Source organism: Marinobacter sp. F4206 (assembly GCF_019392195.1).
Taxonomy (GTDB): Bacteria; Pseudomonadota; Gammaproteobacteria; order Pseudomonadales; family Oleiphilaceae; genus Marinobacter.
Window position 1 is genome coordinate 2,176,134 of sequence record NZ_JAHXKI010000002.1, and the last position, 56,964, is coordinate 2,233,097.

Annotated in this window: 51 protein-coding genes (2 of these 51 running past the window's edge); 27 read left to right on the forward strand and 24 right to left on the reverse strand. The window is 60.6% G+C overall.

Translation table 11 applies throughout. The features are described 5' to 3' along the window. Positions 1-191, forward strand: the 3' end of a protein-coding gene (gene bfr / locus KZO34_RS12290; protein ID WP_219476823.1) for a bacterioferritin. Its footprint begins 286 nt before the window's first position; only the last 191 of its 477 coding nucleotides appear in the window; its start codon lies beyond the left edge, outside the window; the stop codon is at positions 189-191. Positions 192-200: 9 nt separating this feature from the next. After that, complete coding sequence (locus KZO34_RS12295) at positions 201-1,553, forward strand: phosphohexomutase domain-containing protein (protein WP_219476825.1); 1,353 nt, start codon at positions 201-203, stop codon at positions 1,551-1,553. Between the two features lie 160 nt (positions 1,554-1,713). Here the strand turns inward: KZO34_RS12295 and KZO34_RS12300 are convergent, their stop codons facing one another. Together KZO34_RS12300 and KZO34_RS12305 are read right to left on the reverse strand one after the other, a co-directional pair. Beyond that, positions 1,714-2,820 (reverse strand): phospholipase A, encoded by a 1,107-nt coding sequence (locus KZO34_RS12300; protein ID WP_374706522.1) that lies wholly within the window; start codon positions 2,818-2,820, stop codon positions 1,714-1,716. A 10-nt stretch (positions 2,821-2,830) separates the two neighbouring features. Continuing rightward, entirely contained in the window at positions 2,831-3,169 is a 339-nt protein-coding gene (locus KZO34_RS12305; RefSeq protein WP_219476827.1) for a hypothetical protein, read from the reverse strand. 201 nt (positions 3,170-3,370) lie between these two features. On the opposite strand from KZO34_RS12305, the gene KZO34_RS12310 reads away from it, so the two are divergent. After that, a complete protein-coding gene (locus KZO34_RS12310) occupies positions 3,371-3,784 on the forward strand; it encodes a c-type cytochrome (protein WP_219476829.1) in 414 nt (137 codons plus the stop codon). Between the two features lie 65 nt (positions 3,785-3,849). Here the strand turns inward: KZO34_RS12310 and rep are convergent, their stop codons facing one another. Beyond that, positions 3,850-5,868, reverse strand: coding sequence for a DNA helicase Rep (gene rep / locus KZO34_RS12315; RefSeq protein ID WP_219476831.1), 2,019 nt, complete (start codon positions 5,866-5,868; stop codon positions 3,850-3,852). Between the two features lie 144 nt (positions 5,869-6,012). On the opposite strand from rep, the gene KZO34_RS12320 reads away from it, so the two are divergent. From KZO34_RS12320 to rmf, 4 genes are all read left to right on the forward strand, one after another. Beyond that, positions 6,013-7,749 (forward strand): putative bifunctional diguanylate cyclase/phosphodiesterase, encoded by a 1,737-nt coding sequence (locus KZO34_RS12320; RefSeq protein WP_219476832.1) that lies wholly within the window; start codon positions 6,013-6,015, stop codon positions 7,747-7,749. A 56-nt stretch (positions 7,750-7,805) separates the two neighbouring features. Further along, positions 7,806-10,154 carry a Tex family protein gene (locus tag KZO34_RS12325; protein WP_219476835.1) on the forward strand — a complete coding sequence of 783 codons (2,349 nt, stop codon included), beginning with the start codon at positions 7,806-7,808 and terminating at the stop codon, positions 10,152-10,154. A gap of 68 nt (positions 10,155-10,222) precedes the next feature. Continuing rightward, a complete protein-coding gene (gshA, locus tag KZO34_RS12330; protein WP_219476837.1) occupies positions 10,223-11,782 on the forward strand; it encodes a glutamate--cysteine ligase in 1,560 nt (519 codons plus the stop codon). 111 nt (positions 11,783-11,893) lie between these two features. Further along, positions 11,894-12,109, forward strand: coding sequence for a ribosome modulation factor (gene rmf / locus KZO34_RS12335; protein ID WP_219476839.1), 216 nt, complete (start codon positions 11,894-11,896; stop codon positions 12,107-12,109). Positions 12,110-12,130: 21 nt separating this feature from the next. Here rmf and KZO34_RS12340 read toward each other — a convergent pair whose 3' ends face one another. Then, positions 12,131-12,571: a flagellar basal body-associated FliL family protein gene (locus tag KZO34_RS12340; RefSeq protein ID WP_219476841.1), complete on the reverse strand. Its 441-nt coding sequence runs from the start codon at positions 12,569-12,571 to the stop codon at positions 12,131-12,133. Positions 12,572-12,695: 124 nt separating this feature from the next. On the opposite strand from KZO34_RS12340, the gene KZO34_RS12345 reads away from it, so the two are divergent. Beyond that, entirely contained in the window at positions 12,696-13,202 is a 507-nt protein-coding gene (locus KZO34_RS12345) for a disulfide bond formation protein B (RefSeq protein ID WP_219476843.1), read from the forward strand. Positions 13,203-13,304: 102 nt separating this feature from the next. Then, positions 13,305-13,784, forward strand: coding sequence for a sigma D regulator (gene rsd, locus KZO34_RS12350; RefSeq protein ID WP_219476845.1), 480 nt, complete (start codon positions 13,305-13,307; stop codon positions 13,782-13,784). A gap of 68 nt (positions 13,785-13,852) precedes the next feature. Here rsd and KZO34_RS12355 read toward each other — a convergent pair whose 3' ends face one another. The 3 genes from KZO34_RS12355 to KZO34_RS12365 form a co-directional block, all read right to left on the reverse strand. Continuing rightward, positions 13,853-14,584 (reverse strand): FKBP-type peptidyl-prolyl cis-trans isomerase, encoded by a 732-nt coding sequence (locus tag KZO34_RS12355; protein WP_219476848.1) that lies wholly within the window; start codon positions 14,582-14,584, stop codon positions 13,853-13,855. A gap of 124 nt (positions 14,585-14,708) precedes the next feature. After that, positions 14,709-15,092, reverse strand: coding sequence for a DUF4124 domain-containing protein (locus KZO34_RS12360; RefSeq protein ID WP_219476850.1), 384 nt, complete (start codon positions 15,090-15,092; stop codon positions 14,709-14,711). Continuing rightward, on the reverse strand, positions 15,089-15,694 hold the full coding sequence (locus tag KZO34_RS12365) for a TIGR02444 family protein (RefSeq protein WP_257900272.1): 606 nt from the start codon (positions 15,692-15,694) through the stop codon (positions 15,089-15,091). Before KZO34_RS12365 ends, KZO34_RS12360 begins: the two co-directional genes overlap by 4 nt. Between KZO34_RS12365 and KZO34_RS12370 the strand changes: the two genes are divergently transcribed. Then, complete coding sequence (locus tag KZO34_RS12370) at positions 15,693-17,642, forward strand: ATP-binding cassette domain-containing protein (protein WP_219476851.1); 1,950 nt, start codon at positions 15,693-15,695, stop codon at positions 17,640-17,642. The two genes, KZO34_RS12365 and KZO34_RS12370, sit on opposite strands and share 2 nt — an antisense overlap. Before the next feature lie 6 nt (positions 17,643-17,648). Here the strand turns inward: KZO34_RS12370 and ppx are convergent, their stop codons facing one another. Then, positions 17,649-19,175 carry an exopolyphosphatase gene (ppx, locus tag KZO34_RS12375; RefSeq protein WP_308318812.1) on the reverse strand — a complete coding sequence of 509 codons (1,527 nt, stop codon included), beginning with the start codon at positions 19,173-19,175 and terminating at the stop codon, positions 17,649-17,651. Between the two features lie 247 nt (positions 19,176-19,422). On the opposite strand from ppx, the gene trxA reads away from it, so the two are divergent. Next, positions 19,423-19,749, forward strand: a complete 327-nt coding sequence (gene trxA, locus KZO34_RS12380) for a thioredoxin TrxA (RefSeq protein ID WP_012139190.1) — start codon at positions 19,423-19,425, stop codon at positions 19,747-19,749. An 81-nt stretch (positions 19,750-19,830) separates the two neighbouring features. On the opposite strand, the gene KZO34_RS12385 is transcribed toward trxA, so the two are convergent. Genes KZO34_RS12385 through moaB form a run of 4 tightly spaced genes read right to left on the reverse strand, consistent with a single transcriptional unit; the run spans position 19,831 to position 22,376 of the window. After that, the gene (locus KZO34_RS12385) at positions 19,831-20,277 is read right to left on the reverse strand and encodes a molybdenum cofactor biosynthesis protein MoaE (RefSeq protein ID WP_219476853.1); all 447 of its coding nucleotides are present in this window, start codon (positions 20,275-20,277) and stop codon (positions 19,831-19,833) included. A 1-nt stretch (position 20,278) separates the two neighbouring features. Further along, positions 20,279-20,548 carry a molybdopterin converting factor subunit 1 gene (gene moaD, locus KZO34_RS12390; RefSeq protein WP_219476855.1) on the reverse strand — a complete coding sequence of 90 codons (270 nt, stop codon included), beginning with the start codon at positions 20,546-20,548 and terminating at the stop codon, positions 20,279-20,281. Between the two features lie 2 nt (positions 20,549-20,550). Next, entirely contained in the window at positions 20,551-21,765 is a 1,215-nt protein-coding gene (locus KZO34_RS12395; protein ID WP_219476857.1) for a molybdopterin molybdotransferase MoeA, read from the reverse strand. Positions 21,766-21,803: 38 nt separating this feature from the next. Beyond that, on the reverse strand, positions 21,804-22,376 hold the full coding sequence (moaB, locus tag KZO34_RS12400; protein WP_219476859.1) for a molybdenum cofactor biosynthesis protein B: 573 nt from the start codon (positions 22,374-22,376) through the stop codon (positions 21,804-21,806). A 378-nt stretch (positions 22,377-22,754) separates the two neighbouring features. Here moaB and rho point away from each other — a divergent pair, with 378 nt between their 5' ends. From rho to KZO34_RS12415, 3 genes are all read left to right on the forward strand, one after another. Next, positions 22,755-24,017, forward strand: a complete 1,263-nt coding sequence (rho, locus tag KZO34_RS12405; RefSeq protein ID WP_219476861.1) for a transcription termination factor Rho — start codon at positions 22,755-22,757, stop codon at positions 24,015-24,017. 157 nt (positions 24,018-24,174) lie between these two features. Then, a complete protein-coding gene (gene ubiD / locus KZO34_RS12410; protein ID WP_219476863.1) occupies positions 24,175-25,662 on the forward strand; it encodes a 4-hydroxy-3-polyprenylbenzoate decarboxylase in 1,488 nt (495 codons plus the stop codon). Then, positions 25,610-26,668 carry a 2Fe-2S iron-sulfur cluster-binding protein gene (locus tag KZO34_RS12415; protein ID WP_219476865.1) on the forward strand — a complete coding sequence of 353 codons (1,059 nt, stop codon included), beginning with the start codon at positions 25,610-25,612 and terminating at the stop codon, positions 26,666-26,668. The genes ubiD and KZO34_RS12415 overlap by 53 nt, the downstream gene beginning before the upstream one ends. Positions 26,669-26,710: 42 nt before the next feature. Here KZO34_RS12415 and KZO34_RS12420 read toward each other — a convergent pair whose 3' ends face one another. The 6 genes from KZO34_RS12420 to KZO34_RS12445 form a co-directional block, all read right to left on the reverse strand. Further along, on the reverse strand, positions 26,711-27,952 hold the full coding sequence (locus tag KZO34_RS12420) for a heme biosynthesis HemY N-terminal domain-containing protein (RefSeq protein ID WP_219476867.1): 1,242 nt from the start codon (positions 27,950-27,952) through the stop codon (positions 26,711-26,713). Beyond that, on the reverse strand, positions 27,949-29,082 hold the full coding sequence (locus tag KZO34_RS12425) for a uroporphyrinogen-III C-methyltransferase (RefSeq protein ID WP_219476869.1): 1,134 nt from the start codon (positions 29,080-29,082) through the stop codon (positions 27,949-27,951). Before KZO34_RS12425 ends, KZO34_RS12420 begins: the two co-directional genes overlap by 4 nt. 8 nt (positions 29,083-29,090) lie before the next feature. Further along, a complete protein-coding gene (locus tag KZO34_RS12430; protein ID WP_219476871.1) occupies positions 29,091-29,903 on the reverse strand; it encodes a uroporphyrinogen-III synthase in 813 nt (270 codons plus the stop codon). Further along, on the reverse strand, positions 29,884-30,825 hold the full coding sequence (gene hemC / locus KZO34_RS12435; RefSeq protein WP_219476874.1) for a hydroxymethylbilane synthase: 942 nt from the start codon (positions 30,823-30,825) through the stop codon (positions 29,884-29,886). Before hemC ends, KZO34_RS12430 begins: the two co-directional genes overlap by 20 nt. A gap of 95 nt (positions 30,826-30,920) precedes the next feature. After that, positions 30,921-31,682 carry a LytR/AlgR family response regulator transcription factor gene (locus tag KZO34_RS12440; RefSeq protein WP_219476876.1) on the reverse strand — a complete coding sequence of 254 codons (762 nt, stop codon included), beginning with the start codon at positions 31,680-31,682 and terminating at the stop codon, positions 30,921-30,923. A 9-nt stretch (positions 31,683-31,691) separates the two neighbouring features. Continuing rightward, positions 31,692-32,684, reverse strand: coding sequence for a sensor histidine kinase (locus tag KZO34_RS12445; RefSeq protein WP_219477304.1), 993 nt, complete (start codon positions 32,682-32,684; stop codon positions 31,692-31,694). Positions 32,685-32,857: 173 nt separating this feature from the next. Here KZO34_RS12445 and argH point away from each other — a divergent pair, with 173 nt between their 5' ends. After that, entirely contained in the window at positions 32,858-34,267 is a 1,410-nt protein-coding gene (gene argH / locus KZO34_RS12450) for an argininosuccinate lyase (RefSeq protein WP_219476878.1), read from the forward strand. Positions 34,268-34,297: 30 nt separating this feature from the next. Here the strand turns inward: argH and KZO34_RS12455 are convergent, their stop codons facing one another. Next, entirely contained in the window at positions 34,298-36,742 is a 2,445-nt protein-coding gene (locus KZO34_RS12455; RefSeq protein ID WP_219476880.1) for an EAL domain-containing protein, read from the reverse strand. 145 nt (positions 36,743-36,887) lie between these two features. Between KZO34_RS12455 and KZO34_RS12460 the strand changes: the two genes are divergently transcribed. From KZO34_RS12460 to KZO34_RS12490, 7 genes are all read left to right on the forward strand, one after another. Further along, positions 36,888-39,746, forward strand: a complete 2,859-nt coding sequence (locus KZO34_RS12460; protein WP_219476883.1) for a class I adenylate cyclase — start codon at positions 36,888-36,890, stop codon at positions 39,744-39,746. 65 nt (positions 39,747-39,811) lie between these two features. Continuing rightward, positions 39,812-39,985 (forward strand): LPS translocon maturation chaperone LptM, encoded by a 174-nt coding sequence (gene lptM, locus KZO34_RS12465; RefSeq protein ID WP_219476885.1) that lies wholly within the window; start codon positions 39,812-39,814, stop codon positions 39,983-39,985. 40 nt (positions 39,986-40,025) lie between these two features. Continuing rightward, on the forward strand, positions 40,026-41,276 hold the full coding sequence (lysA, locus tag KZO34_RS12470) for a diaminopimelate decarboxylase (protein ID WP_219476886.1): 1,251 nt from the start codon (positions 40,026-40,028) through the stop codon (positions 41,274-41,276). 14 nt (positions 41,277-41,290) lie between these two features. Next, on the forward strand, positions 41,291-42,205 hold the full coding sequence (gene dapF / locus KZO34_RS12475) for a diaminopimelate epimerase (RefSeq protein WP_219477305.1): 915 nt from the start codon (positions 41,291-41,293) through the stop codon (positions 42,203-42,205). 16 nt (positions 42,206-42,221) lie between these two features. Then, positions 42,222-42,968, forward strand: a complete 747-nt coding sequence (locus tag KZO34_RS12480) for a DUF484 family protein (protein ID WP_219476888.1) — start codon at positions 42,222-42,224, stop codon at positions 42,966-42,968. 10 nt (positions 42,969-42,978) lie between these two features. Beyond that, complete coding sequence (gene xerC, locus KZO34_RS12485) at positions 42,979-43,938, forward strand: tyrosine recombinase XerC (RefSeq protein ID WP_219476891.1); 960 nt, start codon at positions 42,979-42,981, stop codon at positions 43,936-43,938. Between the two features lie 60 nt (positions 43,939-43,998). After that, positions 43,999-45,441, forward strand: a complete 1,443-nt coding sequence (locus KZO34_RS12490) for a GGDEF domain-containing protein (protein WP_219476893.1) — start codon at positions 43,999-44,001, stop codon at positions 45,439-45,441. On the opposite strand, the gene KZO34_RS12495 is transcribed toward KZO34_RS12490, so the two are convergent. Continuing rightward, positions 45,435-45,668: a DUF2789 domain-containing protein gene (locus KZO34_RS12495; RefSeq protein ID WP_219476895.1), complete on the reverse strand. Its 234-nt coding sequence runs from the start codon at positions 45,666-45,668 to the stop codon at positions 45,435-45,437. The two genes, KZO34_RS12490 and KZO34_RS12495, sit on opposite strands and share 7 nt — an antisense overlap. Positions 45,669-45,764: 96 nt before the next feature. On the opposite strand from KZO34_RS12495, the gene KZO34_RS12500 reads away from it, so the two are divergent. After that, on the forward strand, positions 45,765-48,545 hold the full coding sequence (locus tag KZO34_RS12500) for an ATP-binding protein (RefSeq protein ID WP_219476897.1): 2,781 nt from the start codon (positions 45,765-45,767) through the stop codon (positions 48,543-48,545). Positions 48,546-48,554: 9 nt separating this feature from the next. Here KZO34_RS12500 and KZO34_RS12505 read toward each other — a convergent pair whose 3' ends face one another. Then, positions 48,555-48,920 carry a hypothetical protein gene (locus KZO34_RS12505; protein ID WP_219476899.1) on the reverse strand — a complete coding sequence of 122 codons (366 nt, stop codon included), beginning with the start codon at positions 48,918-48,920 and terminating at the stop codon, positions 48,555-48,557. 215 nt (positions 48,921-49,135) lie between these two features. Here KZO34_RS12505 and KZO34_RS12510 point away from each other — a divergent pair, with 215 nt between their 5' ends. Together KZO34_RS12510 and KZO34_RS12515 are read left to right on the forward strand one after the other, a co-directional pair. Next, the gene (locus KZO34_RS12510; protein WP_219476901.1) at positions 49,136-49,732 is read left to right on the forward strand and encodes a hypothetical protein; all 597 of its coding nucleotides are present in this window, start codon (positions 49,136-49,138) and stop codon (positions 49,730-49,732) included. Positions 49,733-49,793: 61 nt separating this feature from the next. Then, complete coding sequence (locus KZO34_RS12515) at positions 49,794-51,959, forward strand: patatin-like phospholipase family protein (protein ID WP_257900413.1); 2,166 nt, start codon at positions 49,794-49,796, stop codon at positions 51,957-51,959. A gap of 11 nt (positions 51,960-51,970) precedes the next feature. Here the strand turns inward: KZO34_RS12515 and KZO34_RS12520 are convergent, their stop codons facing one another. From KZO34_RS12520 to KZO34_RS12530, 3 genes are all read right to left on the reverse strand, one after another. Then, positions 51,971-52,648 carry a GntR family transcriptional regulator gene (locus tag KZO34_RS12520; protein ID WP_219476904.1) on the reverse strand — a complete coding sequence of 226 codons (678 nt, stop codon included), beginning with the start codon at positions 52,646-52,648 and terminating at the stop codon, positions 51,971-51,973. Between the two features lie 85 nt (positions 52,649-52,733). Beyond that, a complete protein-coding gene (gene cls / locus KZO34_RS12525) occupies positions 52,734-54,164 on the reverse strand; it encodes a cardiolipin synthase (RefSeq protein WP_219477306.1) in 1,431 nt (476 codons plus the stop codon). Positions 54,165-54,166: 2 nt separating this feature from the next. Next, the gene (locus KZO34_RS12530; protein ID WP_219476906.1) at positions 54,167-55,249 is read right to left on the reverse strand and encodes an AraC family transcriptional regulator; all 1,083 of its coding nucleotides are present in this window, start codon (positions 55,247-55,249) and stop codon (positions 54,167-54,169) included. Between the two features lie 399 nt (positions 55,250-55,648). On the opposite strand from KZO34_RS12530, the gene KZO34_RS12535 reads away from it, so the two are divergent. Next, entirely contained in the window at positions 55,649-56,446 is a 798-nt protein-coding gene (locus KZO34_RS12535) for an alpha/beta fold hydrolase (RefSeq protein ID WP_219476909.1), read from the forward strand. A 100-nt stretch (positions 56,447-56,546) separates the two neighbouring features. Beyond that, a protein-coding gene (locus tag KZO34_RS12540; RefSeq protein ID WP_219476911.1) for an SMP-30/gluconolactonase/LRE family protein crosses the window boundary here: on the forward strand, positions 56,547-56,964 show its 5' end (the start). 671 nt of this gene lie beyond the right edge of the window; only the first 418 of its 1,089 coding nucleotides appear in the window; the start codon lies at positions 56,547-56,549; the stop codon falls past the right edge of the window.

A 56,964-nucleotide genomic window follows, 5' to 3' on the forward strand; every position in this document is an offset into this window, starting at 1 on the left:
CCGCCCACGTTGATCTGAAGGAAGCGGTGGCCTACTGCGAGCAGGTTCAGGATTACGGCAGTCGCCAGCTGTTCCGCAGCATTCTCGACAGTGAAGAGGAACACATCGACTGGCTGGAAACCCAGCTCGAACTGATTTCCCAGATGGGCATCCAGAATTACATCCAGCTTCAATCAGCTGCCGCGGAGTAAAACCAGACAATGGACCTGTCCTGTTTTAAAGCCTATGACCTGCGCGGTCGGGTTCCGGATCAGTTGAATCCGACCCTGGCAGAGCGCATTGGCCGTGCCTATGTCGAAATCACCGGTGCCAAGAAGGTCATCGTCGGATACGACATCCGGCTGTCGAGCCCGGACATCGCTGAGGCCCTGAGTTCTGGCCTGATGGCGGCCGGCGCGGATGTCTTCGACATCGGCCTTTGCGGCACCGAGATGGTGTATTTTGCCACCAGCCACTACGGCATGGACGGCGGCATCATGGTCACCGCCAGTCATAACCCGAAAGACCACAACGGCATGAAGATGGTGGGCCCCGAATCCCGTCCCATCAGTTCCGACAACGGGCTGAATGACATTCGGGACCGGGTGTTGGAACCCTTCGCCGACGCCCCCGAACAGGGGCGCTACGAGCCATTGGAGGCGATGAGTGCCTACATCGACCATCTGCTTGGGTATGTGGATGCGGGGTCACTCAAACCCATGACCATCGTTGCCAATGCCGGCAATGGCGGCGCCGGTCTGGTGATCGATGAACTGGAGCAGCATCTGCCATTCGAGTTCGTCAAAATCCACCACCAGCCGGACGGTCATTTCCCCAACGGCGTGCCCAACCCGATCCTGCCGGAAAACCGTACGGTCACCGCCGAGGCTGTGGTGGAGGAAGGCGCAGCCATGGGCATTGCCTGGGACGGCGATTACGACCGCTGTTTCTTCTTCGACGAAAACGGTCGCTTTATCGAGGGTTACTACATTGTTGGCCTGCTGGCGGACCAGTTCCTGCGCAAGACCGGCGGCGGCAAGGTGATTCACGACCCGCGCCTGACCTGGAACACCCTGGATCTGGTCGCCGCCGCTGGTGGCGAAGCCATCGAGAGCAAAACCGGGCACGCCTTCATCAAGCAGCGCATGCGTGACGAAGACGCCGTCTACGGCGGCGAAATGAGTGCCCACCATTACTTCCGGGACTTCGCCTACTGCGACAGCGGCATGATTCCCTGGTTGCTGGTGGCGGAGCGGTTGTCCCAGTCCGGCCAGACCCTGTCATCACTGATCGATGCCCGCATCGAAGCCTACCCGGCCAGCGGTGAAATCAACCGCACGATTGCCGATCCCCCCAAGGTAATCGCCGCGATCGAGGCGAAGTACGGCGTTGGTGCGAAAAGCGTCAGCCACGTGGACGGCGTAAGCATTGAGTTCGACGACTGGCGTTTCAACCTCCGGATGTCCAACACCGAACCGGTTGTCCGCCTGAACGTGGAATCACGGGGTGATATCCCGCTGATGGAAGCAAAGACCAAAGAGTTGCTGGAAGAGATGGAACGCTTGAATCAGTGACGGTTCTCCCCGAAGTCCGGGGAGAGTGGCCGGAATGGTATTGCTGAAACTGTGCGGAGCCATGGATGGCGGAGCTCAAGCGTTACATGGATGTACTTGAGCGGGTTTCAGCAATACCATTCTGGCTGCTCGACCTCCCGCCGATCGTCGATGCGGTGGTTCAAAGCCAGTCGTTCAGCATAATCCCGATACCAAACCGCTCAATCCGGTGATTGTAGTCAATCAGACTCTCGCCATACCCGTTGTAGTACTGGAAAAAGCCCATAACCGTATCCCCCATCGGAAAGCTGTACCCGAACTCCACCGACGTCTTGTTGTCCGAGCGCAGATTGTTCCTGACATTCAGGGAAAAAGTGCGATCCTCGCTCAGTTTGTACACCGTCGTATAGTTTGCATGCCCCAGGTAACGCTCAATGTCGGCATTGTCGTCCTCACTGTTTTCCGGAATGCGGTACCAGGGCTGGACGATGAACAGCCAGCGATCGTAGCTGTAGGCGGCTGAGGCGATGATCCGGTTCCAGCTGCGGGACCGGGGTTCTGACTGGCCGTTGGACTGGTGGTTGAAGCCAATCGTCAGCGGGTTCAGGGTGCCTTTGCCGATCTTGAAGTTGCTCTGGTAGCGCATGAAGATTTCGGGTTCGTAGTTGGTCTCCCGGAATGGCGCGGAATCGTCCCGGTTGTACACCTGCCAGAACGATTTCTGGGTGTAGCCGAACCAGAGCGTAGTGCGGTCATCCAGCATGCCCGTCAACAGTGGCACCTTGAAACTGATCTGGTATTTCGCCTCTTCCCGCTCCAGATCGTAGTCGTAGGTACTGACACCAAGCCTGGGGCTGGTGGGGGTGGAGTTCGGATCCTTCACCCAGGTAATAGGCAGGATGTAGGTCGGGCGATAGCCAACAAAAGTCCCGGAGAAGGAAAACACCGCTTTTTCCGCCGCAAGGTACTGGTCAACGATGGTGTCCATCACGCCTTCGTCACTGTCGGCGGCCATTTCCTGCGCCTTGGCCTCCCGGGTGGGCAGGGTTTTGTTCGCTTCCTCTTCCACTTCCTCGATCCGTTCGGGCTGTGCCTGCTCTCGGGACATGTTCGGATCCAGAATCCGGTCATAACAGGCGAGCCGGCGGACCCCGTTCTCAATCAGGGCGCACTCCTCTGGGGTGAGCTTCCGGGTGCTGTCATCCGGAATCTCAGTTTCCTGTGCGTCGGTCATGCCCGAGGCCAGGGTCAGGCCGAAAACCGTCGAAACGATCAGCTGTGCGCGCATGTGCGGGACCTCAGGTGGCGTTCAGGCTCAACCAGGTGTTGGCGACGCCATATACCCAGACTCCGATCAGGGTAGTGGCCAGCAGCGCGAATATCACCTTGTGGCGGAACCGGTTGGCGGCCTCCGCTGCTGCCACCCAGCGCAGGTACATCAACCCGATAAAGCTGAGAAAGACACCCAGGCTGGCCGCCGCCGGCACCAGCAGCCAGACGGCGTTGAGCGTGTTGCCGTCGGCGGTCTGGCTGGAGAACCAGCCCATGGATGCCAGCAAGATGGCCAGGGCCGAAAATTCCGCAATCAGCAGGGGCTTACGTAATGGATGTGGCGTGGGAGCGTCGGGTGGTGACATTCTTAGGTTCCTGAAGTCCTGGGTGATCAGCGTTTCCATGGTAACCGGAATCGTGCCAAAACGCTGTTTGGCTTACGAAATGGCAATTAACCTGGCTCAGATCAAGCGCTGATTTGGCCGTTTGGTTTTTTTGCCAGGGTTCAGTCGCTATAATGCGGGCACTGAAGATTATAACGCTCTAATGCGAGGTGCATTGTGAAGATGAAGAGAGTCCTGGCTGTCGTGTTGCTTGGCTTCGGTGTTGCTGCCGGTGCCGTGATGGCAAGTGTTGAAGATGAAATCCAGTCACGTATCGCACCAGTAGGCGAAGTGTGTCTTGAAGGTGACGAGTGTGGTGCTGCCGCCGCGCCGACCGAGACTGCCAGCTCTGGCCCGCGTCCTGGCCCCGAAGTGTATGACGCGGTCTGCATGGCCTGCCACACCACCGGCGCAGCCGGGGCGCCCAAGATTGGCGATGCTTCCGCCTGGGCACCGCGCATTGATAAAGGGATGGAGACGCTCGTCAACCACGCGGTTAACGGCTTTAATGCCATGCCGGCCAAAGGTGGATGTGCCAGCTGTCCGGACGAGGAAATTGCTAACGCCGTGGAGCACATGGTTTCGCAAAGCCAGTAAAGCCTGCTGTGTTGAAAGCAAAAGCCCCCGCATTGCGGGGGCTTTTTTGTAGGTGGAGTGATGATTCAGTTGCCCAAATCGCCCAGCAATGCGCTGAGCGTAGCCTTGCCTTTCTTCTGGTTGGCTTCGACGTCCAGGTCGCCCTGGCCTTCCCATTTCAGGTCTTCCTCCGGCAGTTCGTCCAGAAACCGGCTGGGAATGGTTTCGATCTTCTCCCCGTACTGTTTCCGGGCAGCGGCGTAGGTCAGGGTCAGGGTTTCCCGGGCGCGGGTGATGCCCACGTACATCAGCCGTCGCTCTTCTTCGATGTTGCCTTCCTCAATGCTGCTTCGGTGCGGCAGGATTTCTTCCTCCAGCCCCATGATGAAGACGTGGGGGAACTCGAGGCCCTTGGAGGCGTGCAGGGTCAGTAGCTGGACCTTGTCGCTGTCGTCTTCCTCTTCCCGCTGCTCCATCATATCCCGCAGGATGAGCTTGGTGATGGCGTCCTCGATGCCCAGCTCGTCCGCTGTGCCCTTGCCGTCATCGAGCATGCGCTGGATCGACTCCACCAGGTACCAGATATTCTCCATCCGGCGCTCCGCCTGCTTGGGCGTGCCAGAATGCTGGTGCAGCCACTCCTCGTATTCGATATCAGTGAACAGTTGCTTGATGACGGGGATCGGGTTTTCGCTGTGCAGGCGCTCGCAGGTCGCATCGACCCAGTGAGCAAACCGGCGCAGGCGGTCCAGACCCTTCTCGGTGACGTGGGTTTCCGCGCCCATGTCCCCGAGTGCCTTGAACAGGCTGACGTCGCGGGCGCGGGCGTAGTGGCTCAGCTGCTCCAGGGTGCGCGGGCCGATTTCCCGGCGCGGCACATTGACCACCCGCAGAAAGGCGGCGTTGTCGTCCGGATTAATCAGCAGGCGCAGGTAGGACATGGCGTCCTTGATCTCGTTCTTGGAGAAGAATGACTGGCCCCCCGAGATTCGGTAGGGGATCTGATAGGTCTGCAGCTTCATCTCCAACAGGCGAGCCTGGTGGTTGCCCCGGTACAGTACGGCGAAATCGCGGAACTCCAGGCCCTGTTTCAGCTTCTGGTCGAGGATTTCGGTGGCCACCCGGTCGGTTTCGGAATCCTCGTTCCGACAACGAATGATGCGTAACTCCTCGCCAATGGTGTGGTCACTCCACAGCGCCTTCTCGAACACGTGGGGGTTATTGGCGATTACAGTGTTGGCACTGCGCAGGATGCGGCCGGTGGAGCGGTAATTCTGCTCCAGTTTGACGATCCTGAGGCTGGGGAAGTCTTCCTTCAGCTGCGCCAGGTTTTCCGGCCTGGCCCCGCGCCAGGCATAGATGGACTGGTCATCGTCGCCGACCACGGTAAAGGCAGCGCGCTCGGCCACTAGCAGCTTCACCAGTTCGTACTGGCAAACGTTGGTGTCCTGGTATTCATCCACCAGCATGTAGCGAATCTTTCGACGCCACTTGGCCAGAATGTCCGGATGAGTGCGAAAGAGCTGCACCGGCAGCAGGATCAAGTCGTCGAAGTCGACCGCGTTGTAGGCTTTCAGGTATTCATTGTATTTGCCGTAGACCAGGGCAATGCGCTGTTCCCGTTCGTCGGCGGCCTTGCTGAGGGCTTCGGCCGGCCCTCGCATGGCGTTTTTCCAGGACGAAATGGTCATCTGGACATCATTGAGTTCATCACCCGCCTCCGTGCTGCCTTCCCGGAGCATCAGGTCCTGCAGCAGCGCCTTGGCGTCTTCGGCGTCAAAGATGGAAAAACCGGGGTGGTAGCCCAGGTGGGTGTGCTCTTCCCGGATCATGTTCAGGCCGAGGTTGTGAAACGTGGAGACGATCAGACCCCGGGTGAGCTTGCGGTCGACAATTCGGCCTACCCGCTCTTTCATTTCCCGGGCGGCTTTGTTGGTGAAGGTCAGGGCAGCGATATGTCGGCCAGGAATGCCAAGTTGCTCAATCAGATAGGCAATTTTCCGGGTGATGACACTGGTTTTGCCACTGCCCGCACCGGCGAGGACGAGCAGGGGGCCGTCAGCGTAGCGAACCGCTTCACTTTGTCGGGGGTTGAGCTTGTTCACAAATAAAAGGCCAGAATGGGACAAAAAGGGAGTTTCGGACGTTTGGACTATTCTACACCAGCGTACCTTTCTGTACCTTGATGAACTATCGACTATCCTAGGTAGAACGGATTTGGTCGTTCACGCATAAATGGATTCTGCTTAATGACATTGCCACTGGAGACGATCAGGCCAACCCAGCTGCGTCTATTGGTTCTTGTTCCGGATTATTCGGATTTTCTGTGGCTCACCGATTTTCTGTCCCGCGATTCTGAATTCGACCCCGATGCCACCTGGTGCCCGGATCTCATCGATTGCGACGATCTGATCCGCAACGCGAGTTTCGATGTCATTGTCTGGGATTGTGTATTCCACGGTGGGTCAGAATCCGCCTTTCTTCAGTACCTTGCGGTTGCCAGCAACGAGAAGCCGGTACTGGCGCTGAGCGCCGAGCCGGCCGACGAACGGGCGTCGGAGCTGCTCGCTGCCGGCGCCGGGGACTACCTGAGCCGGCAAACACTCGATCACTGGGGCCTTCGCCGGGCGGTCAGGGGCCTCTGGTATCGGGGGCAATTGGCCGAATCGGCTCATGGCCAGCTGGGTCGCGATGTCGCTACCGGCTTCATCAACCGGGATCTGTTTTTTGACCGCCTGCAGCAATCGTTGCTGCGGGCGGAGCGGGGCGGCCAGCGCCTGGCCCTGCTGCATCTCAACATCGATGACTTCCGCAGTATCAATGAATCGTTCGGCTACCAGAAAAGCGACCAGTTGATGATGAAGCTGGCGGAGCGCCTGCGCCAAACGCTTCGCAGGGTCGATTCGCTGATGCGGATTGGCGGCGATGAGTTGGCTATCATCGTCGAAAAGGTGGAAGACTCTCTGGATATTACCCAAATCATCCGCAAAGTGGTCACCATGTTGGATGAGCCGGTAACCATTGACGGTCAGGCCATCGGGGTGAACGCCAGTCTGGGGGTCGCCACCTACCCCGAGGCCGGAGACAGCGCCGAGAACCTCTTGCGGCGGGCCAATCGCGCCATGTTCGAAGCCAAGCGCGATCCCGGTACCAGTTACCGCTTTTACGATCGCCAGTTGCACATTTCGGCCGGTTACCAGCTCAGGCTCGAGGCCGATCTTCGCAGTGCGCTCCGGGGCCGTGAGCTGGAGCTCTACTATCAGCCGCGTATTGACCTGGCCACGGAAGAGGTTCGTGGGGTGGAATGCCTGTTGCGATGGAACCATCCGGAGCGGGGGCTGGTCGGGCCGGATGAATTTATCCCGGTGGCGGAGCGCAGCGGACTGATCGTCCCGATTGGTTACTGGGTGATCGAGCAGGCCTGCAAACGGCTTCAGGAATCGGCGGAACTGGGTTTCCCGGGGCTGGTGTTTGCGGTCAACCTGTCGTTTCGCCAGTTTCACGACCGCAAGATGACGGAAACCATTTTCCGGATCATCTTCAATGCCAACGTCGATACCAGCCTGCTGGAGCTGGAGCTGACAGAGAGCGCCATGATGCACGACCCCGAGTATGCCCAGCGTTGCCTGCGCGAGCTTAATCAGCTCGGCATCAGCTTTGCACTCGATGATTTCGGCACCGGTTTCTCGTCACTCAGCAACCTCCAGCATCTGCCCATTTCCCTGGTCAAGATCGACAAGTCCTTCGTTCAGGACTTGGGACAGTCGGCTGACGCGGAACACATCATCCGGGCCATCATCAGTCTGGCTCACAGCCTCCAGATCAGTGTGGTTGCCGAGGGCGTGGAAACCGAGGGACAACTGGAGTTTCTACGCCAGCAGCATTGCGATGAGATTCAGGGCTACTATTATGCCCGGCCCATGCCCTGGAACGACCTTGTTCAATTCCTGCGCAGCCGCGGACAGTCTGCTTGCCTGCAGCGATAAGCCGCTGTACCTTTCCCTCTTTAATTCGATACCAATCTTATTTTCACAGAGGTTGCATGAACAGTATCTCCCGGCGCATAGCCGAAGAACTCGGCGTACGTGAGCAACAGGTCAACGCCACCGTCGAACTGCTTGACGAGGGCGCAACCGTTCCGTTTATCGCCCGCTACCGGAAAGAGGTCACCGGTTCGCTGGACGACAGTCAACTGCGCAACCTGGAAGAGCGGCTGCGCTATCTGCGCGAGTTGGAAGACCGCCGGTCCACCATCCTCAACAGCATCGAGGAACAGGGCAAGCTGACCGATGAGTTGCGTGACAGCATCAATAGCGCCGGCACCAAGAATCGCCTGGAAGATCTCTACCTGCCGTACAAGCCAAAGCGTCGCACCAAGGCTCAGATCGCCCGGGAGGCTGGCCTGGAACCGCTGGCGGATGCCCTTTACGACGATCCTACACTGGAGCCGGAGGCGACAGCGCAGGGTTACCTCAACACGGAGGCCGGGGTGGAAGATACCAAGGCGGCTCTGGATGGTGCCCGCTACATTCTGATGGAGCGGTTCGCCGAGGATGCGGAACTGCTGGGCAGCCTGCGCGATTTCATCTGGCAGCAGGGGCAGCTCAAAGTAACGGTGATTGAAGGCAAGGAGAACGAAGGCGCCAAATTCCGGGATTACTTTGATCACGTCGAGCCGCTGAAGAAAGTGCCTTCGCACCGGGCCCTGGCCATTCTCCGAGGCCGGAACGAAGGCATTCTGGCCTATACCCTGGTGGTGGGCGACACCGAGGATGACCGGCGTCAACCGCACCCGGCCGAGCAGCGCATTGCCGCCCACTGGAACATCCGGGATAACGGCCGCGCGGCCGACAAATGGCTCTCGGAAGTGGTGCGCTGGACCTGGCGGGTGAAACTCTCCACCCAGATTGAAACCGACCTGATGGCTCAGGTGCGCGAAGCCGCCGAAACCGAGGCGATTAATGTGTTCGCTGCCAATCTGAAAGATCTGCTGCTGTTGGCGCCGGCCGGGCCCCGGCCCACCCTTGGTCTCGATCCCGGTTTGCGGACCGGGGTAAAAGTGGCAGTGATCGATGGTACCAGCCAGGTGGTGGGTCATGGTGCGATTTACCCCCACGCCCCCAAGAACCAGTGGGACCAGTCCATCGAGCAACTGGCGAAATGGTGTCGTGACTACAAGATCGAGCTGGTCGCCATTGGCAACGGCACCGCGTCCCGGGAAACCGAGAAACTGGTCGCCGACCTTTGCAAGCGTTACCCGGAATTGAAGCTGGCGCGCATCGTGGTCAGCGAGTCCGGGGCTTCGATCTATTCCGCCTCGGAATTCGCCTCCCGGGAATTGCCGGACCTGGACGTCACCATCCGGGGGGCCGTCTCTATTGCCCGCCGTCTGCAGGATCCGCTGGCGGAACTGGTGAAGATCGAGCCCAAATCCATCGGGGTGGGGCAGTACCAGCACGACGTCTCCCAGGTCCAGCTGTCCCGCAGCCTGGATGCAGTGGTGGAGGATTGCGTGAACGGCGTGGGCGTGGACCTGAATACCGCGTCCGTCCCCCTGCTGTCCCGGGTTTCCGGCCTGAACCAGAGCATTGCCCAGAATATTGTCGATTTTCGAAACCTGAACGGCATGTTCAATAACCGCAAGCAGCTGTTGAAGGTCTCCCGCCTGGGTGATCGTACCTTTGAACAGGCCGCCGGCTTCCTGCGTATTGCCGGTGGCGACAACCCGCTCGATCGCTCCTCGGTCCATCCGGAGGCCTACGGGGTGGTCGAGGCCATTGCCGCCAAGAACAACCGCAAGGTTGACGATATTGTTGGCGATTCGGCGTTCCTGCGCGGTCTGAATCCAAAAGACTATGTAACAGAACAGTTTGGTTTGCCGACTATCAAGGACATCATCTCCGAACTGGAAAAGCCGGGGCGGGATCCGCGTCCGGAATTCCGCTTTGCCAGCTTCGAAGAGGGGGTGGAAACCCTGAGCGATCTGGAACCGGGTATGATGCTGGAAGGTTCAGTCACCAACGTCACCAATTTCGGCGCCTTTGTGGACATCGGGGTTCACCAGGATGGGCTGGTGCACATTTCCGCGCTGTCGCATACTTTCGTCAAGGACCCGCGGGAAGTGGTAAAGGCCGGAGACATCGTCAAGGTCAAGGTCATGGAGGTGGACATCCCCCGTAAACGGATCGCCCTGTCCATGCGTATGGATGACCAGCCCGGTGAGAAGAATGACGGCAAGTCTGCCGGCTCAGGCCGTGGCCGTGGCCGTGCCGAGCCAAAGTCCGGCAATCGGAATTCGCGTCAGTCCGGTGGTGGACAAAAACAGCAGCAGGGCGCCATGGCGGGCGCACTGGCCCAGGCTCTGGCCTCGGCCCGCAAGGATAGCCGCTAACCGGTTTTCTAACTATCCACCAGCCGGCATCGCTCACGAGGCAGCGCCGGCTGCAGCAGGAGTTCACCATGGCTGATTTCCGCCATTCCGTTTTTCGCCAGTTCGCCGCCAGAGACTGGCGCGGCTTTCTGAAAGGGGTTGAGAAGGAAGGTCTGCGGGTTGACCGCAACGGCTTCATAGCCCAGACACCGCATCCGGAGGCGCTTGGCTCAGCCCTGACCCATCCGCGTATCACCACGGATTACTCCGAAGCCCTGCTGGAGCTGATTACGCCGGTGTGCCGCAGCACCGAAGAAATGCTGCAATCCCTGCGCAATACCCACCGGTTCGTGCAGCAGAATCTCGGGGACGAAGTGTTCTGGGCGGCCAGCATGCCCTGCGAACTGGATGGCGACGCCAGCATCCCCATTGCCGAGTACGGTACATCCAATATTGGTCGCCTCAAACACGTCTACCGCCAGGGACTGGCGGTTCGCTACGGCCGTATGATGCAGAGCATCGCCGGTGCCCATTACAACCTGTCGCTGCCAGACAGCTTCTGGCAGACCTGGCAGGCCGCCCTGGGTAACGGTCAGAGCCTGAAAGACTTCAAGTCCGACGAGTATTTCTGGCTGATTCGCAATTTCCGCCGCCGGAGCTGGTTGCTGATGTTGCTGTTCGGGGCATCCCCGGCGCTGGATGCCAGTTTCGTCGCCGGCGTCAGTCATGACCTCAGCCGGTTCGATGACCGGACCTGGTTTGGCGAGAATGCGACGTCTCTGCGGATGGGCGATCTGGGTTACCACAACAACGCCCAGGCGTCGCTCAACATCTGTTTCAATGAGCTGAGCACCTATACCCAAACCCTGGATCGGGCGATTCACACCCCCTGGCCCGCCTACGAAAAGATCGGCACCCGCCGGGGCGACGAGTTCATCCAGATCAACACCAGCGTGCTCCAGATCGAGAACGAGTATTACAGCGCCGTTCGTCCGAAACGGACCGCCGAGCGCGAGGAAAAGCCGATCCAGGCTCTGGAGGCCCGTGGTGTGGAATACATCGAGGTACGCTGCCTGGACCTGGACCCGTTCTCACCGGTCGGGGTCAACGAGTCCCAGATCGACTTCCTCGACCTGTTCCTGCTGGACTGTCTGCTGACCGACAGTCCACGCATTGGTGACGCCGAGTGCGAGCGCCTGGACGACAACTACAAGGATGTGGTCGCCAAAGGGCGCAGTCGTGAACTCAACCTGTGCCGGGGCGGAACCCGGGTGCCGGTGGGCGATGCGGCCGCCGAGGTGTTCGATCAGCTTGAGCCCCTGGCGGATCTGCTGGACAGCTGGACTGGCGGCGAAACCTACCGCAAGGCCCTGGCCACACAGCGCCAAAAACTGCCTGACAACGACGCCTGGCCTGTGCCGTCTGCCTCGGTGGTGGATGCCATGCAGGAGTCTGGCCTTGGCCACCGTGAGTGGGTCATGGAACAATCACGTCAGCATCAGCAAGCCCTGCGCGAGGAAGGCCTGGAAGCCGATGTGCTTGCTGCGTTCAGGACCATGACGACGGAGTCTCTGGCCGAGCAAAAGGCGATGGAAGAGGCCGAGAATCAGTCGTTTGGCGATTTCCTTGAGCAGTACCTGAAGTCCTGACCGCCGATTTCACACCCCATTCGGACCTGACTCACAGAATCTGAACAAAAGTTTGTCAGGCTCCGGAGCGACTGTTAGCTTTTGTTACAACAGGGGCAAGGAGGAGTCGTCATGGCAAGGGATATGAAGCTCGGCTGGGACGTGGAAGCGCTGAACAAGGCATACCGCCAGGGGTACATGGCGGCCTCCATGGGCATGGATAAGAGCCGCTGCCCCTATCGGGGTGAGGTGGTCATCGCGGCCTGGGAGGCCGGTTGGGATGATGCCGATCAGGTCGTGCAACAGGACCGGACCGGCGGCGACGACCTGTTTTCCAGGATTGCCTGAGGCCGGACAGTCGGCCCGCCCCTACTTCTGCACGACAAATTCGGTAAACAGCACGCCCGTAATGCTTTCCCCGGTCTGCTGCTCTTCCAGTACCTGGTTGATCCGGGTTTTCGCTTCTTCCCGCAGGGCCTGCTGGCCCGACATGTCCGTTAATTGGTCCGTGTCGGTCTGCTCGCCAAACAGCATCACCAGCTCGTGGCGCAGACGAGGCATGTGGGCCTCGATCGCAGGCCGGGCTCCGTTGCTGGCCACTCTCAGGCTCACCGACGCCTTAAGGTAGGTGACCTTGTTGCCGGGCTTGCCAACGTGTGTCACGAACGGCGGGTCCATGGCGATGTAATCGGTAATGCCCGACTCCTCGACAACGTCCTCTTCCTCGGGTTCTTCGGCATACAGCGGCGCGGCGGCAAATGAGCATAGGAAAAACAACAAGGTCAGAACGGGTTTTGGCTGAAGTCTCATAGGCTTGAAGTTGCTAATGGTTTAGGGTTTAGTGGCGATTCAACAGTGACGTCGCCGTTCGGACCGAGAATAGCAGGCCCGGTGCGTGGATGCAGTTTCAATTGATCAATCCGAGGTGTTCTTTTTGACAAGCAGATGGGTGTTCGGGCTAATTTTTTTGGTGTGCGCCGGATTACTGGGCGTGGCCTTCTACATGGAACATGTGATGGGGCTGGAACCCTGTCCGTTGTGCTGGCTCCAGCGTTTCGGGTTCATGGGCGCCGGACTGGTCAGTCTGCTGGCAGCGCTGCACGGTCCTTCCGGGTTTGGTGTTCGCATCTACGGTTTGTTCCTTGCCCTGACCGCCGGTGCGGGACTGGGCGTGGCAGGTCGGCAGCTCTGGCTGCAGAGTCTGCCCGCGGACCAGGTGCCCGCGTGTGGCCCTTCAGTGGACTACATGCTGGAAGTGTTGCCGTTTTTCGAGGTGCTTTCGACAGCCCTGAAAGGCACCGGTGATTGCGCAGAAGTGGTGTGGCGTTTCCTGGGGCTGAGCATTCCGGGCTGGACCGCAGTGTTCTTCAGCCTTCTGGTCATTACCGGGTTGGTGTTGCTGTTTCGGCAGCCAAAACCAAGAAACTGGATTGCCGGCTGAAACGGTTGCGGCGGACCGCAGGCATGGGGTAAGTTGAAATCCACCTGACAAAAATCGAGACCGAGACAGCAGATCCGGATTATCAAGCGGAGAACAGGCGCCATGTTGGAAAATTGCCGAAATGCCAGGGAACGTTGGGGCGGCGTCAGCGAACTTATTGATCGCTGGCTTAAAGAGCGTCAGGAGTTGCTCGTTCACTACTGTGAACTGTCCGGGGAAAACGATTTCTCCCAGACCGAGGCCCTGAAAGAAAAGTTCGTGCGTCTGTGTGAAGTTCTGGTGGATTATGTGTCCACCGGGCATTTCGAGATCTATGAACAGCTGGTTCGTGAGGCCCGCGAGTTCAACGATGGTGGTCTGGAGTTGGCAGCGAAAGTCTATCCGCGAATCGAGCAGACCACTGAAGTGGCGCTGAACTTCAACGATCGATTGGACGGTCGGGAACTCTCTGAGCAGGATATCAAGGCCCTGTTCGGCGAACTGTCGAAGCTGGGCGAAACTCTGGAAAGCCGATTCGAGATGGAGGATTTCCTGATCGAGCATTTGCACAATGTGCATGCCGGCAAGGTGGCGTCCGCCTGATCAAGCATCAGGGCAAAAAAAAGCCTCAGTACCGGGAGCCGGACTGAGGCTTTTTTGATGGCTCTGGCTTATTCCGAATCAGTGCCTTCGTCTGCCTGCGGGTTGATAGCCAGCAGTTCAACGTCGAACACCAGTGTCTCATTCGGGCCGATGGCGCGGTTGCCGCCCGGGCCATAGGCCAGATCGGCCGGAATGTAGAGCTTGTAACGAGCGCCTTCGCTCATCAGCTGCAGACCTTCGGTCCAGCCCGGGATCACCTGGTTCAGAGCGAAGGTAACCGGCTCGCCACGTTCGCGGGAGCTGTCGAAGACTTCGCCCGACAGCAGTTCGCCCGTGTAGTGGACCTGTACGGTGTCAGTGGCACCGGGCTTGTCGCCAGAGCCTTCTTCGAGGATCTCAAACTGCAGGCCAGAGTCGGTGGTCTCCACGTCCTCCCGGTTGGCGTTTTCCGCCAGGAACGCTTCGCCGGCCTCTTTGTTCTTCTGGGCCAGTTCTTCCATCTGTTGTGACTGCTTCTGCTGCATTTCCTGCTGGTAGGTCATCAGCGCCTGCTGAATTTCCTCACGGCTCATGCGCTGGACCTCCTCATCGCCGGCGTGGCCGTGCTGGATGCCCTGAAGGAACTGGTCCATCTGCAGGTCCGGAAGGTCATTGCTCATACGCTCACCGAGCACCAGCCCCATGCCGTAGCTGACTTTCTGGTCGGTGGATTCCAGTTTCGGGTCTTCCGGGGTTTCCGGCGGGGTTGAACAGCCGGCGACGATGCCGGTCATCGCCAGTGCAAGCAGTGTTTTTTTCATTGCTTCATCCTTTAACGTATGTGCAGGGGCGCTTGCCCCGAAAGGTGTATGTCAGAACGCAGAAGGTAACGGGTTCTGCCGGCAGTTGCCACTGAACATGTGTTAAGAAACTGGACGGTTCCGCTCAGCTGCCATTGCTGCCGGCGGTCGGACCCAAAGAGAAGGGGGCGCTGTAGGGCGACTGCCAGTCGGTCTCCGGATCCGAGACCCGGTTGCGAGACAGCTCCTTGTCCGGGCGCTCAATGGCCAGGGTATTCCACGGACCATGCTCGGGAGGCTGATCCGCGTAATGCCAGCTGCCGTCCGTATCCTGCCATTTGAACACGATATCGGGCCCGTCGGTGGTTGTCGGAGACGGAACCAGGCCCTCGAAGGCCGGGATTTCCGGCTGGGTTTCGTCGGCGACCGGTTCCGACACCTGTTCGGGATCACTGAGGCCGAAGAATATCAGCAGCAGCAACAGGCCGAGAGCCGGGAACGAGAGCCGGATAAGCCATTTCATCATCATGGCTGGGGTTCTCCCTTGGAGACGTCGGCCAGTGCACTGGCCAGTGTATTCAGTAGAGGCTCCGCACTCCGGGCTTGTGCCGTTGTGGGGGCGGCGGCCTCAAGATTCGCATGAATCAACTGTTCGCGTCCGTGCATATCGCCGGTTTTCGGATTATTTGTCATCAGTGTCTGCCAGGCCAGTGCCAGTTCGATGCGTTCTGCGTCCAGCTCGAGGCCGGCGACGCCACTTCGCAGGTTGTTCAGGTCGGCACTTGCTTTTGGTAGCAATTTCCGCACGGTGCGCAAGGCACCGGTTACATGATTGCGCCACTCTGTTAACGTAGCGTCCTCTGTGCCGGTGTACCTTCCGCCATTCAGCGCCAGCCACGCGGCACACAGGATGCGGGTGACGCTCCAGCCCTGTGTTTGTAGCGCCAGGCAGCTTTCCTGTACACCTGGTTTTTGCCAGAAGATGAGGGCAAAACGCCACAGCGGGTTGTCTGGTTCCAATTGTTCTGGAATTTTCAGGTTTTCTGCCGGTATTTCCGTGTGGCTTTGTGGTGAACCCGGCATGACGACCAAGCCTTCTCTGACAACGATACGTTGATAAAATGAATTCATGTTAACGATAACCGATCTCAGTTTACAACGGGGCGGCGTCTGGTTGCTACAGTCCGTCGACCTCACTGTTCAGCCTGGCCAGCGTGTGGCTATTGTCGGCGCCAATGGCGCCGGAAAATCCAGCCTGTTCCAGCTGTTACTGGGCCAGTTGGCACCGGAGCAGGGCAGCGTTTCGCTGCCGGGCGGCTGCCGGATTGCGCATATGGCTCAGGAAGTGGAAGCGTCCGGGCGCAGTGCCCGGGACTTTGTCCTCGACGGTGATCTTGATCTTCGACGCCTGGAATCCGAGCTGGCCGACGCCGAAGCTCGTGGCGACGACCATGCCCAGGCCCGCATTCATGGCGAGCTCGATGTTCACGAGGCCTGGTCTGCCTCTCGCCGGGCTGAGGCTCTGTTGCGAGGTCTCGGGTTTTCGGACCAGGATGTGGAGCGTCCGGTGTCGGCGTTTTCCGGTGGCTGGCGCATCCGCCTGAATCTTGCCCAGGCGTTGATGCGGCCGTCGGATCTGCTGTTGCTGGATGAGCCGACCAACCACCTGGACCTGGACGCCTGCCTGTGGCTGGAGAACTGGCTCCGTCGCTATCCGGGCACCCTGTTGTTCATCTCCCATGACCGGGACTTCATGGATCGGGTTGCCACGCATGTGGTGCACTTCGACCGGCGCCAGCTCGAGCTCTATACCGGCAACTACACGGCGTTCGAGGGTCAGCGCAGCGAGCGGCTGGCTCAGCAGCAGGCGGGTTTTGAACGCCAGCAGGCCCGGATTGCTGAAATCCAGCGCTTTATCGACCGATTCAAGGCGAAAGCAACCAAGGCCCGCCAGGCCCAGAGCCGCGTTAAAGCCCTGGAGCGTATGGAGCGCATCGCGCCAGCGCACATCGACTCTCCGTTCAGTTTCGAATTTCCGGTAGCGGACAAGGTTTCCAACCCACTGCTTTCGATTCGCAACGGTCGGGCCGGCCATGGCGCCGTTCCGATTCTTGATGGCATCAACCTTACCCTGTTGCCAGGCAGTCGAATTGGCCTTTTGGGCCCAAATGGGGCAGGCAAGTCCACCTTGATGGATAGCCTTCGGGGCGAGGATACCCTGCTGGCTGGCGAACGGACCTGCGGAGAGCACCTGGCCATTGGTTATTTTGCCCAGCACCAGCTCGAATCCCTGGATCTGGATGCGAGCCCCTTCCTGCACCTGCAACGACTGGCACCGAAAGCCTCCGAGCAGAGCATTCGCAATTTTCTGGGTGGGTTCGACTTCCATGGTGATGAGGCGTTGAGCGCGATCCGCTCGTTCTCGGGCGGGGAGAAAGCCCGGGTGGCACTGGCGGTGATTGCCTGGCAAAAGCCGAACCTGTTGCTGCTGGATGAGCCGACCAACCACCTCGACCTGGAAATGCGGCAGGCGCTCACCATGGCCCTGCAGAATTTTGACGGGGCCATCGTGGTGGTTTCTCACGATCGTCACCTGTTGCGCAACACCGTGGATGAGTTCTGGCTGGTCAATGACGGTAAGGTGACGGAATACCAGGGCGATCTGGAAGATTACGAGCGTTGGCTGGCCGACCGTCGCAAAGACGAGAGTGAGCCTCCCCGGCGGCAGAGTGATAAAGATCAGGCGGCAGCACCGGGCCAGCCGGATGCTGCCGTTGGCGAGAGTGCGGATGACCGGAAAGCGCGAAAGCGGGCAGAGGCGGCTCTTCGGCAAAAACTGAGCCCTTATCGCAAGCGCCAAACGGCGCTGGAAAAGGACATGGACAGCCTGCAGCAAGCGCTGAAGGCCTTGGAGGCAGACCTTGCCAATCCGGCGCTCTATGAGGCCGACGGCAAGGCACTGCTGCAGGAGTTGCTTGGTAAACAGGCGGAGGCCAAGGGGCGTCTGGAGGATGTAGAGGCCCAATGGCTGGAAGTGAGCGAAACGGTCGAGTCCCTGGAAGCGGAATTGGCGGGCTAGGCTCTGTCAGTCCCGGGCAATGACCAGTTCGAAGTCCTGTTTGGCGAGATAGTCGCGTTCGTTTTCCAGGTCCGCCAGCGTGAGCGGACGATCATCAAGCCAGCCCTGGGCAAACTCGACCACCAGTTGGTTGTCGTCGGCGTGCAGGGTTAAGTCCGGGGGTGATTCCAGGTTGCGGGGATGCTGTATCAGCACCGCCAGGCGCACCAGTACGCAGAGATACCGTAGCCGGTTGCTGTCTTCGGGATCCAGACCCTCGAAGATGGTCGGGGAGAATTTGCGTCGGTGGCCCCGCACCAGTGTCGCCAGGTCGCGTTGGAACTGCTGGCTGAAGCCGGGCAGGTCCGAATAGCGCAGCAGATAGGCCCCGTGCTTGTGATACTGGCTGTGAGAGATGGTCAGGCCAATTTCGTGCAGCCGACAGGCCCAGCGAAGCACTTCCTCGTCGCTCAAGGTGCGCAGGCCCCAGGTGTCGGCCACCTGCTCCCAGGCCGCCACAGCGGTCGCCTCCACGGCGGCGCCATGGGCCTGGTCCACATGGTAGCGTTCCTGCAACGCCGAGATGGTGCGCTCGCGCACGTCTTCGTGGCGGATTCGGCCGGCAATGTCGTACAGCAGGCCTTCCCGCAGAGCGCCATCGGCAAACTCCATTTCGTCGATATCGAGGGACTGGAAGGCGGCCATCAGGATGGCAAAGCCGGCAGGGAAGATGCTCTGGCGGTCCGAACGCACGCCCAAATCGCCCAGTTTTTCGGTTTTGCCCATGTCCACCAGCCGCTTCCGGAGCTCCTGCATCCCGGCCCGGGTGATGGTGCCGTCGGAGATCTTCAGGGTAGCCAGTGCGCTGGCAATGGCTTTGATGGAACCGGAAGACCCGACCGTACTCTGCCATCCGACCGAGCGGAAATGCTGTCGAATGTTCAGGAGTTCCACCTCGGCGTGGGTAATCGCTTTGTCCATCTGCCGCCGGGTGATCTTGCCATCGGGGAAATAGCGGTTGCGGAACGAGACGCAGCCCATGTGCAGGCTTTCAAGCACCTGGGGCTCGAAGCGCTGGCCAATGATGAATTCTGTGCTGCCGCCGCCGATATCGATGACCAGTCGGCGACCGATATCGTCAGACAGGGTATGGGAGACGCCCAGGTAGATCAGGCGGGCTTCTTCCCGCCCGGCGATGATTTCCACCGGGTAGCCCAGAACCTCCTCGGCCCTCTCCATGAACTCCCGGGCGTTCCGTGCCACCCGGAGAGCATTGGTGCCAACAATCTGGACCGATTCCGGTGGCATGCCGTTCAGGCGTTGGGCAAACCGGCTGAGGCAGGCCAGACCGCGCTCCTGGGCCTCCGGGGTCAGGCGATTGAGCTCGTCAAGCCCGGCGCCAAGCTGAACCTTTTCCCCCATCTTTTCCAGGGTGCGGATCTCTCCGTGCACCAGTCGGGCAACGACCATGTGAAAACTGTTGGAGCCCATGTCGATGGCTGCAAGAACCTCCGATGAGGGAGCAGCGTTTTCGGCGGTGGATGCGGCCGTCACGTTGGTAGCGATCCTTTTAAGGTTGGCGTTCGCGCTACTATAAGCGAAATCCCTCAGGGCTGTCAGTAACGGACAGGCCGATCTACTGCTTCACATACTGCGGACCAATCGCGTAAAGTATGGCCTATCTCGATAAGGGTGAAAGGTGGCCGGTTCCGTGGCCGCCTTTCAGCGAAGTGAACAGCGCCCTGCAGCAGTGGAACAAACAGGCTGGCATGACGTGGGGCGCACGAATCAGGAAAAGGTAATGAGCGGAAATATCGTAAACGTAACCGACGCTTCTTTTGAGCAGGACGTACTGCAGTCCGACGTTCCCGTACTGGTTGACTACTGGGCGGAATGGTGTGGTCCCTGCAAGATGATCGCTCCGGTACTGGAAGAAATTGCCGACGAGTACGATGGCAAGCTGAAGATCTGCAAGCTGAACATCGACGAAAACGAGCAGACTCCGCCCAAGTTCAACATCCGCGGTATCCCGACCCTGATGCTGTTCAAGAACGGCAACGTGGATGCGACCAAGGTTGGCGCCCTGTCCAAGTCGCAGCTGGCGGCTTTCCTGGACAGCAATCTCTGATTGCCGGACGGTTGAGCAAAGCCGCCCCTGAGCCCAGGCTCACGGGCGGTTTTTTTATGCCTGTGACCGCGCCTTTCCCGATTATTCCCAGGCTTTACTGCGAGCGACGTCGGCTTCCTTCTGCTCCACCCAGTGTTCACCCGAATCGGTAATCTCTTTCTTCCAGAACGGTGCGGAGGTTTTCAGTGCATCCATGAGGAATTGGCAGGCTGCAAACGCATCCTCCCGGTGAGCACTGCACACCCCCACAAATACAATCTGATCCTGTAAGGCCAGGCGGCCGACCCGGTGGATGACCCGGGATTTGCGCACGTTCCAGCGTGTGGAGGCTTCCTCCATCAGCGCGCCAATCACCTGTTCGGTCATGCCCGGGTAGTGCTCCAGATAGAGCCCTGTTACGCCTTTCATGTCGCCACTGTCCCGGACCAGGCCTGTGAAGGTGGCAATCGCACCGGTTCCTGCGCCACTCTCGCGCAGGACGGCATATTCCACCACCGGGTCAAAATCCTCGGTCTGGATCGAGATCATGTCAGCCTCCGGTGACCGGCGGGAAGAATGCAACTTCATCACCGCCCTGAACGGGCGTCGAGGGTTTGGCCATCGTCTGGTTTACCGCGATCATCACGGGTTGGCTCCCCTGGAGCTGCGACCATGAACCGCCGCGGCCCGCCAGTTCGGCAAGAATTTCGCCGGTCGTCAGGCCGGGCTGCGCGGGCATGGTCAGTTGTTCCGTGTCCAGCTCCTCTCGAAGCCGGGCGAAGAAACGGACGGTGATCTTGTCAGTGGTCTCGGTGGTCATAGTCACGCCAGAAGTTCGTTAAACGAATAGAAAGTTAGCACGTCGCCGGGCTCGACCGAAGTGTTCTCCGGAACCACCGCCAGGCCATCCGCCCAGCAGGCCGAACTCAGGACCCCGGAGCTCTGGTTCGGATAGGCGGCAATACAGGCTTGGCCGTCCCTGGTCTCCCTGCGGGCCCGGACAAACTCCCGGCGGATGGAACCGGAGTCGATACGGAAGGCTGCAGGCAGGGGCTCGCCAGCAGGCTCGGTGCGAACCCGACCCTGAGACTTGCGTATGAGCGGCATGCCGATCACCAGGAACGCAACCAGCACGGCGGCCGGATTCCCGGGCAGGCCCAGTAACGGGGTCCCGTTGATATCGCCGAACGCCAAGGGTTTGCCCGGTTTGATGGCCAGGCGCCAGAGCGATAGCCCGCCGGATTCCTCGAGCACGGCACGGACATGATCCTCCTCGCCGACGGATACGCCGCCGCTGGTAATGATCAGGTCGGCGTTGTCCGCAGCCCGTTGCAGGGTCGTCCGCGTGGTCGTCCGGGTGTCTTCGAGTGATTCGCACAGGACGACCTCGCAACCCGCGTGCTCAAGCAGGCCAAGCAAGGTGAAGCGGTTGGTGTTGTAGATCTGGCCCGGCGCCAGGGGAATGCCTGGATCCACCAGTTCGTCGCCAGTGGTCAGGATGGCGACTTTCAGTTTCGCCTGAACCCGCACCCGCGCCACGCCCATGGACGCGAGCAAGCCCATTTCCTGGGGACGGATGAGCGTGCCACGAGCCAGGGCGAGGTCACCTTCTGCCAGGTCCTGGCCACGGCGTCGGATGTTCTGGCCCTCGGTGACCTCGGCCAATACCGAGATGCCGGCCTCTGAGGTTTCGACCCGTTCCTGCATGACGACCGAATCCGCACCCGGCGGAATCTCCGAGCCGGTGAAAATGCGGGCCGCGGTGCCGGGTGTTAATGGTTGGGGCGCCTCTCCGGCTGGGATCCGGGCCGAAACAGGAAGCGGGTTTCCCGATTGCAGGTCCTGTCTGCGCAGCGCATAACCGTCCACGGAGCTGTTGTCAGCGGGGGGGACGTCGGCGGGCACGGTCTGGTCTTCCGCCAGAATGCGGTTCAGGGTGTCGGCCAGGTCGGTCATTTCCGTTTCGGCAATCGCCGGGGCTCTGGCCAGCAGGTGGGTCAGGGCGTCCTCGAGCGGGGTCAGGTTGGGGCCGGCCATCGGATTTCACCTCCTTGCGGTGTTTCTGCCTGTGGTTATTAGCGTTCGGCTCGGGTGCCAATCGTCTCGTAGATCCGATGGTAGGGCAGTTCCGGCTTGCGCAACACCAGCCCGGAGAAGTTGCAGGGCGCGTGGCGACTGTCCAGTTGTGAGTTCAGGATGCCGTTCCAGCCGGTACGGCACGCGCCGGTCGAACCGGGTAGGCAGAAAATGACGGTGTGGTTGGCCAGACCACCGAAGGCCCGGGATTGGATGGTGGAGGAGCCGATTTCCGACGCCGACAGGCGACGGAATTCCTCGCCAAAACCTTCTATCTCCTTGTCGAGCAACGGTGCCACGGCCTCGGGCGTACTATCACGTTCGGAGAACCCGGTGCCGCCGGTGATGATCACGGCGTGAATTCCCTGGTCCGCAACCCAATTGGCAATCAGGGCGCGCACCAGGTAGACGTCGTCTGGCAGGATTCTTCTTGCCATCAGCTTGTGGCCGGATTCAATGACACTGTCTTCAAGGAACTGGCCAGAGGTATCCTGGTCGGGGCCGCGGGTATCTGAGACGGTCAATAGGGCTACGTTCAGGGGGGTGAATTCACCGGTGAGTTCGCTGCTCATGGAGTAGGCTCCGTAGAATGGCTGAGGGCTATGGTTATCAGTATCCGTATGACCGGCGATGAATGGAAGAGGGGAGCCTCTCATTGGCGGGTGCGTGGCCGATTGCCTGCCCCGGATCGCGAAGGTCGATGAAATTGGTGTTAATTTGGGCAGTGTACTTGACATTCGCCAGTCAGGTGGCCGATGATCCCTTTTGCCCGGCGAACGGTTGTTCCCACTCTCTGGCTTCAGTACTTTTAATTCCGGACTCCATCTTCAACCGGTTGCTCCATCTGGCCAGCATCAAGTTCAACGACTTTAATTATTGTTCAATCCGTTCAGGGGCACCCCTGTCATCCCATTACTCGTTTACTTCCATTCCTGAAAATCCAACAAACTATGAATCTTACTGAACTCAAGCAGAAATCCATGCCCGAATTGCTCGATATTGCGCAAGAGATGGGCCTCGATAACCTGGCTCGTTCGCGCAAGCAGGATGTGATCTTCACAATCTTGAAGAAGCATGCCAAGAGCGGCGAAGACATCTACGGTGACGGCGTTCTGGAAATTCTGCAGGACGGTTTCGGCTTCCTCCGTTCCGCCGACGCTTCCTACCTGGCCGGCCCCGATGACATATACGTGTCGCCGAGCCAGATCCGTCGGTTCAACCTCCGTACCGGTGACACCATAGCCGGCAAGATCCGCCCGCCGAAGGATGGTGAGCGCTATTTTGCCCTGTTGAAAGTTAATGAGATTAACTTCGACAAACCGGACAATGCTCGCAATAAAATTCTGTTTGAAAACCTCACGCCGCTGTTTCCGCAAGAGCGGTTGATGCTCGAGGCCGGAAACGGTAGTACCGAGGATCTGTCGTCCCGGGTACTGGATCTGGTGGCGCCCATCGGCAAGGGCCAGCGTGGCCTGATCGTCTCCCCGCCCAAGGCCGGTAAGACGCTGTTGATGCAGAGTATCGCTCAGTCCATTACTCGCAATAATCCTGAGTGCCACGTGATGGTACTGCTGATTGACGAGCGGCCTGAAGAAGTGACCGAAATGCAGCGCACGGTGCGCGGCGAGGTGATCGCCTCCACCTTTGACGAGCCGCCGGCCCGTCACGTTCAGGTCGCGGAAATGGTAATCGAGAAGGCCAAACGTCTGGTTGAGCACAAGAAGGATGTGGTGATCCTACTGGATTCCATCACTCGTCTGGCTCGGGCCTACAACACTGTTATCCCGTCCTCAGGTAAGGTCCTGACCGGTGGTGTGGATGCCCACGCCCTGGAGAAGCCGAAGCGTTTCTTTGGTGCGGCCCGTAATGTAGAGGAGGGCGGCAGCCTGACCATCCTCGCGACGGCACTGGTGAACACTGGCTCCAAGATGGACGAGGTGATTTACGAGGAGTTCAAGGGCACCGGTAATATGGAAGTGCACCTGGACCGCAAGATCGCCGAGAAGCGGACTTACCCGGCCATCAACATCCGCAGTTCCGGCACCCGTCGTGAAGACCTGTTGATGAGTGAGGCCGATATCCAGCGAGTCTGGATCCTGCGCAAGCTGCTGCACTCCATGGACGACGACACCGGGGCTATCGAGTTCCTGCTGGACAAGCTCAAGGACACGAAGACCAACGACGAGTTCTTCCAGTCGATGAAGCGTCGCTGATTGTCCTGCCTGGAGGCGGATGCGACTGCGCGTCCGTCTCTGGGCCAGTCCGTGCCGAATAGGTTCGCGACACCAACTTCATCCCCGCTCTGCACGCAGCAAAGACATCCGATAGCCTGCCAGGCCCGTACAAAGCCCGAAACCTTCGGAGCACGCGATGAAATACAACGACTTGAGAGACTTCATTGATCAGTTGGAAAAGCTGGGCGAACTGAAGCGCATCTCTGTTGAAGTTGATCCCCATCTGGAAATGACGGAAATCTGCGATCGCACTCTGCGGGCAGAGGGTCCGGCGTTGCTGTTCGAGAATCCGAAGGGTTACGACATGCCGGTGCTGGCCAACCTGTTTGGCACGCCGAAGCGGGTGGCTTTGGGCATGGGCCAAGACAATGTCACCGCACTGCGGGATATCGGTAAATTGCTGGCGTTCCTGAAGGAACCGGATCCTCCCAAGGGCTTCCGGGATGCCATCGAGAAGCTGCCGCTGTTCCGCCAGGTGATGCGGATGAGCCCAAAAGTACTCCGGTCAGCGCCCTGTCAGGACGTGGTGATCGAGAAAGATCGGGTGGACCTGTATCAGATTCCAGTGCAGCACTGCTGGCCGGGTGACGCCGGGCCCCTGGTGACCTGGCCGTTGGTGATTACCCGTGGCCCCCACAAGGAGCGGCAGAACCTGGGGATTTACCGGCAGCAGGTGATCGGGCGTAACCGGCTGATCATGCGCTGGCTGAGTCACCGCGGTGGCGCCCTGGATTTCCAGGAATTCCAGAAGGCCAATCCCGGTGAGCCGTATCCGGTCGCTGTGGCGTTGGGGGCAGATCCAGCCACTATCCTCGGGGCGGTGACCCCGGTGCCCGATACCCTGTCCGAATACGCTTTTGCCGGGCTGTTGCGTGGTAGCCGGACTGAGCTGGTTAAGGCCGGCTTGAGTGATCTGCAGGTGCCGGCCAGCGCTGAAATCGTGCTCGAAGGCTTCATTTACCCGGACGATATGGCGCCGGAAGGCCCCTTCGGGGATCACACCGGGTATTACAACGAGGTCGACCAGTTCCCGGTATTTACAGTCGAGCGGATTACCCATCGTAGGAATCCGATCTACCACAGCACCTACACTGGCCGCCCGCCGGATGAGCCGGCCATTCTGGGTGTCGCCCTGAATGAAGTGTTTATCCCGATATTGCAGAAGCAGTTTCCTGAGATTGTCGACTTCTACCTGCCACCCGAGGGCTGTTCCTACCGCCTTGCAGTGGTGACCATGAAGAAGCAGTATCCCGGCCATGCCAAACGGGTCATGATGGGGGTATGGTCCTTCCTGCGACAGTTTATGTACACCAAGTTCGTCATCGTCACCGACGACGATGTGAATGCCCGGGACTGGAAAGATGTGATCTGGGCGATGACCACCCGGATGGATCCAGCCAGGGATACCACACTGGTGGAGAATACACCCATCGATTACCTGGATTTCGCCTCGCCGGTGTCCGGGCTCGGATCGAAAGTGGGCATGGATGCTACCAACAAATGGCCGGGTGAAACCGACCGGGAGTGGGGCACGCCCATCACCATGACCGACGACGTCAAGCAGCGGGTCGATGAACTCTGGGACAGCCTGGGCATTGAAACCGGCCCTACCCGCCCCGAGTGATAGGGGCAACGAAGTGTATCGGGTCGTTTTGAAGCCATCCGGGCTCAGCTACGACGCCTGCCCGGAGGATGACCTGCTCAGTGCGGCCGCCCGCGCGGGTATTTCTGTACCCTCGGCCTGTCGCAACGGGGTGTGTGAGATCTGTGAAGCGCGGTTACTGGCCGGCGTCGTAGTCAACACCCGAAACCAACAGAAGATTCCGGTCACCGAACGCCTGATGATATGCAGAAGTCGGGCGCTTGGTGACCTTGAACTGGAGATGAACGCCGTTATGGCAGCCGGAAATATTCAGCCTCGCAAGTTTCAGGCAAAGGTGGTGGACGTCCGCTCCATCAGTCACGACGTATTCCGCGTGGAGCTTGAGCTCCCGCGCCGTCGGGAGCTGTCCTTCCAGGCCGGCCAGTATCTGTCGGTGCATCTTCCCGACGCCGACCCCTGCTATTTCTCCATCGCCAGCAGTCCGTCCGAGCAGACTATCGAACTGCATATTCAGGCTTCGCCGGACTGGGTGTCAGCCCAGAAGGTGATAGACGCCCTGACCGCTGGTGGAGAGGTGACTCTGGAGTTGCCCCATGGCAAGGCCTGTCTGGCGGCGGCGCCTGCCAGGCCCCTGCTGCTGGTGGCGGCCGGAACCGGATTCGCCCAGATGAAGAGCCTGGTGGATTACCTGCGGGGCACGTCCTACGATCAGCCCGTGAAGCTGTACTGGGGCGTCCGTCGCCATGAAGATATGTACCTGAGGTCTCTGGCCCAGCAATGGGAGCAGGATTGGCCGTCGTTTACCTTTCTGCCGGTTGTTGGTGACGATGAGGACAATGACTGGGGTGGCCATCACGATCAGCTCGTGCGGGCGGTGCTGGCCTCGGGCATGGACTGGGGCAATGTGGAAGTGCACGCCAGCGGCTCGCCTACGATGGTGTATACCCTGATGGACGCGCTGACCGATGCTGGCCTGCCGGAAGCCGCCTTCTTTTCAGATGTGCTGGAGTACGCTCCGCGCACCTGAGCGATCACCGGGCAGGCCTGAAGGACTGCCCGGTAACCTGTCTCAGGCCTTTGGCATCGGCAGTTCGGGCAGTCCGTTGTCGTTGGCCAGCCCCTGCATCATCAGTCTGATACTGACCTCTTCCTGGCCCATGTGGGCGTTCAGTCGGCTCAGCTCCGCCAGGGTTTCCCGGCTGCGGCGTAAGCGCAGGCTGGTTTCGAAGTATTCCCGGGCCTTGCCCCAAAGCTCGTTGCGAAGGCTGAGTCGGCCCAGTGCCAGCAGTAGTTCCGGGTTGTTCGGTCGGTCCTTCAGCCACTGCTCCGCCAGCAGCAATTGCTCGTCCGCTTTCTGCCCCTGAATGCGACCGTACAGGTTGATCAGCTCGTCGCTCCAGTGATTGCGCAGTACCTTGCGGAGCAGCGTTTCGGTCTGGACTTCGTCGCCAAGATCCGCCAGCAGGCGGGCATAGTCCCGGATGGTGTACTCGTCACGGCGCAAGTAGCCGGGCAACTCGTCCCACAGACGGGTCAGGGGTTCCAGGGAGGCGTCCGGATCCTCTTTTTGCCGCCGTCGGCAGTCTTCGGCGGCACTCTCCAGCAGGTTGTGCCAGACCAGACGCTGCAATTCGTGAAATTCCTCTTCCGGAAGCACATTGCGCTTGCGCAGTTCCGGCAGCAGTTTTGCCAGTTCGCGCCAGTCCTCCAGCCTCAGGTAGGTGTTTTTCAACAGCTTGAGCACGAATGGATGATGCGGTGACTGCTTCCGCAGCCGCACCAGGGTGGCAAGTGCCTGTTCGAGGCGGTTGCCGGCCAGTTGCAGCTGGGCCTGGGTGATGCCCACGGCCATATCCGATCCCGGAGTGCTTTCAAAGGCTTTGCGCAGAAGCTCATCGACCGCTTCATGATCGCCGGATTCGAACGAGGCCTGGGCGGCGGCGAGGTAGTTGATCAGTGGCGTATCCGCGTTGTCCGCGGCCGACGTCAGCAGCTTGCGGGCCCGTGGCCAGTTGCCCTCGGCCAGTGCCAGCAGTCCCTGGGTGGTACGCCGGCGGGCACGGCGTTCGTTGCCGCGGGCGAGCCAGCCGGCCATGACACCGGTACTCCGGCGAAAGCGGCGAAACAGGTTGAGGCTGACAATAATCAGAATAACCACCGCCACCAGGCACGCCAGACCCACCCAGAAGTTGGTTTCAATCAGGTAATGGCCCAGGCTGATGCGGATGTAGCCCAGGTCGTACTGCAGTCCGAGTGACAGCCCGGTACCGATCAGCAGGGCCAGCAGGACGATAAGCAGCAGACGGATCATGAATCGTCGCCTCCGTTGCCTTCGGTCCCACCGTTGTTCTTGGTGCCGGAGTCGTCAGTGTTGTCAGCCTGAAGCCTGCCTGCCAGGCGCTCCTTGAGCAGATCCAGGGATTTGCTGATGTCCGGCAGCGTCGGATCCACGTTCCGGCCAGCCAGCTCGGTCAGGGTCTCGGAAAGCGCCAGTACCCGGGTGTTGCTGGCGTCATACCAGCTATCAATGGTGTTCCTGGCCTTGGCCAGCGCCCGCTCAAACAGCGGCTGATTGCCCCGGAGGACGGCCATTTCCGCCTCTTCCAGCATCAGTTGGAGGTTCAGGCGGGCGTAGGCGCTCTGGTCTGGAGACAACAGGGGTTTGACTGGTTCATCCAGGCGGCGGACCACCACCACCTGTTTCAGGGTGCTTTTGAAGGCGTCCCAGCCCTGGGTCAGGGCGTTGGCGTCACTGTCGGTGTCGGCCGAACCCCCGCCATCTTCCGCAATGAAGCCGGGAGCCTGGGCATTGATCAGGGCCTGATCGGTGAGCTGATGGATGCTGTCGATCGCGGCTTCCAGTTGAAGGTAGAGGCCGGTGCGGTCGACTCCGCTGATGCCCTTGAGCGCAAGGATTTCCCGAGCCAGCTGTTGCCTGACCGGGTACACGCCGATGTCATCCGACTCGTTGAGCACTTCATCGGCCGCCTGCAGGGCGGACAGGGCGCCGCGAATGTCTTTCTCGATCATCAGTCGCTGGTTGGCAATGCGCAGCAGGTATTCCGCCTCGGCCAGGAGCCAGTCGGTTCGGGTGCGGTTGCCGGCTTCGAGCAGTTCCCGGGCATTGTGATCGATCTGGCGCTGCTGGGTGGCAATCAGCTCCCGTTGCGCTGCCAGTTTCTGCTCCAGGGACTGCAGTCGCTGACTTTGCTGGCTTCCCCGGTCGCCGTAGAGATCCTCCAGCTGCGAGGTGTCCTGCTGCAGGTTGGCAAGCGCTTGCTGAACCGCCTGCTGGTTGTTCCACTGTTGCCAGCTCCAGAGAGCCAGTGCAATGGCAAGCGCCAGTGCAATGAGGGCCAGTAGCCAGACGGGCCAGAGTCTCTGGCGTGCGGGCGAATCCTTGGAGATGGTGGCGGGCAGTTGGTCTGTTGTCTCAGTCACGGGCGTCCTTACTTGGCTTTTCCGGAGCCACCGTCCTGACCGTTCAGTTGCGCTGCAACGGCGGCCACGATGTCGTTATCGGCAAGGCTTCCTGGTATGCACGGATTCTCGAATCCCGCTGCGCGTGCCTGTTCGGCGATCCGTTCTGCGGGAACAATCAATAACCTATCGTATAGATTATGGCTGCTATTCGCACATAGTGCGATGAGATTGTTCAAGGTTTCGCCCGACAGGGTGATCACGGCTTCCGGGGCAAACTCGCCCAGTAGGCGGTGGACCTGCTCCGGCGGGTACTCGGGCACCGTCCGTTGATACAGCGGCAGCAGGGAGACTCGGGCGCCCCGGGCTTCGAGGGTTTCTCGAATCAGCTCGCGGCCGTCCTCACCCCGAACCAGCAGCACCCGTTCACCGTCCACCTGCGTCAGCGACGGCAGCGCCAGCAGGGCCTCACTGGTCCAGCCCGAGGCGGGCTTACGAATACTCAGTCCCTGGTCGGCCAGTACCGCCGCCGTCCCGGCCCCGACGGCATACCAGCGGATGCCTGAGGGGATCTGCGGCCACCAGGTATCGAGCTCGTCCAGCAAGAGGCGAGCGGCGTAAGGGCTTACGGTGATGATGTGGGTGAACTGATCAAGATTGAGGATCAGCGTACGCCGTTCAGGCGTTTCCGGCAGGGGGGTCCGGTTGATCAGAGAAAACACCCGGGCGTCGGCGCCGGCAGCGCGGAAACGCTCAGCCAGGCGGGACGCTTCGGGTTCGGGCCGGCAGATCAGAATGCGCCGGCCGTCAAGCCCGGTTAGCTCAGCGTGGGGTGTGGCCATAGATTTCAGCCAGCACCTTGTCGGCGCCCAGCGCCAGCAGGTCTTCAGCCAGTTCCCGGCCAAGACGTTCCCCTTCGCCTCTCGGGGCACGGCCTTCCACCCGGAAAATCTGAGTGCCGTCGACGGCGCCGACCAGGCCCCGCAACCAGAGCGTATGTTCGTCCTCGAGCAGGGCGTAGGCGGCAATGGGGACCTGGCAGCCGCCTTCAAGGCGACGGTTCAGGGCGCGTTCGGCGCTCACTCGGTCCCAGGTGTCTTTGTGGTTGAGGGCGGCCAGCATGTTGCGCAGGTCGCTGTCGTCAAGTCGACATTCAATACCGAGGGCACCCTGGCCGACGGCTGGCAGGGATACGGTGTCCGGCAGGCAGTAGCGGATCCGGTCGTGGAAGCCGAGGCGTTTAAGACCGGAGCTGGCGAGCACGATGGCGTCGTAATCGCCGGCGTCCAGTTTCCCCAGACGGGTGTTCACATTGCCCCGCAGAACCCGGATCTCCAGATCCGGCCGATAGGCCCGCAGCTGGGCTTCGCGACGCAGGCTGGCAGTGCCAACCACGGCGCCATCCGGCAGGGCATCGACGTTGTCGTAGTTATTGCTGACGAAGGCGTCGGTGGGATCCTCGCGCTCGCAGATGGCGACGAGGCCAAGGCCCTCGGGAAACGCCATGGGGACGTCCTTCATGGAGTGCACAGCAAGGTCGGCCCGGCCATCCAGCATGGCTTCTTCGAGCTCCTTCACAAACAGGCCTTTGCCGCCAATCTTGGCCAGCGGAACGTCCAGAATCTTGTCGCCCTGGGTTTTGATCTTGACCAGCTCGACGTCGACATTGTCGTTCAGGCGTTCCAGCTCGGCCTTGATGAATTCTGCCTGCCACAGTGCCAGGGCACTGCTGCGGGTTGCGATGCGAAGGGTACGTTTTGACATGACACTCACTGTCGGTTCGAAAAATGTCCGCCAAGGTTACCTTGTGACAGGAAAAAAGTCCCGCCGTGGATGTCCGGGTATCCCGAGGGGCGGGATTAGCCTGGCTGGTGTTCCTGCAGCCATTGGCGCACGCTGCTTGCATGGCGCCGGCTGACCGGGAGCTCACCCTGGCCATCCCGCAACGCCACCAGGCTCTGGCCATCCGATGTGCGTTTCAGGGCCTGGACGAAGCGGACACCCACCAGCGTATGCCGGTGAATGCGAAGCAGATGGCGCGGGTAAGTGTTCTCGAGTTCCTTCAGGGTGTAATCGCAGACCGTTTCGCCGTTGGCATGGTGAAGGGTGACGTACTTCTGGTCCGCCTCGCAGTAAAGTATGTCCGCAAGGTCGATCAGTTCGGTGCCGCGATAGGTGCGCACGGCCAGCTGTTCGTCGTCCTCGGTGCTCAGCTCCGTCAGGGTCTGCAGCTGGACCCGGTTCACCCGTCCGGCTCGTTCCAGCACATCCGCCAGGGCCTCCTTGCGCACCGGCTTGAGCAGGTACGCGGTGGCCTGAACGTCAAACGCCTGGATCGCGTAGTGGTCGTAGGCCGTGCAGAAGACGAGGGCTGGCGGGTTGGTCAGCTGCCCCAGCCGGGCCGCCGCCTCCATGCCGTCCATACCCGGCATCCGGATATCCAACAACAGGATGTCGGGCTCCAGGTCCGCCACCTGCTTCAGCGCGGCATCGCCGTCCGCCGCTTCGCCGCAGACCTGGTAGCCGGGCAGGGCATCCACCAGGCGCCGCAAACGTTCCCGCGCAAGCGGTTCGTCGTCGGCGATCAGGATACTGCGGGTGGATGAGGGTGTGCTGGACATGTCAGGTGATCAGATCCTTGTGGTTGTCGTGGTTTGCGAATTGGCACTCTGGCGCGGCAGTCGCAGGGTCACCGTGTATATGTCGTTGTGGTGGCTGTGCTTGAGCACCGCGGGTTCGCCAAACAGTGCCTGCAGGCGTGACTGGATGTTCGCCAGCGCCATGCGGTTACCCTCATGCTGACGGTCGTTGTGATCCGGTTTCGGATTTTGCACCAGCAAGTATACAAAATCGCCCCTGGCCTGTGCCTCCACCCGCACGGTGCCGCCGTCGGGTCTGGGTTGGATGCCGTGGTAGATGGCGTTCTCCACCAGGGGCTGAAGGGTCAGGGGCGGGATCGCCTGCTGATCCAGTCCGGGGTCGATCTGCCAGTCAAGGGTCAGCCGATCACCCAGGCGCAGCGCCTCGATGGCCAGGTAGCGTTGGCACAGGTCCAGTTCCCGGGCCAGGGGGATCAGTTGATCGACGGTGCGCAGGCTGGCGCGGAACAGTTCCGACAGGTCGAGCACGGCTTCCTCGGCCTGATCGGGATTGACCGCGATCAGGCTGGCAATGGTGTTCATGCTGTTAAACAGGAAGTGGGGCTGGATACGGGCCTGCAGTGCCGTCAGGTGTGACTGCATTTCCGCTTCCCGCTGCTGCTGCCATTGGTGCTGGAGGTAGAAGTAGCGAAGCACCATCAGGGCGATCAGCAGGGCCAGCAGCAGTTTCTTGGCGATGCCCTGCCAGACCGCAACGCCGGCCTGGGGGTGCAAAACGCTGTCGGCAAACAGGCTGAAGGCCAGAACGTCCAGCAGGACAATGGCGACGATGCTGAGCGTGGCCCGGGCCACCGACATTCGAGCCAGACGGCGTCGCAGCAGGCAGATCAGGGCGGCACTGGTGAGCGTGGTCCACTGCACAAACAGCGACAGCAGGCCGAAGTAGTTCCAGTCAATCCAGCCCGCGTTTGCCTGGACAATGGCCAGCACCAGAACAAACAGTTCGCTGGTGATCAGGAGCATGAACACCGCCCGCACCCGGCACAGGTCCGGCACGAAGAACTCGTTGACTGTTACACCTTTGTCGCCGTTCAGGGGTGGCTCCTTTACACGGGTCAGAATGCTATACTCCCGCCACGTTCAATGTACCCAATTCCCGCCAGATGATGCCGGGCTGTCAGCAGGAAAGATAGACCATGACGGATCAGAATAAGCCTGACCAGACCACAACCTCCGAAAAACCCTGGGGCGGACGCTTCAGCGAACCAACCGACGCCTTCGTGGAGCGCTTTACGGCGTCTGTGGGCTTTGACCAGCGTCTCTATCACCACGACATTACCGGCTCGATCGCGCACGCCACCATGCTGGCCGCCGTGGGTGTACTGACCGACGAAGAGCGCGACACCATCATCGAGGGCCTGAATGGCGTCAAGGCCGACATCGAGGCTGGTACCTTCGAATGGTCGGTGAGTCTGGAAGACGTTCACATGAACATCGAAGCCCGCCTGACCGATCGCATTGGCATCACGGGCAAGAAACTGCACACCGGCCGGAGCCGTAACGACCAGGTGGCCACCGATATTCGCCTGTACCTGCGCGACGAGATTGATGTGATTGCCGAGGAACTGACGCGCCTGCAGACGGGCCTGCTGGATCTGGCCGAGCGGGAAGCGGATACCATCATGCCCGGCTTTACCCATCTGCAGACGGCCCAGCCCGTGACCTTCGGCCACCACCTGCTGGCGTGGTACGAGATGCTGGTGCGTGATGCCGAGCGTCTGCAGGACTGCCGTAAGCGTGTGAACGTCATGCCCCTGGGGGCCGCCGCGCTGGCGGGCACCACCTATCCGATCGACCGGCAGATGACGGCGGCACTGCTGGGTTTTGACCGGCCGACCGAGAACTCGCTTGATTCGGTCAGTGATCGTGACTTCGCCATCGAGTTCTGCAGTTTCTCGGCCCTGTTGATGACCCATCTGTCGCGTTTCAGTGAGGAACTGGTGCTGTGGACCTCCGCCCAGTTTGACTTCATTGACCTGCCGGACCGGTTCTGCACCGGCTCGTCGATCATGCCCCAGAAGAAAAACCCGGATGTGCCTGAGCTGGTTCGGGGCAAGACCGGTCGGGTTAACGGGCACCTGATCAGCCTGCTGACCCTGATGAAAAGCCAGCCGCTGGCCTACAACAAGGACAACCAGGAGGACAAGGAGCCGCTGTTCGATACTGTCGATACCATCAAAGGCTGCCTCAAGGCTTACGCCGACATGATCCCCGCGATTCGCGCCAAGGCTGACAACATGCGGGTTGCGGCCAAGCGGGGCTTTTCCACGGCCACCGATCTGGCCGACTACCTGGTCAAGAAGGGCGTGGCGTTCCGCGATGCCCATGAAATCGTGGGCAAATCGGTGGCGTTTGGCGTGGCCGAGGGGCGCGATCTGTCCGACATGACCCTGGACGAGCTCAAGCAGTTTTCTGACGTGATCGGCGAGGACGTGTTCGATGTCCTCACCCTCGAAGGCTCCGTGCAGGCCCGGGATCATCTGGGTGGCACGGCTCCCGACCAGGTCCGGGCGGCCGTGGATCGGGCCCGCAAACAGCTGGCCTGATCCGGTTTTGCCGGCCTCTGGGCGCCTCGGCTAGCCGCCGATGCGTCCGGTGGTCAGGTTCACCGCCGCCGGGGTCAGCTCGGCCAGTGGTTGGGGGCGTGACAGCCTGAATCCCTGGCCGTAGTGAATGCCCAGGGTCCTCACCTTGCTGAGTGTGTTATCGCTTTCAATAAATGTTGCCACGGTTTTCTTGCCTGCCACTTCGGCAATGCGGTGCAGGGCCTCGACCATTACCTGCTGTACCGGATCATCTTCGAGGTGCTGCATCATCCGCCGATCCAGTTTGATGATATCGACCGGCAGTTTTGCCGCCAGACTGTAACTTTCTACCGAGGCCCCGGCACCGTCCAGGGCAACCCGACATCCGATCCGGTGCAGGGCGTCACACAACACCGTGACGTCGTCCGGGTACTGGGAGGCGTGGGCTTCGCGAATCTCCAGGCAGAAGCATTCCGGAGCAAACGGTGAGTCCAGTAGCTCGTTTTCCAGGAAGTCCGCGAAAGTATCATCGAGAACGCTGGCCAGGGACAGATTGAAACCACAGTACTTGAGACGGGGCTCCAGCAGTCGGTGGTTGTCGAGCCAGGTCAGCGTCTGGCGGATGACCTGCCGGTCCAGACGTTTGGCGAGATCGAACCGTTCGGCGATCGGCAGGAACTGGTCCGGGCGAAGCTCATCCTGATTCACCCCATCGCCGGGTACCCGGCACAGGATCTCGATGTGATCCCCCCAGGTGACGCTGGCAACCGGTTTGAGTGCCTGGAAGGCAAGGATGAGGTTCTGGTTGTCCAGGGCCTTTCGGATCAGTTCGACCTGTTGATTTGCAGTCGTCTCGTCGGTCTGAAGGGCCAGGGCCCGGGCGGTATGGATGCGGTTGCGCCCCGAGGTCTTGGCCGTGTGACAGAGATCTGCGGCCTGGCTGAGTAATTGTTCCGGGTCGCTGGGTACCTCGTTGTCCATCAACAACTGGCCGCCCGACGCCGTGGTCTGCAGTGAATGGCCCTGCCATTCAAAAACGAACTCGCCGATCAGCTGGAGGATGTCCTCGGCAATCTTCCGGGCCCTGGGTTCGGGGCAATTCTCGATCAGCAGGGCAAAGGTGTCACCGGACAGCCGCGCCAGGGCATCCCGCTGGCGCACGCGAATGCCAAGGTTGCCGGCCAGTTCGCGGAGGTAGCGGTCGCAGGTGCCGCTGCCGGCCAGGTCGTTGAAGCGCTCGAACTCATCCAGATCGAGGTACAGCAGGCTGTCGCAGGATTCCCGATGGGTTTTCTGTTCCAGGGTGCGTAGCAGTCGGGCGATAAAGGCACGACGGTTCATCAGCCCGGTGACCGGGTCATGACGGATGCGGTACTCACTGCTGGCCCCGTGATTGACGCGTTGGCTGATGTCGCGGGCCACATGCACCGCACCGATAACGTCACCCTGACCGTTGGTCAGCCGCTGGTAATGAAATTCGTAAACCGGCAGTTCCCGGTTCTGCTGGGCCAGTGGCATCTCCACCACGAAGCTATCCCGGTCGAACGCCCGCTGCCAGAGCCGTTCGATGAGCCGGCGTTCGTTGGGGTGGTCCGGCAGCAGGTGTTTCAGGTCGTCACCGGGTTTCGGGGTCACGCCGAAGACATTGGCAAACTGGTGGCAGAAGGGCTGGTTGCAGTGCAGCAGCTTCAGGTTACGATCGACGGCTGCAACCAAATCCGGTGTTGCCAGCGTGGTTGCGGTCAGTATCTGCTCCGCGTGCTGACGAGCCTGATCGCGATGCATCACCGGCGTCTGGTCCACCACGCATCCCCCCAGCCGCTGGATCCGGTTGCCGTTTTTCAGGGCCCGGCCGTTCAGCGTGACCCGCCGGATATTCTGGCGTGCGGTAAGCAGGTTCAGCTCCAGGGAAAAGGGCTCACCCGTTCGAATGCACCGCCGGAACAATGCACGAACCCGGTTCTGGCCAGCCTGGCAGTAGAACAGGGCCTGTTCGGGTGTGATGTCAGAGTCCGGACGCAGCTCCAGCAACCGGAAAACACCCTCGGTCCAGGTCATTTCATTGGTCTGGGTGTCCAGCTCCCAGATCCCGAACGCAGCGCTGTCCTCGGCGGATTTCAGGAGACGCGGATCCATGGCGCTGTTGTCACGCTGGCTGATGCTGGCGCTGGCCGCCTTGTCGGAATCCCGCATGTTCAGGCGCAGGCTCAGGGAGGCGGTGTAGAAAAAACCTTCCTTGTGCCGGAAGGTGACCAGGGCATCCTGCCCCCGTTCGATCCGGTGGCGGTTGGTCGGGGCAAAGGGATCGTCCTGTCGGGACGCCAGAATCCGGTGGACCGGCTGGCTCTCCAGCTCGCTGGCGTCATATCCGAGCACGGATTCGGCGTGGCGGTCGGCAAACAGCACTTTGCCCTCGTCATCGATACGCAGCAGGGCGCTGCGTTCAGACCCCCTGGGCTGATCGGAACGGTAACGACGGATGACGAATTCTTTCACAACGGGTACGCCTCGGTCTTCTTCGGTATGATTCTGCAGGTCGCCCGGAACGTGCCGGCTCCGCTTTTATTTTTTTGTCGGTTTTGCCACGATGCGTCCATCATACTGATACCGAGACCGAAAAGAACCTCTCCCCGGAGTTGCCTTGACCGCCCATGTTGCCCCGATTGCCCTGGATTTCGAAGAGGGTATAGATCGCAAGACCCTGCGTCGTCTGCGGGACCGGTTTCTCTCGGTCAACCAGCAGCGCTGGGAGCGGGCGTGTTCGGCATTGACCTACCGCCAGCGGATCGTTCTGGAAGTGCTGCCCCTGGTGTTTCACACCAACCATCCCGCGCTGCCGGGGTACATCGACTCTGACTGCCCCTACGGACTGAGCCATTACCGGCCACTGTCCGCGACTCTCAATGCTGCACGTCGTCTGGCGCGAACCTTCAGCGTACGCAACGAGGGCAAGCGCCGGCCGGATCTGGATGCTCTGTTTCTGATGGGCAGCCCGGGCACGCTCGGGCATTCGGTGGCCAGTGATCTGGATCTGTGGTTGTGCCACCGGAGTGATCTGCCGGAGCGGGGGATTCTTTGTCTGGAGCGGAAGGCGGAAAAGCTGTCGGAGTGGGCGGCATCGCTCGGCGTCGAACTGCACGTGTTTGTTTTCTGCGCGGAGGACTGGCGTGCGGGCAGACAGCGCGCCGAGGTGACCGGTGAAAACTGTGGCAGTGCGCAACATTACTTGCTGCTCGACGAGTTCTACCGGACCAGTATCCACCTGGGCGGCCGTTACCCCATGTGGTGGTTGATTCCTGCGGACTGTGAATCCCGCTACGACGAGTGCATGCGCCAGCTCGTGGATTGCCGCTTTGTCCGGGGGGATGAGTACATTGATTTTGGCCCGGTGGCAGCCATTCCCGACGAGGAGTTCCTCGGGGCGGGAGTATGGCAGCTGTACAAGGGCATCGATGCACCCTGGAAATCGATCCTCAAGCTGTTGCTGATCGAATGTTATGCCCAGGCCAAGGACCAGCCGCTGTTGTCGAGTGTGTTCAAACGAGCGGTGTTCCGGGGCGAAACCGATGCCGATGGACTGGATCCGTATCTGATGTTGTACCACCGTCTGGAAGACTGGCTGTCAGATCCGTCGATGTCGGGGCGGCTCGATCTGGTTCGGCGCAGCCTGTATCTGAAAGCAGGGCTTCCGCTGACCCGTACTGAATCGGCCCCGGAGCAGTGGCGTGTCCGCCTGCTGACGCAGCTGGTGCAGCGCTGGCAGTGGCCTGAGCAGACCCTGGACGAGCTGGACAATCGTCACCGCTGGCGAGCCGAGGCCGTTACCAGCCTACGCCGGCTCATCGTGGCCGAACTGACCCACAGTTACCGGTTGTTGTCGAAGATGGCCCGGGATCACGGAACCCGGTCAGCCATCAGTGTCGGGGATATTAACCTTCTGGGGCGCAAGCTCTATGCCGCCTTTCAACGTAAGGCCGGCAAGATTGAGCAGATCAATCCCGGCCTCGCACCGTCACTGGTGGAGGAGAACCTGGCCTTTCACCACCAGTCGGAACAGGGTAGCGATGGCAACGGCTGGCTCCTTTACCGGGATCTGGAGGATCCCGCCGACGCTTTCTGGCAGCCAGTCATCCGCCGTTCCGGCAACCTGACCGAACTGATGGTGTGGTGTTATTGCAATGGTCTGCTGTCCCGGTCTACCCGACTGAACGTGCGGGCCGGCCAGACCGTGGCGTCGGTCAGTGAGTTGCGGGAAATGCTGGAAGCCCTGTCCGGCTTTCTTCCGTTTCCGATCGAGCCGGCGGACCGGGAAGCGCTCTCCCAAGGCGTCCGCCCGTTGCGCAACCTGTTGCTGGTGAATGTCGGGGTCGATCCACAGGCCCATCTGACGGAAAAAGGGCTGCACAAGCTCAGCGCCCGGCATGATTCCCTCGGCTTCAGCGGGGGCCGGGAGAATCTTGTGGTGACCATCGACCAGATTACCTTTAATAGCTGGCACGAGGTGAGTCTCCAGCACTATGCCGCAGGCGACACCCTGGTGCAGTGCCTCAAGAACGTGTTGGCGTCGGTGGCCGGTAACCCATCAGCGATCCCCGGTATCAGGGTTCATGGTCATAATCGGGGCCATGGCGCCGCCATCGCCCGACGGGTTCAGGAGCTGTTCAGTGACGTCTTGCGCCGGTTTTTTGCGGGCGGCGTTGGGCCCCACCCGTTGCGCTATGTGATTGAAATGGATCGGCGTTATTTTCTGCTCCAGTTCAATGGTCGTGAACCCGGGTTCGTGGCCCTGGACAGTTTCAGTGCGTTGATGGAGCACCTTGCCCTGCCGCAGAAGCGTTATCTGCCGGTGGTGTTCGACCGCCATGCAATCCCGGAGAATCCGGCCCTGAGGGCAGTCTCCCAGGCCAGCGAACCGGACAATATACAGGTGTTCTATTGCGTCCGCGGTGACCGGGCGCGGATCTGGGTGGTTGACGAGCTGGGTTCGCTTTCGGGCTGGGAGCAGGCTGTGGGCAACCGGCGTTACCTGATGGTGCCCCTGCTGCGCTTTCTGGAGAATCTCATGGAGCGCCGCATGCTCCGCCACAGTGATGTTCCGACCGTGCTGGCGGGTGTGCAGTGTCAGGAAGTCGTGCACCGTGATGGTCATTGGCGCACCGAGCTCCGCCCGGACACTGATTCAGGTGTGCCCCTGCCGGGTCTTGAGGTTCAGGCGGTGGGTGTGCAGGAAGGCGGCAGCCGGGTCCGGTTCGATATTTTCTGCGGTGAGCAGGAATTCACGGTGCAGGAATATGGCGATCAGCTGATCCCGGCTGTCGCCCATTACATTCGCTCCCAGCGACAGAATCACGAGACCTATCCGGTTTACCTGACCGATGTACACCTGCCGCACGATCTGGATCCCCAGGTCTATCAACAGGACATCCAGACCAGCCAGTATCTCTACTACCGCTCCGTGCTCGAACAGGCCCTGAACCGGGCCCTGCATAGTGACCGTTAGTGTCCTCGCCGCGTGGGCGGGGTCTCAGGTATACTTCCGCCATGGTAAACTCAGGGGTAGCAAGAATGCGCGCGGTAAAGGTTTGGCTCGCCGGTCTGATGGTGTTGGTGGCACTGAGTGGCTGTGGCCAGAAAGGCCCGCTGTACCGGGAGGATCCGGGAGTCTCTGCCCGTGCCACAGCGGCAACGGCCGAGCCCGGAAGCCGGGATGTACGCGACGATGAGGATGTCGGCGAGTAACGCGTCGCCTTCTGGCCCCGTATAACGAATCAGGAAACTCATGGACCACTTCAACTACCGCAACGGCGAACTGTTTGCCGAGGATGTGCCTGTCTCTGCCATTGCCGAGCGTTTCGGAACGCCCGCCTACGTCTATTCCCGGGCTACCCTGGAACGGCATTACCGGGCCTATGACGATGCCCTCAAGGGCCGGCCGCATCTGGTTTGCTACGCGGTAAAAGCCAACAGTAACCTGGCGGTCCTCAATGTGCTGGCCCGCCTGGGTGCTGGCTTCGATATCGTTTCCGCCGGTGAGTTGGAGCGGGTGCTGCGCGCCGGCGGTGAGGCCGGCAAGGTCGTGTTCTCCGGTGTCGGCAAGCAGGAGTGGGAAATGAAGCGCGCCCTGGAAGCGGGTGTGCGCTGCTTCAACGTGGAATCCGATACGGAACTGGACCGTCTCAATGCCGTGGCTGGTGAACTGGGCGTTCGAGCCCCGGTTTCCCTGCGGGTAAATCCGGACGTCGATGCCGGCACCCATCCCTACATTTCCACCGGCCTGAAAGAGAACAAGTTCGGAATCGATATTGCCGAGGCACCGGCTGTCTATGCCCGGGCAGCCGCCATGCCCAACCTGGACATCAAGGGCGTTGATTGCCACATCGGCTCGCAACTGACCTCGGTATCCCCCTTTCTCGACGCTCTGGACCGGGTCCTGGCCCTGATCGATGTGCTCGCGGAACAGGGTGTTCACATTCGCCATCTGGACATGGGCGGAGGCCTCGGCGTTACCTATGACCAGGAGCAACCGCCCCAGCCATCGGATTACGTCACGGCCTTGGCCGAACGCCTGGGTGACCGGGAGCTCGAGCTGATTATGGAGCCCGGGCGTTCCATCGCCGCTAACGCTGGCATCCTGGTCACCCGCGTCGAATTCCTGAAGTGCACGGAACACCGGAACTTCGCCATTATCGACGCCGCCATGAACGATCTGATTCGCCCGGCGCTCTACAGTGCCTGGCAGTCGATTGTGCCGGTGACCCCGCACCAGAAGGGCGAGGAGAAATCCTGGGATCTGGTTGGTCCCGTGTGTGAAACGGGTGATTTTCTTGGCAAGGATCGTCAGCTTCGCCTGCAGGCCGGTGACCTGCTGGCGGTTCGTTCTGCCGGCGCCTACGGGTTTGTCATGAGTTCGAACTATAACAGCCGCAACCGGCCACCGGAGTTGATGGTGGATGGCGATCAGGTGCACGTGGTTCGTCGTCGCGAGACCCTCGAAGACCAGATTGCTCCCGAGAGTTGTCTGCCGGAATGAGCGGAGCGCAGGATATGGGGCAGCAGCGACGAGGCCAGGGCGCAACCGTGCGGTTCACCAAGATGCACGGTCTCGGAAACGATTTCATGGTGGTTGATGCCATCAGCCAGCCGTTTCGCCTGAGCCCGGACATGATCCGCGAGCTGGCGGACCGGAATTTCGGTATCGGTTTTGACCAGTTGCTGGTGGTGGAGCCGCCCGGGTTGCCGGACGTGGATTTCCGCTACCGCATCTTCAATGCCGACGGCTCCGAGGTTGAGCAATGTGGTAACGGAGCCCGCTGTTTTGCACGTTTTGTCCGGGATCAGCGCCTCACCAACAAGAAGGTCATCCGGGTTCAGACCGCCAAAGGTGTGATCGAGTTGCGGGTGGGTAAGGACGGCCTGGTCATGGTCAATATGGGGGTTCCGGAACTGAATCCTCCAGCCATTCCGTTTGCCGCCGATCGTCGGAAGGAGGTCTACACCGTTGACGTCAACGGCACCACCGTGGAGCTGAGCGCCTTGTCCATGGGCAACCCCCATGGCGTTCTGTTGGTGGACGACGTGGATACCGCCCCAGTGGAGAGCCTGGGGCCGAGGCTGGAAAATCACCCCCGCTTCCCGGCTCGGGCCAACATCGGTTTTCTTCAGATTATTGATCGCACCCACGTCCGACTGAGAGTGTTCGAACGCGGTTCGGGCGAGACCCTGGCCTGTGGCAGCGGCGCCTGCGCTGCCGTGGTGGCAGGTTGCCTGCGGGGCCTGCTGGACCACCGGGTCGAGGTGGAGTTGCGCGGCGGCCGGCTGGTGATTGAATGGCAGGGTGAGGGTGCCCCTGTTATGATGGAAGGCCCTGCAACGAGCGTCTTTGAGGGGCAGTTGCGGTTACCCGGCGATCATCAGGGACGTCGTCGGCGAAACAGTAGACCAACCAAACAACGGTCCTGACAGTCAGGAGAGCGCGATGACAGACCAAACGGCCCGCCAGAAGGCCGGAGAGCTCAGCCGGGAGCAGGTGGCAGAGTACCTGCGGGACAACCCCGATTTCTTTGTGGATCAGGATGAACTGCTTCGCAGTCTGACCCTGCCCCACGACAGTGGCCGTGCGATCTCGCTGGTGGAGCGTCAGGTGCATCTGTTCCGTGAACAACGGGACACCTTGCGTCGGGAGCTGGTGGAACTGGTTGCCATTGCCCGCCAGAACGACCGGCTGTTCGAGAAGAGCAAGCGCCTCCTGATGAACGTGATTGAAGCCCGTACCCTCAACGATATGGCGTCGGCGATCGACGACAGCATCCGGGGGGATTTCGGACTTGATGCGGCTTCGGTCCTGTTGTTTACCGATGTCCCTCTGCCGGACCCGTCCCAGGGGGCACTTCATGTGGTCCGCCCGGACGAAGCCCGCGAGCGTCTGGGTAGCCTTCTGGAAGGCAGTCGCGCCGTCTGTGGCCAGTTCCGGGAAAGCGAGCGGCAGTTTCTGTTCCCGGACCGGGAGGAACCGATTGCCTCGGTTGCCCTGGTGCCACTGCGTAGCAATGATCTGGTCGGGGTATTCGCCGTCGGCAGCTGCCAGCCGGCTTACTTTGATCAGAGCATGGGCTCCCTGTTTCTGAGCTACATCAGCGACACCCTGAGCCGCCTGCTTCCGCCCATGGTTCAGCGCCACACCGGAGCGGCCCCGGTGGCCGACATCGCCACGGAGTCCCGCTAGGGTGCCGGAAATGACCGTGTCTGTGGAGCCGCCAGCAAGCCTGACCGCTCCACTGGACGCCTTCATCGCTCATCTCGCCTCGGAAAAACGCCATTCCCCCCGTACCTGTGACAGCTACCTCCGTGACCTGCTGCGTCTTGTACAGTGGTTGTGCCAGGATCAGCAGAATCAGTGGCAGACCGTGTCCAACCATGACCTGCGCCGATATGTGGCACGACTGAGTCGCGATGGGCTCAGTGGTCGCAGCATTGCCAGGCACCTGTCGGCCATTCGTCGTTTTTACCAGTACTTGTTGCGGGAGCGTCTGGCCAGCGACAATCCCGCGCTTGATATCCGGGCTCCCAAGAGCGCCCGCCGCCTGCCCAAGGTGGCCGATGTCGACCAGCTTACTCATCTGCTCGACGCCAGCCCGGACGATCCGCTGGAAACCCGCGACCTGTGCATGTTTGAACTGATGTATTCCTCGGGGCTGCGGCTGTCCGAGCTGGCCAGCCTGGATCTTGATTCAGTGGATCTCCAGGGCGGCGAGGTCCGGGTCATGGGTAAGGGCGGTAAAGAGCGGATTTTGCCTGTGGGCCGCAAGGCCCGTTCCGCCGTTCAGGCCTGGTTGCCGCTGCGGGCCGGTCTGGCGCCGGATACCGAACAGGCCCTGTTTGTCAGTCAGCGTGGTGACCGCCTGAGCCATCGCAGTATCCAGTCGCGTCTCAACCGCTGGGGACTCGCCAAAGGGGCTGACCAGAAACTCCATCCCCACCTGCTGCGCCACTCCTTCGCCAGCCACATGCTGGAATCCAGTGGTGACCTGAGGGCCGTCCAGGAACTTCTCGGCCATGCCGACATCGCCACAACGCAAGTCTACACCCATCTGGATTTTCAACATTTGGCCCGGGTTTATGATCAGAGTCACCCCAGAGCCCGTCGTCATCGGTATCATGGTCAGCATCGTAAGCAAGACAGTGCCGGCGAATAGCCGGTCACGGGATTCGAAAACACGACTATGTGGTTAGCAAAGGCAATTCGGGAGCGCTCAATGGCATCGGATCAGTCCTGGAAGGACAAGTACCTTCAGGAGCTGGAGTCGGCGGACATCCGGGAACAGCAATGGAAGGTTGAACGCAACACCCTGGAGCGGATGCTGGTGCGCACGAGCCTGGCTTCGGAGGGGCAGACCCCGGAACTGGACCGGCTGCTGGCGCAGGTACGTAAGGACCTGCGCAAGAAAAACGTGGATGTTGATGCCTGGCGGGAGTTGCAGGAACAGATCGACCGTCAGGTGGCCTTGCTTGACGAACAGCCTGCTCCAGTCAGCGTTCGGGAGAACCGGGAATCGGCGGCCGTCGCTCCTGCCTCCGGTTCCGGAGACACTCCGAATGTTCCTGGGGACGATCAGGACCTGGCTGATAATACCCAGCGGCTGCGGATAGCCCGGCGCGTTGGTCAGCTGCTGGGGCAACTGCTCAACAACGTGACCCTCGAGCCGGCTGCCGAGACCCGCGCCCGGTCCCTGCAACAGGCGTTGCTATCGAGCAATGACTGGACCGAGCTGCGGGAAGGTCTGAACCATGTTGCCGAACTGGTGATCGCGGCCGTCACGCGTAGCCAGCGCGAATTCGAGGCCTTCCTGAAGCGGCTTGATGAGCGGCTTGAGGTGCTTCGGAGCCATTTTTCGGAGCAGTCGTCGGCGCAGTCGAACCGACTGACGGCTTCCGAAACGCTGGATCGTGAAATTCGACAGCAACTGGAACGGGCGGGCTCGCAGCTTCGGGACAGTGAAGATCTGCAGGAACTGAAAGACTCGGTCAGTCAGCACCTGTCGTCCATTGGCCAGGCAATGGGGCGGTTTCGTGAGCAGGAGACAGAGCGGGAGAAGGCCCTGTCGGAACAGCTCAAGGCCATGCAGGAAAAAGTGGCGGCCATGGAGGCCCACTCCGAGCAGGTCCAGAACGAAGTCCGCCGTGAACGCCAGCGGGCAATGACCGATTTGCTGACCCAGTTACCAAACCGGGAAGCCTGGCAGGAACGCCTGTCCTTCGAGTTCAATCGCTGGCAGCGCTACCAGGCGTCATTGACGATTGGCGTGCTTGATATCGATTTTTTCAAACGAATCAACGATTCCTACGGCCACAAGGCCGGCGACCGGGTGCTCCAGTTGGTGGCCCGGGAGCTCAGCGAGCGGCTCCGGGCCACGGATTTTATTGCCCGGTTTGGTGGCGAGGAGTTTGTGCTGCTGTTTCCGGAAACCGCGCCGGATGCCGCCAAAGTGGCGATGGATCAGCTTCGGCAACATGTGGGTAATCTGCCGTTTCATTTCAGCGGTGAGCCGGTCACGGTGACGTTCTCGGCCGGGCTGGCGTCTTTCGGGGCGGGAGATTCGGAGGAAACGGTATTCGATCGTGCCGACCGAGCCCTGTATTTGGCCAAGGACGCCGGTCGGGATCGGGTTCACATCAGTGCAGATGGGGCGGGTCAGTGACGCATGCGGGCGTCGAGTTCGTCGATGACCTCCGCCCAGTCGCTATCCTCTTCCAGGCCCTCTTCCAGAAAGTGAGACTGGCTTTCCGACCAGAACGGGGCATCCTGAAGCGCAATTTCCCGGGGCAGTGGCGAGTATCTGGCCACAAAGTCCTCAATGCTCTTTTCGTCGGCTGCCAGGCCGAGCTGTTCGAAAAGGGTACTGAGCGTGTGCTTGCTTGTATCCATGGATACAGTTCTCCTGATTGGCGGTTGCCTGAATGAAATCACGGTCGTTTGCAGGTATTGTTCCCTGAAATGTAGCGGAACCCTTGAGGATATCCAGTGAAGGTCATCCTTCCCTTCTTACTATGCTGCCTGCTTGCGCTGTTTCAATCCCCGCTTCGCGCAGATCCACCCCAGCCATCGCCAGCGCCGGTGCTTGGCAGCGCTGAACTGGCATGGCTTTCGGAGCAGGACAGTTTTCGCATTGGTGTCCATGTCGGCCAGGTCCCGCTGATTTTCGATACCGGTGACGGCACCCTGGCGGGAACTTACATCGACTACCTGGCGCGGCTCTCCGACAAGCTCGGGGTGCCCTTGAATCCGGTGACCCTGCGCGCCGACGATGACCCGGAGCCCGAGACCGATGCCGTCCTGACCACCCGCCTGCCCAACGCCCAGATAACGCCGGGCAAACGCTACAGCGAACCGTTGATGACGCTCACCTACGGCCTGTTCGTCAGTGCCGGTGATGTCGCAATTCGGAGCCTGTCGGACCTGGAAGGCGGTCGGATCGCGGTCATTGATGGCGATCTCAATCAATACCCCATGCTGGATCCGGTCGAGAGCTTTACGCCGGTCGCGGTCGAAAACATAGGCGAAGCGGTCAGTCAGGTGCTTTCCGGCCAGGCCGATGCGTTCCTGGGGCCGGTGCCGGTGGTCTCGGATTATCTGCAGTCGGCGATGATCAACGGCATCGGGCTGTCGGCCCTGCTCGATGAGACCACGGTGGACGTTGTGTTCCAGGTGGATGTGAACGACGACCGCCTGTTCCACGTCCTGAACCGGGCCGTTGAGGCAATCAGCCACACCGAGCACAGGGTAATACGCCAATCCTGGTTGCAGGCGGATCTGCCTGCGCTGGAGCGCAGCGGGCTGGAGCTGTCTGCCTCCGATCAGGAATGGCTGAAGCGGCACCCGAACCTGAGGGTCGCTTTCCGGGCCGACTGGCCGCCGTTCGAGTATGCCCAGGATGGCCGGCCGACCGGGCTGGTACCGGATCTGGTTACCCGGCTGGAAACCGAACTCAAGGCTCGTTTCAATCGCACCGTGGTGCCCGACCGCATGGCGGCAGAGGCGCAGTTACAGGACGGGGACGTGGATATCCTGCCGGGTATGTCCCGGACGCCCCGTACCGAAAGCGAATTTCTGTTTACCCGGGCCTATCTGACCGTACCCATCGCCCTGGCAATCCGGGATGACGGACGCTTTATTGGCGATCTGCGGGAGTTGCGGGACGAACGGGTGGGGGTGGTCAACCGGCATGCGGCCCACGACTACCTGCTGATCAACCATCCAAACCTGGACATCTACCCTGTGGAAACGGTTGAGGAGGGTTTATTGGCCCTGTCCAATGGCGATCTGGAAGTGATGGTGACCCACATCCCGGCTGTCAGCTACACCGTGGCGAGGCTGGGCCTGTCGAACCTGCGGATCACCAGTATCACACCGTACGAGTACGATCTGCGACTTGCGGTCGGCAAGGACAGCCCCGAGCTGCACCGCATCCTGAACCAGGCGCTGAACAGTCTCAAAGCATCCGAGACCGAGGCCATCTACAACCGCTGGATCCACCTGGATATCGAGCAGGAAACCGACTACACGGTGGTGCGCCGGGTCGTGTTGATCGCACTGCTGGTGGTGCTGATCTTCCTGTACTGGAACCGCAAGTTGTCCCGGGAAGTGGACGAGCGTATCCGGTCCGAGAATGCCCTTCGCCGCAGTGAGGACGAACTCCGGGCCGCAAAGCTGGAGGCCGAGCGCCTGGCCCGGGAGGCGGAAACCGCGAGTCTGGCGAAAAGTGAGTTTCTTGCCAACATGTCCCATGAGATCCGAACCCCGATGAATGCGGTGATCGGGTACAGCGACCTGCTCAACAATACGGTCACAGACCCCCAGCAGCGAACCTATCTGGAAGCCATTCGGGCTGGCAGCCGTAGCCTGCTGATGCTGATCAACGATATTCTCGACCTGTCCCGCATTGAGGCGGGGAAAATGCGTCTGGATTACTCGGCGGTTTCCCTGCGTCGTTTGCTCGGCGACGTCCGTCATATTTTTGATCTGCGGGCCCGAGAGCAGGGCATTTCCCTGGAAGTCAGTGTCGATTCGAAAATGCCGGCGGCGATGATGTTGGATGAGACGCGAATGCGGCAGGTTCTGTTCAACCTGGTGGGCAATGCCATCAAGTTTACCCATGAGGGTGTGGTGACGGTCAGGGCGACCGCAACGCCCTTGAAACCTGAGGCTGCGTCCGGGGACGGAGGCGAGCCCGACCGCCAGTATTACCGCCTGGTGGTTACCGTAAAAGACACCGGGATCGGTATCCCCCCGGACCAGCGCGAGCGCATTTTCGACGCCTTCGAACAGCAGGAAGGGCAGAATACCCGGCGCTACGGGGGGACCGGGTTGGGCCTGGCCATCAGCCGCAAACTGGCGCGCATGATGGGGGGGGAGCTGGAAGTGGAGAGCGAACCGGGCACCGGGTCCGTGTTTACCGTGGTCATCCCCAGGGTGGCGGCAACCGGTGAGCAGGCAGAGCACGAGGGAGAACCCAAGGAAGCGGAACGCCTGCTGGCCCAGACGCTGAGCATGCAGGAGCGTGGCTGGTTGCGGGAACAGCTGGCATCGGACTTCGGGGACGAATGGCAAACCGTGCGAGAGAGCGGTGACCCGGAGCAGATGAAAGATTTCGCCCGGCGGGTCCAGGCGTGGGGACAACGTTACCGTTCGCGCTCAGTGACTCGCTATGGGGAGAAGCTGCTGGCCGACGTGGAAGCATTTAATCTGGATGCGGTGAACAGCGCGCTGGACGCCTTTCCCAAACTACTGGGCCGTCAGGGGTAGGTTGGCGCGTTACAGGCAGTCGAACTGGGACCGGCGGTCAAAGGCCACGGCGACCATGTCGTAACCGGAATCGGATAACTGTTGGACCAGATCGCGATCCCTCAGCAGGGTCATGCACACCTTGTGCACGCTGGCCTGAAGCTGCTCTACTGGAGGCTGACGGGATTCGAACCGGAAATCGACGATGAGGTACTTGCGGTCGATGACCGAGGATGCGGGAATATCCTCGCGCTCCACGCTCTCGTACCCAATGTAGGTAGCGTGTTCCTGGGGGAAGATCTGGCTCATCAGGACATCCAGGTTTTCGCCGTGGGCGGAAAACGCTGGCAACAGCAGCGCGGCGGTTACAGCACTGAGCGCTAATGTGTTCTTCATGAAGGCCACTCCCGGTGACTGTCGGGCTTTCGTGTTACTGAGTGTAAAGTTTCGTTACAGAGGATTATCGCAGAGTCGGTCGCTTTTTGCGTGATCCAGTGCATGGATTTTTCAATTGTTTGCAGTTTGCATGTTGTTCGATTGAGGGGCCGGGGCGGCCGGCGGCTACGCTATCAACTATTCTGTTTCTAGAACAGTCATAAAGAGGAAATCGCATGTTTCAGCTTGTCTTTCGGGGAGAATGCGCTCCCGGTACGGATCTGGAAACCGCCAGGAACAACGCCCGAAACCTGTTCAAGGCCAGCGTTGAGCAGGTGGACCGGATGTTCAGCGGCCAGCCGGTGGTGATCCGTAACAAACTCGAGGAAGTGCAGGCCGAAAAGTACCGGGCGGTGTTGAGGAAGCACGGCATGGTTGCGCACGTGCAGCCAATGGCAGGCGCGGAACCGGCCGCCCGGCCCGCCCCGGAACCGGCAAAAGCGCCGCCGCCGAAGACGGAATCACGGTCGGAACCTGAGTTTGCTGCCACACCCCGGGGCAAGGTTCCTGAAACGGAGCCCGGGGAGCGATTGCCGGTTGCCGGCGAGAAGGTGGATACCATTCTGTCGGGCTCCGGTCTCGGTCTCGACCCGGTGGGCGTGACGCTGATGGCGCATACCGAGGTGAAGCCGCCCATGTTCCAGCATCTTGACGACTGGACGCTGGCACCGGCGGGCACGGACCTGGGCGTCGACCGGGAGCTTCCGCCCCCGGTGGTGCCGGACGTGTCGCACCTTTCATTGGCGGACGATGAGAGTTCTGACAAAACCTGATGTGGCACCTCGAAAAAGGATCATTCAGCCGGTGAGAACTGTCCTGTTGATAGTCGGCCTTATGATGGCGGTTGGTTTATCGCCGTTATCCGCCGCGGAACGGCCCCGCGTGGGATTGGTGCTGAGCGGTGGTGGTGCCAAGGGCATGGCCCACGTCGGCGTGTTGCGGGTTCTGGAAGAGATGAACATACCGGTGGATGTGGTTGTTGGAACCAGCGCCGGTTCTGCGGTTGGTGCCCTCTACGCATCGGGTATGCCGGTGGAGGACATCGAGCGCCGGTTTATCGAAATGGACTGGCTTTCCAGTTTTCAGGATGACCCCGGCCGGGTCTACAAACCGGTGCGGCGCAAGAGCGAAGAGGTACGTTTGCCGCTCACGCCGGGCATTGGACTAAGGGCGGACGGGTTGCACGTGGGCGGCGGCATCATTGCCGGCCAGAACCTCGGCTTCATCCTGAATGAACTGACCCGCGATGCCGCACTGGTGGAAGATTTTGACCGACTAGTCATTCCGTTCCGGGCGGTGGCGACGGATCTGGAAACCGGTGAGCAGGTGGTGATGGGGGATGGCAACCTGGCCGAAGCCGTTCGCGCCAGTATGAGTATTCCCGGCGTCTATGCCCCGGTTCAGCGTGACGGTCGTTTGCTGGTGGATGGTGGTGTCGCCAATAACCTGCCGGTCAGCGTGGCCCGTGACATGGGCGCCGACGTCATCATTGCGGTCGACATCACCGACACCCTCATGGACGCCGAGCAGCTGAGCGAAGCCTTTTCCGTCATGGGCCAGCTCACCACCATCATGACCCGGCGCAACACCGATGAACAACTGGCCTCGATGGGCGAAAAGGACGTTCTGATCCGGCCCGATCTGGAGGGTTACAGTTCTGCGGATTTCTACGATGCGTTGACACTGTTTGAACTGGGTGCCACCGGAGCGCGGGAGCACGCCGTTGAGCTGAGGCCGCTGGCGGTATCGCGGACTGACTGGGCTGCCTTCAAGGCGCAGATGTCGTCCCGGGCCTACAGCGCGGGTCCGATTGCAAGGATCAGGATCGAGCAGGGCCGGGCCCTGGCCCCGGAGTTCCTCCGGGAGCGGATTCAGCAGCGGACCGGGGAGCCGTTGAATGTCGAGGTGCTGGAAGAGGACCTGAAACGAATCTACGGGTTGGGTTATTACGAGACGGTTTCTTATGCACTGTCCCCCTCGCCCGAGGGAACGGTGCTGACCATCCAGGTCCAGGAAAAAAGCTGGGGCCCGAATTACCTGTCGTTCGGGCTGAATTATGAAGACAACTTCGATGGTGAGACCCGCTTCAATATTGCCTCGGGTCTGAGAATGACCGAACTCAATGAGCTTGGCGCCGAGTGGCAGACTGGTGTTCAGCTGGGCACGGAACCCTGGGTCCGGACCCAGTGGTACCAGCCGATTGATTACGGCTTCCGGCGTTTCCTGGTCGTGGGTGGTGAGTACAGGCGAGAAACGTTCAGTCTGTACGACGGAGGTACCAGTCCCGTGGCGGAGGTGGACGTCACCTCACGCGATCTCGATTTCGCCCTTGGCATGGAGTTGGGCAGCAACGCCGAGGCCCGACTCAAGTACACCCGGGGCTACGCGTCAGTCGATGAGCTGGTCGGGCAGCCCATCGTGCGCGAGGACAGGGTCCATCGGGGCGGAATCAGCCTGCAGCTGGTGCACGATTCTCTGGACGATTCTTTCTACCCCCGACATGGCGCCTTTGCCGGGGTACGAGGACGACTGGAGCGGGAGGATCTGGGGTCGGACCGCCACTTCGACTCGGTCACCGGGATGTTGCTCGGAACCGACAGCTGGCAGGGCTTTAACCTGACCGGGCTGGTGTACGGAAAGGCAGTGACCAGTGGTGAGCCGGGCATCGAAAACGCCGTAAGGCTGGGCGGGTTCCGCCGGCTGTCGGCCTACGCCCCCGGTCAGATCACCGGGGACAATGCACTGCTGGGCGCGGTCTATGCCAGCCAGTCTTTTGGTGGTCCCCTGGTCCCCTGGTTTGCCGGTGCCGGCCTGGAAGCGGGTAATGCCTGGGAGTCATTTGATCAGGCCAGTTGGAACAATTCGGTGCGATCCTGGAGCCTGTTCGCCGGCGTGGATACCTTCCTGGGCCCGGTTCAGGTTGCTACCGCCTACAGTAACCGGGACAACTGGACGGCCTACCTGAACATCGGCTTCTCGTTCACCCAGATCTTCTACTGACGTTCTTCGGGTTACGCGCCCTTGCGGTCGCGGGTCGCGATCGCATCAAGCACCTGCTGGCACTGCTGCATGGCGTAGCGATGCAGAATGCTTGCGAGCCTATCCTCGTCCCGATCCTTGATCGCCTGGATGGATTCCTGCATATGAGCGAGGTTGTCCTCGAACACGTGGCTGCCACCCTTCTGAAATGCCACGAACGCGCAGCGCTTGGCCGACGGCCACAGGTCGTCAATGGCGGCGACAATAAAGTAGTTGTCGGCGTAGGCCAGCGATGCCTTGGTGTACTCGATGCCGAGTTCGAGGAACGCCATCAGTTCGCTCTTTTCGAAGCAGGCCTTCATCTGGGTGTACAGCGACTCCAGGCGTTCCATGTCTGCCGGCTGCCATTGCCGGACCAGTTTGCGGCCGGTGTGGGTCAGGTAGAGTTCGAGAGTCTCATACAGGCTGCGAACGAAATACTCGTCCAGCGGAGTAACAAAGGCGCCCTTGCGTGGCACATTGCGAACCAGATGGCGTTTTTCCAGCAGCAACAAGCCTTCCCGAATGGAGCCGTGGCTGACATCCATTTCCTTGGCCATGGCACCTTCATAGATTCGTTCGCCAGAGCGAAGCTGGCCGAAGGCAATCAGGTTTTCGATATGGCGGGCGACCTGCTCGGTCAGGGTCTCTCTGGGTCTGAAGGCGTTCATGGTTTCTTGTCGTTACTGCATGCTGGCTGATTCGTGAAGGCATATTCGCACAGAAAGGTCAGCAGAAACCAGTATGAGCCCGCCTTCAGAGCAGGGGCGCCAGCAGGCGAATGGCCCGGCAGGTTAACCGGAAGGGGATGGAACGGTCCCTGTAGTCGCTTTCAGTCATCAGTCGGCAGCTGCCCAGGTCTTCCTCAAGCATGGATTCCACGCTGTTGATGAAATGTCGGGCAGTGGTGACGGCGGTAATCTCGAAGTTCAGGCGCATGGAGCGATTGTCCAGGTTGGCGGTGCCCACCGCGGCGTAGCGGTCGTCCACCAGTATGACCTTCTGGTGCATGAAGCCGGGCTGGTACCGGTAAATCTGAATGCCCGTTTGGCAGGCCTGGACAAGGTAAGAGTAGGCCGCGAGGCCGATCAGGCGGCTATCGGATTTCTCCGGAATGAGAATCCGCACATCCACCCCCCTGAGGGCTGCCAGTTGCAGCGCATTCATGACCTGGAAATCGGGCACGAAATAGGGCGAGGAAATCCACAGGCGGTTGCGGGCGTTGTTGATGCAGTTCAGGAAGAACAGGGCGCAGGTTTCCCAGTCGTCGGCGGGCCCGGTTGGCAGCATCAGCACCTGATCATCGCCGGTGGTGTCGGACTGCGGCGCCCAGTCCAGTTCCGGGAACTCATCACTGGCCCAGTTCCAGTCTTCCAGCCAGCTGAGCTGGAGACCGGTGACGGCGGGCCCTTCGATACGGCAGTGGGTATCGCGCCAGGGTTCCTGATCCATGGCCATACCCAGATATTCGTCCCCGAGATTGATACCGCCGACAAACCCAGTGGTTCCATCGCAGACCAGAAGCTTGCGGTGATTGCGAAAGTTGATCTGGAACCGCCGTCGGCGAATGTTGCCGTCACCAAATGACGCGACCCTGGCCCCTGCGGCTTCGAGTTGCTTCAGATAGGTTCGCGGCAGCCACACGCTGCCGATGTTGTCATACAGGAACCAGACCTCCACTCCCTGGGCGAGTTTCCGTTCCAGAATGGATTTGATGCGCTGCCCCACCCGGTCCGAGCGAACAATGTAAAACTCCAGGAGAATATAGCGGGTGGCGTTTTCCATCGCCTCGAACAGGGCTTCGAAGGTGGCCTCGCCGTCCCGCAACAGGGTACAGCGATTGCCCTCGGTAAAGGGTTGGCGCCCGAGCTTGCACAGAACCTGCAGCTCGTCGGTAAAGTATTCGTCGGCCGGCGCCGGAATCGAGGTGGTTTGCTGCTCAAAACGATTCAGTAGACTGGTCAGTGCCTCGTCACCCATTCGCCGGGCCTTGACGTAACCGCCGAACCGATAGCGCCCGAACAGGAGAAACATGGGGACGGCAACGTAGGGCAGGCCGAGCAGGCCAATGATCCAGGCAATGGCGCCCTGGGCGGTACGGTAGGTCAGCAGAATCCGATAGATGCACGTCAGCGCCGCAAGGTAAAGCAGGCCTACCGCCACGGCCACCAGTGACACGCTCTCCATGGTCACTCTTTGGTATCCGTGTTGGCGTTCGGTTCCGGCTCATCCGCGGCGCGTGCCAGGTGGCTGGCCCGGTATTGGGCCGGTGCTGTGCCGGTCCACCGTTTGAAGGCCCGGCTGAAGGCGCTGAGCTCGGAGAACCCCAACAGGAAGGCAATTTCGCCCAGGGCATAGTGGTCCGTGGCGACGTAGCGCAGGGCCTTGTCCTTGCGCACCTGCTCAACCAGTTCGTGGAAGCCAAGGCCTTCCCGTTTCAGCTTCCGGTACAGGGTCTGGCGACTCATGTGGCACTGTCGGGCCAGGCTGTCGGCATCGATCCTGTCCGTGGCCATCTGTTTCGAGATCAGGCGTCGGATCTTGCGACCGAAGGAGCGTCTGGGTTGCAGGCGTGCGAGCACCGCGTTCACCTGTTTCAGGACGGCCGAGTAGACGTAAGGGTTGCGCCGGGGAATCGGGTGGCTAAGGTGGCGGCTGTTGAAGGCAAGCCGCGTGGTGGCGCAGTCAAATTGAACCGGTCCGCCGAGAATTTTCTCGTATTCCGTCGCATAGACAGGCCGGGGGTGGGCGATTTCCGCCCATTCGGCTGTGATCTGCGGATGGATGAAATGCCGGGTCCGGCTCAGTGCCGCTGCCAGTGTCCGGTCCATGTCCTGCCGGCAGTAATGATCGGGCACATCCGGTTGCCAGCTCAGGATGGCCTGTTCGCCCGTCTGCTCGAAGCTCAGGATGACCGATTCGTTGATCAGCCGGTGCAGGCGTACATACTGGGTAACGGCTTCGCCCAGGGTGTCACAGTTGAAGAACACATGGCCGACCAGTCCCATGCGCTCGGGGTCAACCACCTGGCCCGCATGCAGCCCCACGCCGGGATCACCGGTCACCTGTTCGGCGTAGTCCCACAGTTGATAGTGTGCGACTGCCGGCACCCGCAAGTCCGGATCCGACAGGGCCTCAAGGTCCAGGCCGACAATCCGTGCCACCCGATTCGGATCCAGCACCCCCTGACGTTCGAGATAGTGAACCAGGGCAAGGGTGCTGGAGGCGGCAACCAACGGTGTGCTGGTGTTGTCGGGCTGAGCAGGAATCACAGTATCGGTCCCGATGGTTAACAACTTTTCATCCACGCTGATACAAAATGTCAAGTGGATGAGACAGCCTGTCAAAGGCTTTCCATGCCCGTAACGATAGCATTAAGTCATCAGGTTGAAGCAATGGAAAGGTGTTTTCAGGAGGTGTTTTATGGAACAGGAAATTTTCGTACCTCATACTGAGCGCGAGCGGAAGAACGTGATGGCCCTCGCTGAGTATCTGAACAGCATCTTCTACTGCTGATCAGTCAGGCGTAAAGCCTATGACCTTGAAGCCGGGGATTCCCCGGCTTTTTTTCGTCTGCAGAATCGCTCCCGCCATTCCCAACTTGCTCGCCTGACTGTCAGTGGTAATGTATCCGCTCGTAAAACGTGAGCCAACCCGGAGACTGTCCGCCCATGACTGTAGAGCTGAACCACCGCATTACCGGCGAAGGTCCGCCGCTGATTCTGTTGCACGGCCTGTTCGGATCCCTGGAAAACCTGGGCGGGATTGCCCGCCGGTTGCAGGGTGAGTGGCAGATACATGCCCTGGACCAGCGCAATCACGGCAGTTCGCCTCATACCGACACCATGGACTACCCGGCCATGGCCGCCGATGTGATTGCGTACATGGATCGTCAGGGCATCGGCAGGGCCAGTATCCTCGGCCATTCCATGGGCGGCAAGGTGGCTATGCAGGTGGCTCTGCAGGCGCCGGAGCGGGTGGAAAAGCTCCTCGTGGCCGATATCGCTCCGGTGAGTTACAAACCCCGGCACGATGCGGTTCTGGATGGTCTGAAAAGCATCGACCTGACCGGGGTGCGTTCGCGTCAGGAGGCCGACACGCTACTCGCCGACTTTGTGGAGATGGCCTCCACCCGTCAGTTCCTGCTGAAGAACCTTGAGCGGGTGCCCAAGGAGGAGCAGACCGAGGGCGGTCCGGTGTTTCGCTGGCGCCTGAATGTACCGGTCATCGATGCCTGTTACGACAATCTTGCCCGCGCCCCGGAAGGCACCAGACCCTTTGAGGGGCCGGTGCTGTTCATCAAAGGCGAGGAATCCGCGTACATCCAGGAAAAACATCGGGATGAGATCCAGCGCCTGTTTCCTGCGGCCGAGCTCCGTATCATCAAGGGCACGGGGCACTGGCTACATGCCGAAAAGGCCGATTCGTTTGCGGCCCTGTGCCGGCGTTTCCTGGAAGGTGACAGCTAGTCGGTCGCGCAAACGGCATTTTCATGGCTTGGTGCCGGTCTGCTAAGGTTAACCCATTGCGGCGAAATGCATCGGACATGACAACAGGCGGACTTGATCTATGAAATGGTTGATGGTGGGAGTGCTGATCCTGTTTGTACTGCTGGGAAGCTTTCTCCTGACGCCATCACCCATCGACAGCAAGGCCTGGCAGCCGCCATCGCCACCCCCCTTGACCGGTCCGCTGGCACCCAATGAGCGACTTCGTCTGGCGGATCTGCTGGCCCGAGGCCAGGTCTATGGCCCCGAAGATACGACGGTGAGCAAAGACGGCGTCGTCTATTCCGGAACCCAGGATGGTCGGGTTATCCGCCTGTTCCCCGATGGCCGGGTGGAAACCTGGCTCAGGACCGGCGGGCGCCCACTGGGCATGGTGTTTGACCGGGACGGCGATCTGATCGTGGCCGATGCCTGGAAAGGCCTGCTGTCCATTGCCCCGGACAAGACCGTTACCTTGCTGGCCAGGGAAGCGGAGGGCA

Bases quoted from the DNA above. Each gene is read 5' to 3' on its own strand.
- KZO34_RS12295 (WP_219476825.1), top strand. From the start codon at position 201: ATGGACCTGTCCTGTTTTAAAGCCTATGACCTGCGCGGTCGGGTTCCG.
- KZO34_RS12300 (WP_374706522.1), bottom strand. From the start codon at position 2,820: ATGCGCGCACAGCTGATCGTTTCGACGGTTTTCGGCCTGACCCTGGCC.
- KZO34_RS12305 (WP_219476827.1), bottom strand. From the start codon at position 3,169: ATGTCACCACCCGACGCTCCCACGCCACATCCATTACGTAAGCCCCTG.
- KZO34_RS12310 (WP_219476829.1), top strand. From the start codon at position 3,371: ATGAAGAGAGTCCTGGCTGTCGTGTTGCTTGGCTTCGGTGTTGCTGCC.
- KZO34_RS12320 (WP_219476832.1), top strand. From the start codon at position 6,013: ATGACATTGCCACTGGAGACGATCAGGCCAACCCAGCTGCGTCTATTG.
- KZO34_RS12325 (WP_219476835.1), top strand. From the start codon at position 7,806: ATGAACAGTATCTCCCGGCGCATAGCCGAAGAACTCGGCGTACGTGAG.
- gshA (WP_219476837.1), top strand. From the start codon at position 10,223: ATGGCTGATTTCCGCCATTCCGTTTTTCGCCAGTTCGCCGCCAGAGAC.
- rmf (WP_219476839.1), top strand. From the start codon at position 11,894: ATGGCAAGGGATATGAAGCTCGGCTGGGACGTGGAAGCGCTGAACAAG.
- KZO34_RS12340 (WP_219476841.1), bottom strand. From the start codon at position 12,571: ATGAGACTTCAGCCAAAACCCGTTCTGACCTTGTTGTTTTTCCTATGC.
- rsd (WP_219476845.1), top strand. From the start codon at position 13,305: ATGTTGGAAAATTGCCGAAATGCCAGGGAACGTTGGGGCGGCGTCAGC.
- KZO34_RS12355 (WP_219476848.1), bottom strand. From the start codon at position 14,584: ATGAAAAAAACACTGCTTGCACTGGCGATGACCGGCATCGTCGCCGGC.
- KZO34_RS12360 (WP_219476850.1), bottom strand. From the start codon at position 15,092: ATGATGATGAAATGGCTTATCCGGCTCTCGTTCCCGGCTCTCGGCCTG.
- KZO34_RS12370 (WP_219476851.1), top strand. From the start codon at position 15,693: ATGTTAACGATAACCGATCTCAGTTTACAACGGGGCGGCGTCTGGTTG.
- KZO34_RS12365 (WP_257900272.1), bottom strand. From the start codon at position 15,694: ATGAATTCATTTTATCAACGTATCGTTGTCAGAGAAGGCTTGGTCGTC.
- trxA (WP_012139190.1), top strand. From the start codon at position 19,423: ATGAGCGGAAATATCGTAAACGTAACCGACGCTTCTTTTGAGCAGGAC.
- KZO34_RS12385 (WP_219476853.1), bottom strand. From the start codon at position 20,277: ATGATCTCGATCCAGACCGAGGATTTTGACCCGGTGGTGGAATATGCC.
- moaD (WP_219476855.1), bottom strand. From the start codon at position 20,548: ATGACCACCGAGACCACTGACAAGATCACCGTCCGTTTCTTCGCCCGG.
- KZO34_RS12395 (WP_219476857.1), bottom strand. From the start codon at position 21,765: ATGGCCGGCCCCAACCTGACCCCGCTCGAGGACGCCCTGACCCACCTG.
- moaB (WP_219476859.1), bottom strand. From the start codon at position 22,376: ATGAGCAGCGAACTCACCGGTGAATTCACCCCCCTGAACGTAGCCCTA.
- rho (WP_219476861.1), top strand. From the start codon at position 22,755: ATGAATCTTACTGAACTCAAGCAGAAATCCATGCCCGAATTGCTCGAT.
- ubiD (WP_219476863.1), top strand. From the start codon at position 24,175: ATGAAATACAACGACTTGAGAGACTTCATTGATCAGTTGGAAAAGCTG.
- KZO34_RS12415 (WP_219476865.1), top strand. From the start codon at position 25,610: ATGAACTCTGGGACAGCCTGGGCATTGAAACCGGCCCTACCCGCCCCG.
- KZO34_RS12420 (WP_219476867.1), bottom strand. From the start codon at position 27,952: ATGATCCGTCTGCTGCTTATCGTCCTGCTGGCCCTGCTGATCGGTACC.
- KZO34_RS12430 (WP_219476871.1), bottom strand. From the start codon at position 29,903: ATGGCCACACCCCACGCTGAGCTAACCGGGCTTGACGGCCGGCGCATT.
- hemC (WP_219476874.1), bottom strand. From the start codon at position 30,825: ATGTCAAAACGTACCCTTCGCATCGCAACCCGCAGCAGTGCCCTGGCA.
- KZO34_RS12440 (WP_219476876.1), bottom strand. From the start codon at position 31,682: ATGTCCAGCACACCCTCATCCACCCGCAGTATCCTGATCGCCGACGAC.
- KZO34_RS12445 (WP_219477304.1), bottom strand. From the start codon at position 32,684: ATGCTCCTGATCACCAGCGAACTGTTTGTTCTGGTGCTGGCCATTGTC.
- argH (WP_219476878.1), top strand. From the start codon at position 32,858: ATGACGGATCAGAATAAGCCTGACCAGACCACAACCTCCGAAAAACCC.
- lptM (WP_219476885.1), top strand. From the start codon at position 39,812: ATGCGCGCGGTAAAGGTTTGGCTCGCCGGTCTGATGGTGTTGGTGGCA.
- lysA (WP_219476886.1), top strand. From the start codon at position 40,026: ATGGACCACTTCAACTACCGCAACGGCGAACTGTTTGCCGAGGATGTG.
- dapF (WP_219477305.1), top strand. From the start codon at position 41,291: ATGGGGCAGCAGCGACGAGGCCAGGGCGCAACCGTGCGGTTCACCAAG.
- KZO34_RS12480 (WP_219476888.1), top strand. From the start codon at position 42,222: ATGACAGACCAAACGGCCCGCCAGAAGGCCGGAGAGCTCAGCCGGGAG.
- xerC (WP_219476891.1), top strand. From the start codon at position 42,979: ATGACCGTGTCTGTGGAGCCGCCAGCAAGCCTGACCGCTCCACTGGAC.
- KZO34_RS12490 (WP_219476893.1), top strand. From the start codon at position 43,999: ATGGCATCGGATCAGTCCTGGAAGGACAAGTACCTTCAGGAGCTGGAG.
- KZO34_RS12495 (WP_219476895.1), bottom strand. From the start codon at position 45,668: ATGGATACAAGCAAGCACACGCTCAGTACCCTTTTCGAACAGCTCGGC.
- KZO34_RS12505 (WP_219476899.1), bottom strand. From the start codon at position 48,920: ATGAAGAACACATTAGCGCTCAGTGCTGTAACCGCCGCGCTGCTGTTG.
- KZO34_RS12510 (WP_219476901.1), top strand. From the start codon at position 49,136: ATGTTTCAGCTTGTCTTTCGGGGAGAATGCGCTCCCGGTACGGATCTG.
- KZO34_RS12515 (WP_257900413.1), top strand. From the start codon at position 49,794: ATGATGGCGGTTGGTTTATCGCCGTTATCCGCCGCGGAACGGCCCCGC.
- KZO34_RS12520 (WP_219476904.1), bottom strand. From the start codon at position 52,648: ATGAACGCCTTCAGACCCAGAGAGACCCTGACCGAGCAGGTCGCCCGC.
- cls (WP_219477306.1), bottom strand. From the start codon at position 54,164: ATGGAGAGCGTGTCACTGGTGGCCGTGGCGGTAGGCCTGCTTTACCTT.
- KZO34_RS12535 (WP_219476909.1), top strand. From the start codon at position 55,649: ATGACTGTAGAGCTGAACCACCGCATTACCGGCGAAGGTCCGCCGCTG.